This is a genomic window from Caulobacter sp. DMC95, assembly GCF_056313785.1.
Genome location: NZ_JBQUZP010000010.1, coordinates 1 through 53,549, shown reverse-complemented (window position 1 = coordinate 53,549; position 53,549 = coordinate 1). Strand labels below are relative to the sequence as shown.

The window sequence follows — 53,549 nt, the reverse complement described above, 5'->3', positions numbered from 1 at the left end:
GAAGCTCGGCATGACCCGCTTCTTCGACGAAGCTGGTCAGCACGTGCCGGTCACCGTCCTGTCGCTCGACGGTTGCCAGGTCACGGGCGTTCGCACCGTTGAGAAGGACGGCTACACCGCCCTCCAGCTCGGCGCCGGCGCCAAGAAGGCCAAGAACACCTCCAACGCCATGCGTGGTCACTTCGCGAAGGCGGCCGTTGAGCCGAAGCGCGTCGTCGCCGAATTCCGCGTCGAGGAAAGCGCCCTGATCGAAGTTGGCGCCGAACTGACGGCCGACCACTTCGTCGCCGGCCAGAAGGTCGACATCCAAGGCGTGACCGTCGGTAAGGGTTTCGCCGGCGCCATGAAGCGCTGGAACTTCGGTGGTCTCCGCGCCACCCACGGTGTTTCGGTCTCGCACCGCTCGCACGGTTCGACCGGTAACCGCCAGGATCCGGGTCGTACGTTCCCGGGCAAGAAGATGGCTGGTCACCTGGGTCAAGAAACCGTCACCACGCTGAACGTCACCGTTTGGAAGGTGGACGTCGAGCGCGGTCTGATCCTGGTCAAGGGCGCCGTCCCGGGCCACGAAGGCAGCTACGTGAAGGTTCGTGACGCCGTGAAGAAGGCTCTCCCCGCCGACGCTCCGCGTCCGGGCGCCTTCCGCAAGGCTGGCGAAGCTGCTCCGGCCGCCGCTGAGACCCCCGCTGAAGAGGCCCCCGCGGCTGCGACCGAAGAGGGCGAAGGCTAATGAAACTCGACGTCATCAAACTGGACGGCGGCAAGGCCGGTTCCGTTGATCTCGACGACGCCATCTTCGGCATCGACGACATCCGCGGCGACATCCTGCAGCGCGTCGTGACCTGGCAGCTGGCCAAGCGCCGCTCGGGTAACCACAAGATTCAAGTTCGTAACGAGGTCTCTCGTACGAGCAAGAAGATGTACAAGCAGAAGGGCACCGGCGGCGCTCGTCACGGCTCGCGTCGTGCGGCTCAGTTCGTCGGCGGCGCCAAGGCCCACGGTCCCGTGGTCCGCAGCCACGCCTTCGACCTGCCCAAGAAGATCCGCGCCCTGGCCCTGAAGCACGCTCTGTCGTCGAAGGCCAAGTCGGGCTCGCTGGTCGTCCTGGACAGCGCCGTTCTGACCGAAGCGAAGACGGCCGCCCTGCGCGCCAACTTCGACAAGATCGGTCTGAAGAACGCCCTGGTCATCGCCGGTCCGGAAGTGGACGCGAACTTCAAGCTCGCCGCCCGCAACATCCCGAACGTGGATGTCCTGCCGAACGCCGGCCTGAACGTCTACGACGTGCTGCGTCGCCAGACCCTCGTCCTGACCAAGGACGCGGTCGAAGCGATCTCGGCCCGTTTCGCTGAGAAGGAAGCCGCCTAATGGCCGCCACCGCTCGCCACTACGACACGATCCTGTCGCCGGTGATCACCGAAAAGACGACCCTGCTCAGCGAGCAGAACAAGGTTGTCTTCAAGGTGGCCAACGACGCGACCAAGGACGAAATCGCCGCCGCCGTCGAAGAGCTGTTCAAGGTCAAGGTGACCAAGGTCAACACCATCGTGACCAAGGGCAAGACCAAGCGCTTCCGCGGTATCGTGGGTCGTCGCAACGACGTCAAAAAAGCGATCGTGACCCTGGCCGAAGGCCAGTCGATCGACATCACGACGGGGCTCTAAGACATGGCCTTGAAGCAATTTAACCCGACCAGCCCCGGCCAGCGCGGCCTGGTGCTGATCGATCGCAGCGAACTTCACAAGGGTCGCCCCGAGAAGAAGCTCGTTGAAGGCCTGACCAAGTCGGGCGGTCGCGGCGGCAATGGCCGTATCGCGGTCCGTTTCCGCGGCGGCGGCGCCAAGCGCCTTTACCGTCTGGTCGACTTCAAGCGTCGCAAGCAAGGCGTGGCTACGGTCGTTCGTCTCGAGTACGACCCCAACCGCACCGCCTTCATCGCCCTGATCAAGTATCAGGCTGATGGCGAACTGGCCTACATCCTGGCCCCGCAACGCCTGAAGGCCGGCGACGAAGTCGTCACGGCTGACAAGGTCGACGTGAAGCCGGGCAACGCCTCGCCGCTGCGCACGCTGCCGATCGGCACGATCATCCACAACATCGAGCTGAAGCCCGCCAAGGGTGGTCAGATCGCTCGCTCGGCTGGTGCCTACGCCCAGCTGGTCGGTCGTGACGCCGGCTACGCCCAGATCCGCCTGAACTCGGGCGAGCTGCGCATGGTGCTCGATACGTGCATGGCCACCGTCGGCGCCGTTTCGAACCCCGACCACATGAACCAGAACCTCGGCAAGGCCGGTCGTTCTCGTCACATGGGCCGTCGCCCGCACGTCCGCGGTGTCGCCATGAACCCGGTCGACCACCCCCACGGTGGTGGTGAAGGCCGGACCTCGGGCGGTCGCCACCCGGTGACCCCGGCTGGTAAGCCGACCAAGGGCGCCAAGACCCGCGTCAACAAGGCCACGGATAAGTTCATCATCCGCTCGCGCCACAAAGCGAAGAAGGGCCGCTAAGCCATGACCCGCTCCGTCTGGAAAGGCCCGTTTGTCGACGGGTACCTCCTGAAGAAGGCCGATGCCGCTCTGTCGTCGGGCCGCAAGGACGTCATCAAGACCTGGTCGCGCCGCTCGACCATCATGCCGCAATTCGTCGGCCTGACCTTCGGCGTGCACAACGGCCACAAGCACGTCCCCGTGCTCGTGTCGGAAGACATGGTCGGCATGAAGTTCGGCGAATTCGCGCCGACCCGGAACTTCCCGGGTCACGCCGCCGACAAGAAGGCCAAGAGGAAGTAATCATGGCCAAGCAGAAGCAAGAACGCCGCCTGCCGGCCGCCGAAGCGATGTGCAAGGTGCGCACCCTGCGCACCAGCCCGCGCAAGCTGAACCTGGTCGCTCAGTCCATTCGTGGCCTGAACGTCCAGCGCGCTCTCAACGAGCTCGAATTCAGCCACAAGCGCATCGCTCAGGACGTCCGCAAGGCGCTGTACTCGGCGATCTCGAACGCCGAGAACAACCACAACCTCGACATCGACTCGCTGGTCGTCGCCGAGGCCTATGTGGGCAAGAACCTGATCATGAAGCGTTTCTCGCCCCGCGCTCGCGGTCGCGCGACGCGCGTTGAGAAGCCGTTCTCCGAGATCACGATCGTGGTCCGCGAACTGGGTGAGGCCGCCTAATGGGTCAGAAAGTCAATCCGGTCGGGCTGCGGCTCGGCATCAACCGCACCTGGGACAGCCGTTGGTTCGCCGACGGCAACCAGTACGGCAAGCTGCTGCACCAAGACCTCGCGGTCCGCGCCGCTCTGAAGAAGCGCCTGTACCAAGCTGGTGTCTCGCGCATCATCATCGAGCGTCCGCACAAGAAGTGCCGCGTGACGATCTATGCCGCCCGTCCGGGCGTCATCATCGGCAAGAAGGGCGCTGACATCGACAAGCTCCGCAAGGACCTGTCGGTGATGACCGAGGGCGAAGTCCACCTGAACATCGTCGAGATCCGCAAGCCGGAAACCGACGCTCAGCTGGTCGCCGAGTCCATCGCTCAGCAGCTGGAGCGCCGTATCGCGTTCCGTCGCGCCATGAAGCGCTCGATCCAGTCGGCCGTGCGCCTCGGCGCCAAGGGCATCCGGATCAACGTTTCGGGTCGTCTGGGCGGCGCTGAAATCGCTCGCATGGAGTGGTACCGCGAAGGTCGCGTGCCGCTGCACACCCTGCGCGCCGACATCGACTTCGGTTTCGCCGAAGCCAAGACCACCTACGGCATCATCGGCGTGAAGACCTGGATCTTCAAGGGCGAGGTGCTCGAGCATGATCCGATGGCGCTCGACAAGCGTCTGGCGACCGAATCCGGCCCGGCCGGTGAAGGTGGCGGACGTGAGCGTGGTGATCGTCCCGACCGGGGCGACCGTCGTGACCGTCGCGATCGCGCCTAAGGATTAGATCGCCATGCTGTCTCCGAAGAAGACCAAATTCCGCAAGCAGTTCAAGGGCCGCATCCACGGCACTTCGAAGGGCGGCACCCTGCTGAACTTCGGTTCTTACGGCCTCAAGGCTGTTGAACCCGAGCGCATCACGGCCCGTCAAATCGAAGCCGCCCGTCGCGCCATCACCCGCCAGATGAAGCGTCAAGGCCGCGTCTGGATCCGTATCTTCCCGGACGTGCCGGTCACCGGCAAGCCGGCGGAAGTCCGGATGGGTAAGGGTAAGGGCGCCGTGGATTACTGGGCCGCTCGCGTGGCTCCTGGCCGCATCATGTTCGAAATCGACGGCGTGCCGGACGATATCGCGCGTGAAGCGCTCCGCCTTGGCGCCGCCAAGCTGCCGATCCGCACCCGTGTTGTCACCCGCATCGATGCGGGCGTGGCTCAGGAGGCCTGAGGCTCATGAAGATCGCTGAAATCCGGGGCATGACCCCCGACCAGCTGGCCGACACCCTGATCAGCCTGAAGAAGGAGCAGTTCAACCTGCGCTTCCAGGCCGCCACGGGCCAGGTCGAGAAGACCCACCGCGTCAACGAGATCCGCAAGGATATCGCGCGGATCAAGACCGTGCTGCGCGCCAAGGCCGCGGCTTAAGGAGAACGATATGCCCAAGCGTATCCTCGAAGGGGTCGTCGTCTCCGATAAGGGCGACAAGACCGTGGTGGTGAAGGTCGAACGGACCATCGTCCACCCGGTTCTGAAGAAGATCGTGCGTCAGTCCAAAAAGTACCACGCGCACGACGAAGCCAACGCGTACAAGGCCGGTGAAGCGATCCGCATCATCGAGTGCGCTCCGAAGTCCAAGCTGAAGACCTGGGAAGTGCTTCCCAAGGCTTCGGCTTAATCTGGAAGGTTTAGACCATGATCCAGATGCAAACTAACCTGGAAGTCGCCGACAACTCTGGCGCTCGCCGGGTCATGTGCATCAAGGTGTTGGGCGGCGCTGGCCGTCGCTACGCCAGCGTGGGCGACGTCATCGTCGTCTCCGTCAAGGAAGCCATTCCGCGCGGTCGCGTGAAGAAGGGTGACGTGCTTCGCGCCGTCGTCGTTCGGGTGAATCAAAATCTGAAGCGCAAGGATGGCTCGGTCATCCGCTTCGATAAGAACGCCGCGGTGATCGTGAACAAGCAGAGCGAGCCGGTCGGCACGCGGATCTTTGGCCCGGTTCCCCGTGAACTGCGCGCCAAGAACCACATGAAGATCATCTCCCTCGCTCCGGAGGTGCTGTAATGGCCGCTAAGATCAAGAAGGGCGACCGCGTCGTCGTTCTGGCCGGCAAGGACAAGGGCAAGCAAGGCTCGGTCCTGCAAGTCCTGCCGAAGGACAACCGGGTCGTCGTGGAAGGCGTGAACATGGTTTCGCGTCACACCAAGCCGACCCAAGCCGATCCGCAAGGCGGCATCAAGAACAAGGAAGCCGCGCTGCACGTCTCGAACGTCGCCATCGTGGACTCCAACGGCAAGCCCACCCGCGTCGGTTTCAAGATCGAAGGCGACAAGAAGGTGCGCGTCGCCAAGACGACCGGCGAGGTGATCAATGGCTGATCAAGCTTACGAGCCCCGGCTGAAGACCGTTTATCGCGAGCGCATCCGCGCGGCGATGAAGGAGCAGTTCGGCTATACCAACGAGATGCAGATCCCCAAGCTGGACAAGATCGTCCTGAACATGGGTATCGGCGAGGCCGTGGCCGACTCCAAGAAGGCCCAGACCGCGCTGAAGGATCTGCAAGCGATCGCCGGCCAAAAGCCCGTCGCGACCCGCGCCCGCAAGTCGATCGCCGGCTTCAAGCTGCGCGAAGGCATGGTGGTCGGCGCCAAGGTCACCCTGCGCAAGGACCGGATGTACGAATTCCTCGACCGCCTGGTCACGATCGCGCTGCCGCGCGTGAAGGACTTCCGTGGTCTGAACGGCAAGAGCTTCGACGGCCGTGGCAACTACGCCATGGGCCTGAAGGAGCACCTGGTGTTCCCGGAAATCAACTATGACCAGATCGAACAGATCTGGGGCATGGACATCATCGTCTGCACCACTGCGAAGTCCGACCAGGAAGCCAAGGCTCTCCTGAAGGAATTCCAGTTCCCGTTCGTGAACTAAGAGCGGGAAGGGAAAGAAACCATGGCCAAGAAAAGCGCCGTCAACCGCAACGAAGCCGTCAAGGCTCTCGTCAAGAAGTTCGCCGAAAAGCGCGCCGCGCTGAAGGCGATCGCCAACGACGAGACCCTGCCGCTCGAGGAACGCTTCGAGGCTCGCCTCAAGCTCGCCAAGCTGCCGCGTAACAGCGCCGCGATCCGCATCCGCAATCGCTGCGAAGTCACCGGCCGTCCGCGCGCCTATTACCGTAAGCTCAAGATGAGCCGTGTGGCCCTCCGCGAACTGGGTTCGCAAGGCCAGATCCCCGGCCTCGTCAAGTCGAGCTGGTGAGGACGATCAGATGTCGATGAACGATCCCCTGAGCGACATGATCGCTCGCATCAAGAACGCCGCCCAACGCAAGCGGTCCAAGGTCTCGACGCCGGCTTCCAAGCTGCGCGCCCGCGTCCTGGACGTGCTGGCCGACGAAGGCTACATCCGCGGCTACTCGCTGGTCGAGAAGCCCGGCGCGTTCCCCGAATTCGAGATCGAGCTCAAGTACTTCGACGGTGAGCCCGTGATCGCCGAGATCAGCCGCGTGTCCAAGCCTGGTCGTCGCGTCTACTCCTCGATCAAGGACCTGAAGCCGATCAAGAACGGCCTGGGCATCTCGATCCTGTCGACGCCGAAGGGCGTCATGTCGGACACCGCTGCACGCGACGCTAACGTCGGCGGCGAAGTCCTCTGCCGCGTCTACTAGGCGCGGGAGGGAAAGAGCATGTCACGTATCGGTAAGAAAGCCGTCGCAATCCCCTCGGGCGTGCAAGTCACGCTCGCGGGTCAGACGGTCACGGTGAAGGGCCCCAAGGGTCAACTCTCGTGGACGATCGCCGACGAAGTCGAAGTCAAGCAAGAGGGCGCTGAGCTCCTGCTGGCTCCGCGCGTCGACACGAAGCGCGCCAAGGGCATGTGGGGTCTGTCCCGCACGCTGGTGGCCAACATGGTGCACGGTGTCACCGCCGGGTTCGAGGAAAACCTCGAACTGGTCGGCGTTGGTTACCGCGCGGCCATGAAGGGCACCGCCCTCAGCCTCCAACTCGGTTTCAGCCACGACGTGGACGTTGAGGCTCCGGCCGGCGTCACCTTCGCGGTGCCGAAGCAAACCGAAATCAAGATCGCCGGCATCGACAAGCAGGCGGTTGGTGAGATTGCCGCGAAGATCCGCCGCATTCGTCCGCCGGAACCCTACAAGGGCAAGGGCGTGCGTTATGCTGGCGAGAAGGTTCGCCGCAAGGAAGGCAAGAAGAAGTAAGCCATGGCGCTCTCTCCTCGTGAATCGGCGGCCAAGCGCGCTCAGCGCGTTCGCACCCGCCTCAAGAGCCTCGCCAACGGTCGTCCGCGTCTGTCGGTCTTCCGTTCGTCGAAGAACATCTACGCCCAGATCATCGATGATGCTCGCGGCGTGACCCTGGCGTCGGCCTCCACTCTGGAAGCCGAAGGCAAGGGCGCGGACAAGGATGCCGCCGCCGCTGTGGGCAAGCTCGTCGCCGAGCGCGCCATTGAAAAGGGCGTCAAGGACGTCGTTTTCGATCGTGGCAGCTACATCTTCCACGGCCGGGTGAAAGCCCTGGCCGACGCCGCGCGCGAAGCCGGCCTGAACTTCTAAGGGAACGAAAATGGCTCGTGGTGAACAACAGCGCGGTGAAGGCGGTCAACGCCGTGACCGTCGCGACCGCAACGCCCCCGAAGAGCGGGTCGACAGCGACATCGTCGAAAAGCTCGTCCACATCAACCGCGTCGCCGCCACCGTGAAGGGTGGTCGTCGCTTCAGCTTCGCTGCTCTGATGGTCGTTGGCGACCAAAAGGGCCGCGTCGGCTTCGGTCATGGCAAGGCGCGTGAAGTGCCGGAAGCCATCCGCAAGGCGACCGAAGAAGCCAAGAAGACGATGATCCGCGTACCGCTGCGCGAGTCCCGCACCCTGCACCACGACGGCGCTGGCCGTTGGGGCGCTGGCAAGGTGATGATGCGCGCGGCGCCTCCCGGCACCGGCGTCATCGCCGGCGGTCCGATGCGCGCGGTTCTCGAAACCCTGGGCGTCCAGGACGTCGTGGCCAAGTCGACGGGTTCCTCGAACCCGTACAACATGGTTCGCGCCACGTTCGAGGCCCTGAAGGTGCAATCGTCGCCCCGCCAGATCGCCGCCAAGCGCGGCAAGAAGGTTGGCGACATCCTCGGCCGCCGCGCCGACGGCGCTTCGGCGCCGGAAGCCATCGAGGGCTAAGTCATGGCTGAAGCTAAGACCGTTACGGTTCGCCAAACCGGCAGCCCGATCCGTCGGGAAAAGGACCAGCGCGCGACGCTCGTGGGTCTGGGTCTGAACCGCGTGGGTCGTGTCTCGACCCTGCAGGACAACCCCTCGACCCGCGGCATGATCCGCAAGGTCCAGCACCTGCTGGAAATCGTCGAGTAGTCCTTCTACACGATGCGAATACGCCACCCCGGAGCGATCCGGGGTGGTTTTCGTTTGAAATCGCGCATTCGCCCCATTGAGTTTTCTCGCGTTTTAGGGTTTTAAGCGCGCTCTGTTTTCACAAGCCGAGTCCAGCCGCCTGGCTGGGCGCAGATCTCCAAGGAGAGGCACATATGACCAAGCTGAACGAACTGGCTCCCCGCGAAGGCTCGACCAAGGGCCGCATGCGCGTTGGCCGCGGCCCGGGTTCAGGCAAGGGCAAGACCGCCGGTCGCGGTGTGAAGGGCCAGAAGGCGCGCTCGGGCGTCGCTATCAACGGCTTCGAAGGCGGTCAAATGCCGCTGCACATGCGTATGCCGAAGCGCGGCTTCAACAACCCCTTCCGCCTTGAGTTCGCTGAAGTGAACCTGTGGCGCCTGGAGCAAGCCGTCGCCGCCGGCAAGATCAAGAAGGGCGCTGAAGTGGGCGCCGCCGAGTTGGTCGCCGCTGGCGTCATCCGTCGTGAACTCGACGGCGTGAAGCTGCTGGGCAAGGGCGAGATCAAGACCGCTCTGAAGCTGACCGTCTATTCGGCCACCGAAGCCGCCATCAAGGCTGTCGAAGCCGCTGGTGGTTCGGTCACCGTGACCAAGAAGGCCAAGGCGCAAGCCGAAGCCTAAAGGCATATGTCATCCCGTTGAGCGCCTGGCGCTTTCGGGACCGCGTTTCCGACCGGGATGACAGAATTTCGAGGCTCGCCGTGACATCGCGGCGGGCCTCACCTATTTGTGGCGCTCTCCTGGGATCAGCCTGATCCCGGAAACCTTATTTCAGAGCGCGATCGCCGCCGAAGCGGTATCTGCTTCGGCGATCGCGTTCTTGAGTCGTGGGGATCTGAATGGCCTCGGCCGCCGAACAACTCGCAGCCAATATGAATTTCAGCTCGTTCCAGAAGGCGAGCGAACTTCACAAGCGTATCTGGTTCACGATCATCGCCCTGATCGTCTACCGCCTTGGCACCTACGTTCCGATCCCCGGCATCGATCCGGCCGCGTTCGCGTCGCTGTTCAGCCAGAACAGCAAGGGCCTCCTGGGCATGTTCGACATGTTCTCGGGCGGCGCCGTCGAGCGTATGGCGATCTTCTCGCTGAACGTCATGCCCTACATCAGCGCCTCGATCATCGTGCAGCTGATGGGCACGGTGTATCCGCCGTGGGAGAAGCTGAAGAAGGAAGGCGGGGAGGCGGGTCGCAAGACCCTGAACCAGTACACCCGCTACCTGGCGGTCATTCTGGCCATCGTTCAGTCGGCTTCGATCGCTATGGGCATCGCCGCTCAGCCGGGCGTCGTGGCCGACGGCGTGGGCCAAACCTTCTTCATCGCCTCGACAATCGTGGCCCTGACGGGCGGCACGATGTTCCTTATGTGGCTGGGTGAGCAGATCACCAGCCGGGGCGTCGGCAACGGCGTTTCGCTGATCATTTTCGCGGGCATCGTCGCCGCTCTGCCGATCAAGCTGATGCAGATGCTTACCCAGGCCCAGTCGAACAACAACTACATGCCGTTGTTCCTAGTGGTCGTCGGCGGCATCGCCGCCATCCTGGCCATCGTCTTCATCGAGCGCTCGCAGCGTCGTCTGCTGGTTCACTATCCCAAGCGTCAGCAGGGCAATCGCATGATCGGCGGCGAAAGCTCGTTCATGCCGCTGAAGATCAACACCGCGGGCGTGATCCCGCCGATCTTCGCCTCGTCGCTGCTGCTGCTGCCGACGACCGCCCTGCAGCTGGTGCAGACCGCCAACCTGCCGGCGTGGGCCTCCTGGTTGCCTTCCATGGTGGGCTCGCTCCAGCATGGGCAGCCGGCGTTCCTGGTGCTCTACGCGCTGCTGATCATCTTCTTCTCGTTCTTCTACACCTCTGTGGTGTTCAACCCGGACGAAACGGCGGAGAACCTGCGCAAGTACGGCGGCTTCCTGCCGGGCATCCGTCCGGGCAAGCGCACCGCCGAATATCTGGACTACGTCCTGACCCGCCTGACCGTGATCGGCGCGGCCTACATCACCGCCGTCTGCGTGGCGCCGGAGCTGGCCATGATGGCGATGAAGTCGACCCAGTTCGCGCTGGGCGGCACCTCGATCCTGATCGTCGTCACGGTCACGATGGACACGGTGGCGCAGATCCAGTCGCACCTGCTGGCTCACCAGTACGAGGGCCTGATCAAGAAGTCGAAGCTGCGCGGCGGTCGCAACCGCTAAGCCAGGCTTTAACTTTATTGCGAGCGTCGGAAGCCGGTTTGTCACAAAACCGGCTTCCGTTTTTATTGCCGGGGCTCTAGGTCTGCTCCGGGAGACAGCCGGGCGCAGACTCGGTGACGCGCGAAGGGGCATTTATGAATCTGATCCTGTTCGGCCCGCCGGCGGCGGGGAAGGGGACCCAGGCCAAACGCCTGGTCACGGAGCGCGGCATGGTCCAGCTCTCGACCGGCGACATGCTGCGCGCGGCCATCGCCTCGGGCTCTGAGTTGGGGCAGCGCGTCAAGGGTGTGCTGGATCGCGGCGAGCTGGTCACCGACGAGATCGTCATCGCTTTGATCGAAGACCGTCTGCCTGAGGCCGAAGCGGCTGGTGGCGCGATCTTTGACGGTTTCCCGCGCACGGTCGCTCAGGCCGAGGCCCTGGATAAAATGCTCGCCGCCCGTGGTCAAAAGATCGACGTCGTTCTCCGACTCAAGGTAGACGAGCCAGCCCTGATCGAACGGATCAAGAAGCGGTTCGAAGAACAGGGACGGCCTGACGACAATCCGGAAGTCTTCGTGACTCGCCTGGCCGCGTACAATGCTCAGACCGCGCCGCTGCTGCCCTACTACGAAGGGCAGGGCAAGCTGACGGAGCTGGATGGCATGGGGACCGTCGAAACGGTCGCCGCGTCTATCGACAACGCTCTGGAGCCCGTCGCTGCAGGATAACGATCCCGTAGCGATAAAAGGGCTCCACCCTCCAGGAGAGCGTGACTTTGGTCACGCGGGCGTGGTCGCCTGATTGAACCCCGAATTCGCAGGCTTTTCTGTGGATTCAGTTGTTGACGGAAGCGAAACGATCCCTATAACGGGGCGCTTCCGCGAAAGGGCGCGATCCGTGCGCGCCGGTTTGGATCTCGATCCGGCCGGGCGCGCCGTTCGCGTCTTTAGTGCGTGACTAGGAGAACATTAGACGTGGCCCGTATCGCAGGCGTCAACATCCCGACGAACAAGCGCGTTCTGATCGCGCTTCAGTACATTCACGGCATCGGCCAAAAGTCGGCTCGTGAGATCATCACCAAGGTGGGCATCGAGGACGCCCGTCGTGTCAATCAACTGACCGACGCCGAAGTCCTGCAGATCCGCGAGACGATCGACCGTGACTACACCGTCGAGGGCGACCTGCGTCGCGAGAACTCGATGAACATCAAGCGTCTGATGGACCTGGCCTGCTATCGCGGCCTGCGTCACCGTAAGGGCCTGCCGGTCCGCGGTCAGCGCACCCACACGAACGCCCGCACCCGCAAGGGTCCGGCCAAGCCGATCGCCGGCAAGAAGAAGTAAGGTAGCCTGACCGATGGCCAAGGAACCGGCTCGCGTTAAACGTCGCGAACGCAAGAACATCACCTCGGGCGTGGCGCACGTGAACGCCTCGTTCAACAACACCATGATCACCATCACCGACGCCCAGGGCAACACGATCTCGTGGTCCTCGGCCGGCATGATGGGCTTCAAGGGTTCGCGCAAGTCGACCCCGTACGCCGCGCAGATGGCCGCCGAAGACGCGGGCAAGAAGGCTGCCGAGCACGGCGTGAAGACGCTGGAAGTCAACGTTTCGGGTCCGGGTTCCGGCCGTGAATCGGCTCTGCGCGCGCTGCAAGCCGCGGGCATGACCATCACGACCATCCGCGACGTCACGCCGATCCCGCACAACGGCTGCCGTCCGCCCAAGCGTCGTCGCGTCTAGTACTTTTTAGACCACAATCTTCCTTCGCCGGCTGCGTAAACCGCGGCCGGCGAGCCGCGTTCAAGGGACCCGACCACGTGATCGAAAGAAACTGGAACGAGCTGATCCGTCCTGAGAAGCCGCAAATCGAAACCGGCGCCGATGCTACCCGCAAGGCCCGTATCGTCGCCGAACCGCTGGAACGCGGCTTCGGCGTGACGCTCGGCAACGCTCTGCGTCGCGTTCTCCTCTCGTCGCTGCAAGGCGCCGCCGTCACCGCCATCCAAATCGACGGTGTCGTGCACGAATTCTCCTCGCTCGAAGGCGTCCGCGAAGACGTCGTCGACATCGTTCTGAACATCAAGCAACTGGCCGTGCGCATGCACGCCGAAGGCCCGAAGCGCATGACCCTGCGCGCCACGGGCCCCGGCCCGGTGACCGCTGGTCAGATCGAAACCCCGGCCGACATCGAAATCCTGAACCCCGACCACGTGCTCTGCACGCTGGACGACGGCGCTTCGGTGCGCATGGAGTTCACGGTCAACAACGGCAAGGGCTATGTACCGGCCGACCGCAACCGTCCGGAAGACGCGCCGATCGGCCTCATCGCCGTCGACGCGCTCTACTCGCCGGTCAAGCGCGTCGCCTACCGCGTCGAGCCGACCCGTCAAGGCCAGTCGCTGGACTATGACAAGCTGATCCTGGAAGTGGAAACCAACGGCGCCGTCACCCCGGTGGACGCCGTGGCCTACGCCGCCCGGATCCTGCAGGACCAACTGCAGATCTTCATCACCTTCGAGGAACCGAAGGCCAAGTCGGCCGACGAGTCCAAGCCGGAACTGCCGTTCAACCCGGCCCTGCTGAAGAAGGTCGACGAGCTGGAGCTGTCGGTCCGTTCGGCCAACTGCCTGAAGAACGACAACATCGTCTACATCGGCGACCTGATCCAGAAGACCGAAGCCGAGATGCTCCGCACCCCGAACTTCGGCCGCAAGTCGCTGAACGAGATCAAGGAAGTGCTCGCCGGCATGGGTCTGCACCTCGGCATGGACGTGCCGAACTGGCCGCCGGAGAACATCGAAGACCTGGCCAAGAAGTTCGAAGACCAAATCTAAGACTTCCAAGCCTAACGCGCTTAATCCGGGCCGCGTCTTTCGGGATGCGGCCTGGGCCTTGTGAAGCCGCACCTGCGGTGGAGGGCCCCGGCGCTTCGCTCTGACCCGGTCGGGAAAGACCAGGATTGGTGGCAATCAGGCGCTCACTGGTTTTGCGCCGTTCGGGCTGATCGCCCTGGAGATACAAAATGCGTCACGGTAAGGCTCACCGTAAACTCGGCCGCACCTCGGCTCACCGCACCGCCATGTTCGCCAACATGTCGGCCTCGCTGATCAAGCACGAGCAGATCGTCACCACCCTGCCCAAGGCCAAGGAACTGCGCCCGATCGTCGAAAAGCTGGTCACCCTGGCTAAGCGCGGCGACCTGCACGCCCGTCGTCAGGCCATCAGCTCGGTTCGCGACGTCGAACAGGTCGGCAAGCTCTTCGCCGTCCTCGGCCCGCGCTACAAGGACCGTCAGGGCGGCTACATCCGCGTCCTGAAGGCCGGCTTCCGCTACGGCGACAACGCCCCGATGGCCGTCATCGAGTTCGTCGACCGCGACGTCTCGGAAAAGGGCAAGGACTCGGGTCCGGTCTTCACGGCTGACGCCGAAGACTAAGATTTTCAGCGAGAGCTGAGACCAGAGGCTCCGGAGCGATCCGGGGCCTCTTTCGTTTGGGCGGCTTTATGTCTTCGGGCGTGTCCGGTTTCTGGCGGGAGGCTGGAGACGGCTTTCGACCCTTAGCGGAAGTTCATTTCTACCGTTCCCGGCGCAAGGGCCTAGCCCGCCCCCAACGCCGCCACCGCATCCCGCGTCGCCGCCGTCAGCGGCGAGGGCAGGGCGTCGAGCGCGAACCAGCCCCATTCGTGCAGGGCGTGGGCTTCCTGAATGACCGGCTCGCCCTCGAAGCCTTTGGCGGCGTAGGTGATCGCCACCCAGTGATAGTCGTCGGCGACCATGTCGGTGACCGCCAGCACGCGCCCGGCGGTGATCCGGACGCCCAGCTCTTCATGGATTTCACGCTCGGCGCAGGTCCGCGCCGCCTCGCCCCAGTCCAGCTTGCCGCCGGGCACGCCCCAATGGTCGGCTTCGGGGTTCTTGACCCGCTTGACCAGCAGGATCCGGCCTTGAGCATCCAGGATAGCCGCGCCGCAGCCGACGCGAGGGCGTTGGGGATCTTGGGTCATGGCAGGCGGTAGAGCCCGAAACGCGATGTCCAGGCAACCGGGATTTGAAGACTCGGGCGCTTGGGCCTATAGGCAGCGCTCATGACCAACGATGACGTCCTCGACGAATTCCGCGCCGCAGGGGCCCTGCGCGAAGGCCACTTCGTGCTGTCCAGCGGCTTGCATAGCCCGGTATTTCTGCAGAAAAACCTGGTGTTCATGCGCCCCGAGCGTTGCGAGCGCCTCTGCAAGGCCCTGGCGGAGAAGATCATCGCCACGGTCGGCCAGGTCGACGTGGCGGTCTCGCCCGCCGTCGGCGGCATCATTCCGGGCTATGAGACCGCGCGGCACCTGAACGTGCCGTCGATCTATGTCGAGCGCGAGGGGGGCGGCTTCAAGTTCCGGCGCGGCTTCCACCTGGAGCCGGGCCAGAAGGTCGTGATGGTCGAGGACATCGTCACCACCGGCCTGTCGTCGCGCGAGTGCATCCAGGCGATCAAGGACGCCGGCGGCGACGTCGTGGCGGCCGCCTGCATCGTCGACCGCTCGGGCGGCAAGGCCGATGTCGGCGTGCCGCTGATCGCCCTGGCCAGCCTAGAAGTCCCGGCCTATCCGGCCGACGCCCTGCCGCCGGAGCTGGCTGCGATCCCGATCGAGGATCCCGGCAGCCGGCGGCTGAAGGGCTGAGCGAGAGCCTCACACGATAAAGGGTGTCATCCCGGAAGCCTCGCAGAGGCTATCCGGGACCCAGGGGTGACGAAGCGCCGTGCGCGCCGTCCCTGGGTCCCGGCTCTACCCCCGGCTTTCGCCGGGGTTCGGCCGGGATGACACGCGTTTTTGGGATTGAGTCGTCTCCGCCTACTTCGCCCCCGCCGGCGGCGTCAGCGTCTTGACCGGCCAGGCGATCCCCAGCTGCTCCAGATACGTCCCGTACTTGTCGGGGTCGTAGTAGTACTTCGTCATCTCGGGCCGGTACGTCGCCATGATGTTGGCGTTCATCTGGACCTGCGGCTTGTCGGCGGCCGAGAGCATCGGCACGTACTTCTGGTCCTTGGTCTGGACGTTGGTGAAATAGGCCTTGGAGTCCGCCAGCAGCTTGGGCTGGGCCAGCAGGTCCAGCGCGGTCATCGCCACCACCTTGGAGCCGGCCACCACGCCCTTGTGGGCGATCGGCGTCGCCATCGAGATGGCGTTGGCCCAGTGGTGGCCCGGCAGGTCGGGGATGTTCGACGGATAGTTGATCGTGATCGTCGGCATGATCCAAGAGATGTCGCCGATGTCGTCCGACCCGCCGCTCTCGGGTTTTTCCTCCGGCGGCTTCAGGCCCTTCAGCTTGACGTCCAGGCCCTCCTGCTTGGTCGAGCCGACGTTCTTCTGTACGGCCTTGGCGAAGGCCTGCTCGTCGTCGGTCCATTTGGGCAGGCCGACCAGCTCGATGTTCTTCTGCGCGGCTTCGGCCATCGGGCGGTTGAAGTGGCGCGGCGCGGCCGTTCCCACGATGGCGGAGTCGACCTTGGTGTCGGTCATGTCGGCGGCGGCCTTGGCGATCTTATCGGCGATCACCCAGTTCTTCTTGATGGCGTCGAAGGTCTGCTCACGGAAATAGTACCAGACCGTCGCCTCGGACGGCACGACGTTGGGCTGGTCGCCGCCGTCGCTGATCACGTAGTGAGAACGCTGCTCAGGCTTCAGGTGCTCGCGGCGCATGTTCCAGCCGATGTTCATCAGCTCGACGGCGTCCAGCGCGCTGCGCCCCCGCCAGGGCGCGCCGGCCGAGTGAGCGGACTCGCCGTGGAAGCTGTACTTGACCGAAACCAAACCGGTGCCCGACGGCTGCCCCCACGTGGTCTGTAGATTGGCGCCCACATGGGTGAAGATCGTAGCGTCGACGCCTTTGAACACGCCGTCGCGGACCATGTAGGCCTTGCTGGCCACCAGCTCCTCGGCGACGCCCGGCCACAGCACCAGGGTCCCGGGGATGTTCTGCTTGATCATAAGGTCCTTGACCGCCAAGGCGGCGACGACGTTCACGGCCTGACCGGAGTTGTGACCCTCGCCGTGTCCCGGCGCGCCGGGAATGATCGGATCGTGCCACGGCACGCCGGGCTTCTGCGAGGCCTTCGGGATGCAGTCGATGTCGCTGCCCAGCGCGATGGTCGGACCGCCCTGACCGTGCGTCCAGGTCGCCGTCCATGCGGTCGGGATGCCCGACACGCCACGCTGGATGGTGAAGCCGTTCTCCTCCAGCACCTTGGTGATGTAGGCCGAGGTCTCGACCTCCTGGAAGCCGAGCTCCCCGAACGAGAAGATCTTGTCGTTCATCACCTGGGCCAGCTTGGCGCGGCCTTCGACGCCGGCGACGGCCTCTGCCTTCAGGCTCTTGAGCTTGCCGGCCGAAATCTCGGCGGCGAGCGCGCCTTGCGCTATCGCGAGCGTTAGCAGGCTCGCGCTGATCGCGAGACCGGTCTTCCTGAACATGGCTCGGTGTTCCCCTGATTGCCCCGGGGCCACGATCCGGCGCCGCCGGGCCTTTGTCCATCGGGGCGAGGGCCGTCCGGGCGCGAAACCTCATCTGCCCAAGTGAGGCGCACGGCTCTAGGCTTTGCGCGCCTGCGGGAGTAACCCTGCCGAGGAAGGCAGGAGGACCTGAGCGCATGAGCTTGCGGCTGGGCGTCAACATCGATCACGTGGCCACGATCCGGAACGCGCGCGGCGCTTCGTATCCAGAGCCTGTGCGCGCGGCCGAGCTGGCGCTGGTCGCCGGCGCCGACGGCATCACCGCCCACCTGCGCGAGGACCGCCGTCACATCAGCGACGCCGACATCGCCATTCTGACGGACCTCTGCCACAAGCGCGGCAAGCCCCTGAACTTCGAGATGGCCGTCACCGAGGAGATGGTCGGTATCGCCCTGAACGCCCGGCCGCACGCGGCCTGCCTCGTCCCCGAGCGGCGCGAGGAGGTCACCACCGAGGGCGGCCTCGATGTCATCAAGGGGCAGAAGCGGATCGCCGACGCCACGGCGCGGCTGCGCACCGTCGGCGCGCGAGTCTCGCTGTTCATCGAGCCCGATCCCGACCAGATCCGCGCCTCGGCAGCGGCGGGGGCTCAGGTCGTCGAGCTGCACACCGGCGCCTATTGCGACGCGGCGCGGGCGGGCGAGGATGCGCGGGCCGCAGCGATCCTGCAGCGCCTGAAGGCCGGCGCCGCCCTGGCCCATGACCTCGGCCTCGAGGTCCACGCCGGACACGGGATCGACTACGCCACCGTCAAGCCGATCGCCGCCATCCCGCAGATCGCCGAACTGAATATCGGCCACTTCCTGATCGGCGAGGCGATCTTCGTCGGCCTGCCCGAAGCGATCCACCGCATGCGGTCGCTGATGGACGCCGCGCGCGTCGAGCTTGAGGTCCTGGCGTGATCATCGGCATCGGCTCGGATCTCTGCGACATCCGGCGAATCGAGAAATCGCTGGAGCGGTTCGGGGAGCGGTTCACGAACAAGGTTTTCACCGAGATCGAGCGGACGCGGTCGGAGCGCAAACCCGATCGCGCCTCCAGCTACGCCAAGCGCTTTGCGGCCAAGGAAGCCTGCTCCAAGGCCCTGGGCACGGGCCTGAAGCGCGGCGTGCATCTGGCGGGCATGGGCGTGGTCAACCTGCCTTCGGGCAAGCCGACCATGGCCCTGACCGGCGGCGCGCTGGAGCGGTTGAACGCCATGGTGCCCGAGGGCATGGAACCGGTGATCCACCTTTCCCTGACCGACGACCACCCCTACGCCCAGGCCTTCGTGATCATCGAGGCCCTGCCCAAGCGCTGAAGGAGCCTGCCATGGCCGACTACATCCTGCTGATGCACGGCGACGGTGGCGAGGAGCGTACAGCTGACTGGGAAGCCTATTTCGATGGGCTAGGCAATGCCGGCCGCTTGCGCGGCGGCAGCGCCATCGGTGAAGGCGTTTGCTGTCGGAAGGCTGGCGCGCCGGGGCCGGTGTCGGCGCACTTGACGGGCTTCATCCGGATCGCTGCAGAAAGCCTCGCCGACGCCGAGACGTGCCTGGACGGCAACCCGGTCTATGAGGCCGGTGGAACGGTCGAGATTCGCCTGCTGCCCGAGGACGTTTGACGCGGCGGCCCAAACCTCGCCATGAAGCTTGGCTACGCGCCGGACTTGCCCGTCCGGCCAAGCCCGTCTAGCAAAGCCGAGCCGGTTTGCCGGTAACCCCGTTCGAAGAGCCCCGCGACCGCATGACCGACGCCGCCGACGACTTCACGCCGCCCGAAGAGAAGGGCGCGATCGCCGAGTTGATCGAGATCGTCAAGACTGTCGCCTATGCGCTGGGCATCGCCCTAGTGCTGCGGGTGCTGCTGTTCCAGCCGTTCACGATCCCGTCGGCCTCGATGGAGCCCAATCTCTATCAGGGCGACTACATCATCGTGTCGAAGTTCAGCTACGGCTGGAGCAAGCACTCGATCCCGTTCAGCCCGCCGATCATCAAGGGTCGCATCTTCGATCGTGCGCCCAAGCGGGGCGACATCGTGGTGTTCAAGCTGCCGCGTGACAATCGCACCGACTACATCAAGCGCCTGATCGGCATGCCCGGCGACAAGGTCCAGATCCGCGGCGGCGAGGTCTACATCAACGGCAAGGCCTTGCCGCGCAAGGCCCAGGCCCCGGCCCTGGTCGACACCGGCTATGGCTTCACCCAGCAGGTGCAGCGCTTCCAGGAAACCAATCCGGAGGGCCGCCCCTACAACATCCAGGATTTCGGCCCCGACAGCCGTGGCGACAACACGGGCGTCTATACTGTCCCGGCCGGCTGCTACTTCTTCATGGGCGACAACCGCGACAATTCGGCCGACAGCCGCTTTGACCCGGGCGTCTCGCCCTACAAGGAAAGCGCCTGCAAGTGGGACTATGAGCTGGATCAGTATATCGGCGACGAGATCGGCGTCGGCTTCGTGCCGGCCGAGAACCTCGTGGGCCGCGCCCAGATCATCCTGCTGTCGTGGAACGCCGAGGCCAGCCTGTTCAAGCCCTGGACCTGGTTCCTGAACGCGCGTCCCAGCCGCTTCTTCCACGTGCTGAAGTGATCTTGCACCATGGATAGACGGGTCGCCGCCGTCGGCGACCTCGAGCGCCGGATCAGCCATCGTTTCAAGGACCGCGAACTGCTTGAACGCGCCCTGACGCACGCCAGCGTTGGCGACGGGGCTAAGAAGGTCCGCGACAACGAGGTGCTGGAGTTCATCGGCGACCGCGTGCTGGGGTTGCTGGCCGCCGAGGCCCTCGCGGAGCGCTTCCCGAAAGCAAAGGAAGGCGAGCTCGCGCCGCGCCTCAACGCCCTGGTCAGCCGCGAAACCTGCGCCCGCGTCGCCCGCAAGGCTGAGCTGGGTCCGGCCCTGCGCCTGTCGGCCTCGTCCAGCAAGATCGGCGGCCGCGAGACCGACTCGATCCTGGCCGGCGCCACCGAGGCTCTGATGGCCGCCCTCTATCAGGACGGCGGACTTGAGGCGGCGCGCAAGGTGTTCCTCGATCTGTGGAGCGATGAGTTCGACAGGGCGGGCGAGGGGCGTCCGCGCGATGCCAAGACCGCGCTGCAGGAATGGGCCCAGGGCAAGGGGCGTCCGCTGCCGACCTACCGCGTGCTGGACCGCACGGGTCCCGACCATGCGCCGGTCTTCACCGTGGAAGCCACTGTCGTCGGCGTCGACCCGGCCATCGCCAAGGGCAAGTCGCGGCAGGAGGCCGAAAAGGCCGCCGCGAAAGCGCTGCTGGAGCGTGAAGGGGCGGGCTAGGTTCGCGCTGGGGTGAGGCGCGTGGGGTCCGATTGAAATGGTGGCGCTGCAGGCGACTTGCGACCCATACTAGCCCCCTCCGCGCCTTCGGCGCTCCTCCCCCAATGGGGGGAAGAAGGAAGCGCACCTTCTGCCCCCTCTGGGGGCGGACGACCGCGAAGCGGTCAGGTGGGGGCCTGCGGCCTGTCAGACTTCCACCCTCAACACCCCCTTCGAACGTCCGCCTCTCAAGTCGATTGAAGCCCCTCGCTACCGTCGAACCCCCATCGGTGCTACACGCACGCGCAATGACTGAAACCACCTCCCAAACGAAGGCCGGCTTCGCCGCCATCATCGGCGCGCCGAACGCCGGCAAGTCCACCCTGGTCAACCGCATGGTCGGGGCCAAGATCTCGATCGTGACCCAGAAGGTCCAGACCACCCGCTTCCCCGTGCGCGGCGTCGCCATCGAGGGCGACACCCAGATCGTCCTCGTCGACACCCCCGGGATCTTCAGCCCGCGCCGCCGCCTGGACCGCGCCATGGTCCGCGCCGCGTGGGCCGGCTCCGAAGAGGCCGAGGCCACGGTTCACCTCGTCGACGTGCAGGCCGAGCTGGCCAGCCGCGCCGACAAGGCCACGCCCGGCGAGTACCGCTCGGCCCAGGACGTCCAGACCATCATCGAGGGCCTGAAGGCCGCCGACCGCAAGGTCATCCTGGCGCTGAACAAGATCGATGGGATCAAGCGCGATACCCTGCTGGCCGTGGCCAAGGACTTCTTCGACACCGGCGTCTACAGCGACGTCTTCATGATCAGCGCCTCGACCGGCGCGGGCGTCGAGGACCTGACCGCCAAGCTCGTTTCGCTGATGCCCGAAGGCCCCTGGCTCTATCCGGAAGACCAGACCGCCGACCTGCCGGCCCGCTTGCTGGCCGCCGAGATCACCCGCGAGAAGGTCTATCTGCGCGTCCACGAAGAGCTGCCCTACGCGGCGACTGTCGAGACGACCGCCTTCGAGGAACGCAAGGACGGCTCGGTGCGGATCGAGCAGACCATCCTGGTCGAACGCGAAGGCCAGCGGGTCATCGTCATCGGCAAGGGCGGCCAGACCTTGAAGTGGATCGGCCAGGCCTCGCGCGAGGAGCTGTGCGACATCCTCGACCGCAAGGTTCACCTATTCCTGCACGTGAAGGTCAAGGAAAACTGGGCCGAGGAGCGGGGGCTGTTCAGCGACATCGGCCTGGACTTCGATGTTTGACGCGCCGGCGCCGGCCGTAGATCTGGACGCCTATTTCCGGCGGATCGGCTATGACGGCCCGCGCGAGGCGACTCTGGATACGCTGCGCGCCATCACCTTCCGCCACCCGGACGCCATCCCGTTCGAGAACCTCGACGTGCTGCTGGGGCGCGGTATCAGTATTGTCCCGGCCGAGGTCGACGCCAAGCTGATCGAAGCGGGGCGAGGCGGGTATTGCTACGAGCAGAACGGGCTTATGAAGCGTGTGCTGCAGGCGCTGGGCTTTCAGGTTGAAGGCCTTATGGCGCGCGTCCTGTGGATGGCGCCGGAAGGCGCGCCGCCGCGCCCGCGCTCGCACCAGGTGCTGGGCGTAACGATTGATGGTGAGACCTGGCTGGCCGACGCCGGTTTCGGCGGCTGCGTGCTGACCGCGCCGCTGCGCCTGTTCTCGGATGAGGTCCAGGACAGCCCGCACGGCAAGTTCCGTATTGTCGATACGCAGACCAACGGCGTTGCTGAGCGCCAGGTCCAGGCTGATCTGTCGGGCCGCTGGGCGCCGCTCTATCAGGTGTCGCAGGGCGCCTGGGCCGAGGTCGACTACGAGCAGGCCAATTTCTACACCTACACCCACCCCAGCTCGCACTTCACCTGGAGCATGACGGTGGGGCGCACGACGCAGACCGCGCGTTATGCGCTGAAGAACAACCGCTTCACGCACCGCGACGTCACCGGCGCGGTCGTCGAGCAGCGCGACCTCTCGGTCGATGAGCTGGAAGCGACTTTGCGCGATGTGATCGGTCTGCCGGTGGAGGCCGCCTGGCGGCCCGTCCTGGAAAAGGTCGTGGCCTGGGGAACGCCCGCTTGAGCCTGGAGTGGGAGGACGAAGCCTATGTCCTCTCGGCCCGCTCGCACGGCGAGACGGGAGCCATTGTCGAACTTTTGACCGAGGCGCGGGGCAAGGTCGCCGCCCACGTTGCCGGGGCGGCGTCGCGGCGGATGAAGCCCTTCCTGCAGCCCGGCGCACGGGTCATCGCCCGCTATCGCGCCCGGGTCGAGGGGCAACTGGGCTCGGCGAGCCTGGAGCCGATGGGCGAGGGGCCTTCGAGCCTGTTTGACGATCGGCTGGCGCTGGCGGGTCTGTCGGCGGCGGCGGCCGTCGCAGCTTCAGCCCTGCCCGAGAGGGAGGCCCATCCTGGGGCCTTTCACGCCCTGGAAGCGCTGATCCGCGTGCTGGAAATCCCCGAGATCTGGCCGGCGGTCTATGTCCGTTACGAGGCGGGGCTGCTGCAGGAGCTTGGCTTTGGCCTGGACCTGTCGAAATGCGCGGCGACGGGAACGTTCGACGATCTCGTCTATGTCAGTCCGCGCACCGGCCGCGCCGTCAGCCGCGAGGCGGGCAAGCCGTATCATGACAAGCTGTTGCCGCTGCCGCCGTTCCTGCTGTCCTCGCAGGGCGGTCTGGCGGAAGGCGACGTCAAGGCTGGCCTCGACATCACCGGTCATTTTCTGGAGCAGTTCGTGTTCGGGCCGTTGAACAGACCGCTGCCACCGGCGCGGCTTTGGCTTCTGGATCGCCTGACTGACGCGGGACGACTTTGAGAAGCGTCACAAATGCGGTTTATCGCGGAACAAAAGTTTCGGAGCCGCACGATGTCTGTCCTTGATCGCTACGCCCTCAGCCGTCGCCGTCTGCTGTCCGTCTTCGGCGGCGCGGCGGTCACCGCGCTCGCCATCCCGGTGGAGAGCGGCAAGGCCCTGGCCCAGGCCGTCTTCTCGACCTACCCGTTCCAGCTGGGCGTCGCGTCGGGCGATCCGTCGGCGGACGGTTTCGTGATCTGGACGCGCCTGGCGCCGGAGCCGCTGGAGATCGGCTACGGCATGCCGTCCGCGCCGGTCGCCGTCGAATGGGAAGTCGGTGACGCGCCCAACATGCGCAACATCGTCGCCAAGGGGCGCGCGATCGCGCCGCCGGAGCTTGGGCACGCGGTCCATGTCGAGGTCAGCGGCCTGCAGCCGGGTCGCGACTACTGGTACCGCTTCATCGCCGGCCGTGAGCGGAGCCTGACCGGTCGAGCGCGCACCACGCCGGCCCTGGGCGCGACGGTGGACCGGGTCCGTTTCGCGGTCGCCGGCTGTCAGCACTATGAGCAGGGCTTTTACACCGCTCACCGTCGCTTGGCCGCCGAGGCGCCGGACTTCGTGTTCTGCTACGGCGACTACATCTACGAGTATCGCGGCAACCGGGTCTGGAACAGCGCCGACGGCCCGACGGAAAACGTACGCCAGCATTTCGGCGGCGAGATCTACAGTCTCGACGACTACCGTCGCCGCTACGCCCAGTACAAGATGGACACCGACCTGCAGGCGGCTCACGCGGCCGCCCCGTGGTTTACGGTGTGGGATGACCACGAGGTCGACAACAACTGGGTCGCCGATCATGACCAGGACGGCGTTGATCCCAGGCTCTTCCTCCTGCGTCGACAAGCCGCCGCCCAGGCGTTTTACGAGAATATGCCCATGCGCGCGGCGAGCTTCCCCTCGGGGCCGTCGCTGCGGATCCATCGCCGCGCGGCGTTCGGCGGTCTGATGGACCTGAACCTGCTCGACACCCGTCAGTTCCGCAGTCCGCAGCCTTGTGACGATCGTTATGGGACGACCTGTGCAGGCGTCGACGATCCCGCGGCGCAAGTGTTGGGCTCCGAACAGGAGGCGTGGCTCTACGACAGTCTAGGCGGCTCCAAGGCCACCTGGAATGTGCTGGCCCAGCAAGTCATGCTGATGGACCTTGATCGGCAGTCTGGCCCGGAGGTCGGCTACAATCTCGACAGTTGGGGCGGCTATCGGTCGCCGCGCGCCCGTCTTCTGAACGAGATCCGCGACCGCAAGGTGCGTAACGTGGTGGTGCTGACGGGCGACGAACACCAGAACTATGCCGGCGACGTGTACCTCGACGGCGCCAAGCCGGAGGGTGGGCCGCTCGCCTCCGAGTTCGTGGTCACCTCGATCAGTTCGGGCGGTGATGGCACCGACCAGCGCAACGACATGGCCGCGATCCAGAAGGCCAGTCCCATGCTGAAGTTCAACAACGCCCAGCGCGGTTATGCGATCTGCGATGTGACGCCGAAGGCCTTCGTCACCGAGTTCAAGGTGCTGGACGCGGTCACGCGCCGGGACGGAAAGCTGTCGACCCGCGCGAAATGGGCGGCGGAAGCTGGAAAGACGGGGATTGTCAGGGCCTGACCGCTCGAATCATCGAGGGGATTTCTGCTAGGCTCTTTCCCCGGAGTAACGAATCCCCTCGATGAACAAGCCTGTCCTTCCTCCCCCCGGCGGCCCTGACGACGGCGACCGCATTCTCGACGAGCCGCTGACCGAGGCGCTGTCGCGGCGCTATCTGGCCTATGCGCTGTCGACGATCGGCTCGCGGGCGCTGCCCGACGTGCGCGATGGCCTCAAGCCCGTGCACCGCCGCGTGCTCTACGCGATGAGCAACATGCGCCTGAACCCCGACGCCGCAGCGCGTAAGTGCGCCAAGGTGGTCGGCGAGGTGATGGGTAACTTCCACCCGCACGGCGACGCCTCGATCTATGACGCGCTGGTGCGTCTGGCCCAGGAGTTCAGCCAGCGTATCCCGCTGGTCGAAGGGCAGGGGAATTTCGGCAATATCGACGGCGATAGCGCTGCGGCCATGCGCTACACCGAATGCAAGATGACGGAAGCGGCGACGCTTCTGCTGGACGGCATCGACGAGGACGCCGTCGACTTCCGCCCCACCTATGACGGCCAGGACGAAGAGCCCGTCGTGCTGCCGTCGGGTTTCCCAAACCTGTTGGCCAACGGCTCGTCGGGCATCGCGGTCGGCATGGCCACCTCGATCCCGCCGCACAACGCCGCCGAGCTGATCGACGCCTGCCAGCTGTTGCTGGCCAATCCCGACGCGACGACCGCAGACCTTCTGGAAAAGGTTCCCGGTCCGGACTTCCCGACCGGCGGTGTCATCGTCGAGTCGCGCGCCTCGCTGCTGGAAACCTACGAGACCGGTCGTGGCGGCGTACGCATGCGCGCCAAGTGGGAGAAGGAAGACACCGGGCGCGGCACCTACCAGATCGTCGTCACCGAGATCCCGTATCAGGTGAAGAAGTCGGATCTGGTCGAGCAACTTGCCGACCTGATCGACAGCAAGAAGGCCGCGCTCCTGGGCGACGTGCGGGACGAAAGCGCCGAGGACATCCGTCTGGTCCTGGAGCCCAAGTCCAAGAACGTCGAGCCCGAAGTGCTGATGGAGAGCCTGTTCAAGCTCTCCGCCCTGGAGAGCCGCTTCCCGGTCAATATCAACGTGCTGGACGCGCGCGGCACGCCGGGCGTGATGGGCCTGAAGCAGGCCCTGATGGCCTTCCTGGCCCACCGCCGCGAGGTGCTGACCCGCCGGGCCCGTCATCGCCTGGCCAAGATCGAAGCCCGTCTGCACATCCTGGACGGCTTGCTGATCGCCTATCTGAACCTCGACGAGGTCATTCGGATCGTCCGCTATGAGGACAAGCCGAAGGAAAAGCTGATCGAGACCTTTGCGCTGTCGGACATTCAGGCCGACGCCATCCTCAACACCCGCCTGCGCCAACTGGCCAAGCTTGAGGAGATGGAGATCCGTCGCGAGCACGCCGAACTGGTCGAGGAACGCGACGGCATTCTCGCCATGCTGGCCAGCGAGGCCAAGCAGTGGAAGCTGGTGGGCGTGGGTCTGTCCGAAGTCCGCGCGACGCTGCTCAAGATCAAGCACCCGCTGGACAAGGCCCGCCCCACGGGTGTCACCGGTCGCTCGGTGTTCGGTGAGGCCCCGCAAGTCGACGCCGACGCTGCGATCGAGGCCATGATCGTCCGCGAGCCGATCACCATCATCCTGTCCGAGCGCGGCTGGATCCGCGCCGCCAAGGGTAAGATCGACGACCCGTCCGAGCTGAAGTTCAAGGAAGGCGACAAGCTGGGCTTCCTGGTCCCGGCCGAGACCACCGACAAGCTGCTGATCTTCTCCAGCGACGGCCGCTTCTTCACGCTGGGCTGCGACAAGCTGCCTAGCGCGCGCGGTCATGGCGAGCCGGTGCGGATGATGATCGAGCTGGACGACAAGGTGAAGATCATCGACGTCTTCCCGTTCAAGGCCGGTCGCAAACGCATTCTGGCCTCGAAGGGCGGCTATGGCTTCCTGATGCCCGAGGAAGAAGCCCTGGCCAACCGCAAGGCCGGCAAGCAGGTCCTGAACGTCGGCGCCGAAGGCGCGGCCTTCTGCCTGGAAGCCGTCGGCGACCAGCTGGCGGTGATCGGCGACAACGGCAAGATCCTGATCTTCCCGCTGGAAGAGCTGCCGGAAATGCCACGCGGCAAGGGCGTCAAGCTGCAGGCCTATCGCGAAGGCGGTCTGCGCGACGGCCTGTCGTTCAACGCCGAGACCGGAGCCTATTGGATCGACACCGCCGGACGACGCCGGGATTGGGCCGAGTGGAAGGAATGGGTCGGCCGTCGCGCCGGGGCCGGCAAGCTGGTTCCCAAGGGCTTCGCCACCAACAAGCGGTTCCGGCCCAAATGAGGATCGGACGGCTGCGTCGCCGCGCGTTGAGCCTGATGGCCGGCGTCTTCGGCTGCGCGGCTGTCGCCGCGACGCCGGCGCTGGCCTTACCGAAGGCCAAGCCGGAGGAGGGCGGCTTCAGCGCCGAACGGCTGAAGCGTCTCGACGACCACATGCAGAGCATGGTCGATCGGGGGCAGATCGCCGGCGGCGTGACGGTTCTGGCGCGCCACGGACGGGTCGTTCAGGCGCGGGCCTTCGGACGCCGGGTGCTGGGTGGCGATCCGATGCCGATGGACGCGATCTTCCGCATCCGCTCAGAGACCAAGCCGGTCACGGGCGTGGCCATGATGATCCTCTATGAGCAGGGTCTTTGGCGGCTGGACGATCCGGTCAGTCTGCACGTGCCGGAGTTCGCCAACCTGCGTGTTGCCAAGGGCGTCGATGAGGCCGGTCAGCCGATCCTGACGCCGGTGTCTAGGCCGCCGACCATGCGCGAACTGCTGACGCACACAGCGGGCTTCGCCTATGGCCTCGCCAACGACCCTAGCAGCCCGGCCGACCAGGCCTATTATCAGGCCGAAGTCCTGCAGTCGGCGTCGCTGACCGATCTTGTGCAAAAGGTCTCGGGCCTGCCGATGTTCGCCGAGCCCGGGCAGCTGTGGCGCTACAGCGTGGCGGCCGACATCCAGGGCTACATCGTCGAGAGGCTGTCGGGTCAGAGCCTGCCGGTGTTCATGCAGGAGCGCATCTTCGCGCCGCTGGGCATGAAGGACACTGCCTTCTACGTCCCCGAGGAGAAGCAGGCCCGTCTTGCGGCGCTGTACGATGCTGATCCGGCCACCGGACAACTGGTCCCCGCCATCGAAGGCGCATGGCGCGACGTCAGTAAGCCGCCGGCGGCGCCGTTAGGCGGGGGCGGACTGGTCTCGACCGCCGGAGATTTCGCCCGCTTCGCCCAGATGATCCTGAACAAGGGCGAGCTGGACGGTGTGCGGATTCTGAAGCCGGAAACCGTGGCGTTGATGACCCAGAACCACCTGCCCGAAGGGTTTGTGGTCACCACCAATGGCACCACAGGCGTGCTGGCGCCGGCGGCGCGGCCTTTTCCGTTCGCGGCCGGTATGGGCTACGGCATCGATATGGCGGTCGCTATCGACCCCGCAGCGTCCGGTGCGCCAGTTGGCCCCGGCACTGTCAGTTGGGGCGGCAGCGCAGGCACCTGGTTTTGGATCGACCCGGCCAACAACCTGTTCTTCGTCGGTATGATCCAGCGGCTCGGCGGTGTTGGCCCGGGTCTGGACGCCCAATCGCGGACCCTGGTCTACCAGGCGTTGGAGCGGCCGCCTCCTCCGCCTGTCCAGGTCTCGGCCAAGGCCCCCGCCAAGCCGACGGCGTCCCGCTGAGAAAAGAAAGCTTCCCCCGCCGCAAGGCGAGGGGAGCTCCTGCGCGACCTGGAAGGGCTGAAGTTCTAGGCCGCGAAGAGGATGTCCCCAGCGCCGTTGGCGCGTCCGACCGTCAGCCCCGTCACGCCGGCCAGCTTGATCAGCCCATCGCCCGCATCCAGGCCCGCCACGCTGTTTTGATGGAAGACGTAGGTGTCGCCGTTCCATTCGAAGACGGTGTTGCTGTTGGCGGCGGTCATGCCCGCATAGGCCGTCAGGGCGTCGTCGAAGGTGGCCGTGGTGATGAAGAAGAGCTGTTTCTTCTCGCCTGGACCAATGACGCCCGCGAAGCTGAGCAAGTCACGGCCCTTCTGGAAGTCTTCGATGACGGCGATATCGGAGACCTTGCCGCCCGCCATGTAGACGCTCGCGAAGGAGCCCACATCGACCGAGTCATAGCCGTCGCCGGTGGTGATCCGACCGTCGAATTGCTCGACAAAGATGATGTCGTTGCCGGTTCCGGTGTCGATATGACCGCGCATCGGACCATTGTCAGCACGGACGATGTCGTTGCCGCCGCCGGTGCGGATGTAGCGTCCGGCGTCCAGTCCGCCCTTGTCGGCTACGATCGGCTTGAGGATGTCGTTGCCCTCCGTGGCCAGCACATGGACGTCCTGACCCTCGGTCTTGGAAACATCGACGTTCCAGTCATGGGCGTAACTGGCGCGTTCGCCGGGCAAGCCCGGATCTGAAGCGCCGCCCTTGGCGTAGTCGCCGCCGGGCCCATAGGCCGAGATGAACACCGAGAGCGGGGAGGCGGTCCCGTCGATCCCGATGTCGGCGAGATAGGCGTGCACCGCCTCGACGTAGGGGCCCTTGTTGGCCTTGACCGCCTCGGCCATCAGCCAGCCGACCATCGCCGCCCGCGTGCCGAGGCCATTGCCGCCGTCGCCGCCGAGTTCGGCGAAGTACTCTCCGCGCGTATAGGCGCCGCCACGGCCGTTCGGGATCTCTTCGGCCAGGATATGGATCACGTCGTCGATCGACTTCTCGACGCCGAAGAGCTTGGCGTACGCCTTGCGGAAGGTGTCGTAGGCGGTTCCCGACGCGCCGTAGGCGTCGATGAAGTTCTGCTTGGCCTCGCCGTGCTTGACGAGGTTGACCGCGAAGTTGATGTAGCGGTTCTCCAAGTTGAAGTCGGCGTAGTAGGCGCTGTTGAGGTTGTTGGGATTGCCGCCCGCGGGAGACACCAGATAGTCCAGACCCGCGCGGCCCAAGGTGATGTCGGCGAGGAAGCCATACGACAGGGCCGCGACCTGGGTCGTCGTCTTGGCGCTGTCGTAGATCCATTGGACCGCCGAGGCGTACGACCAAGGATCGGCGACCTGACCGTTGCGGCCTGCGTCGACGCCATTGGCCATCATCGACAGCTGGGCCTGCACCGAGGTGGGAAGGGGGGCGTTTCCGGACAGTCGGGTGACGTTTCGGTAGAGCGTAGTGAGATTGTCGAGCGTGGCCATGGCTGGCTGAAACCTGTGTATTTCGTAATACCTTGTGCAGTAAAAAATATACAAGAACCCTGTTCGATCAACCCGGGCGCACATGAATTAAACTTAACCGTGGGGTAGCGACGGTGCGTTGGAAAAAGCGGGTTCCAACCTGTGAGGCGTCACTCTAAGGTCCCTCAAACAATTGTTTGGGAGGTTGGGTTGGCGTTCCGGAAATGGGTGGCGGCCAGTGCGGTCGCGATGCTGCTGGCGGGTGGAGCGCCGGCGGCCTGGGCGGAGACCAAGGCGCCCGCCATCGTCGCCGCTTCGCCCGAGAGCGCAGGCTTCTCAGCCGAGGGGCTGAAGAAACTGGACGCGCACATGCAGGGCCTTGTCGACAAGGGCCATTTGCCGGGCGTGACCACCATGCTGGTGCGCCACGGCAAGGTCGTGAACTTCCAAGTTCACGGCAAGAAGGGCTTCGACGGCCCGCCCATGACCAAGGACACAGTCTTCCGGATCTATTCGCAGACCAAGCCGGTGACCGGCGTCGCCATGATGATCCTCTTTGAGGAGGGCAAGTGGAAGCTGGACGATCCGGTTAGCAAATACATTCCCGAGTTCGCCAACCTTACGGTCTACAAGGGCGTCAATGCGGATGGGTCGTTTCAGACGGTTCCCGCCGATCGCCCGCCCACCATGCGCGAACTGATGAGCCATTCGGCGGGCTTCGCCTACGGTCTTGTTCCCGACAACCCGCTCGACAAGGCCTATGCCGACAAGGTGCTGGGCGCGCGCTCGCGTGATGACTTCGTCAAAGCGATCGCCGAGATCCCGTTGGTGGATCAACCGGGCCAGCGCTGGAAGTACAGCATCGCCGTCGATATCCAGGGGCTGATCGTCGAGAAGCTGACCGGGATGTCGCTGGGCGACTTCATGAAGGCCCGCATCTTCGACCCGCTAAAGATGAAGGACACCGGCTTCTGGCTGCCCGCCGAGAAGGCGGACCGGCTGGCGTCGCTCTATCTCTGGAGCCCCAAGGTCAACAAACTCGTTCCGGCGGATGGCTTCATGGTGCTGGACATCAGCAAGCCGCCGGTGATGGCCTCTGGCGGCGGCGGTCTGGTCTCGACGAACGCCGACTACGCCCGCTTCGCCCAGATGCTGCTGAACGGTGGCGAGCTTGAGGGCGCCCGCATCCTGAAGCCGGAGACGGTCAAGCTGATGCGCACCAACGCGCTGAGCGATGCGATCATGAATTCCAGGGAGCCGCCGTTTAACACTGCGCGCGGTCGCGGCTTCGGCCTCGATTTCGCGGTCGTGCTCGACAGCGCCAAGGCGGGGCCGCAAGGCGAGGGGACCTACAGCTGGGGCGGCGCGGCCGGCACCTGGTTCTGGATCGACCCGAAGAACGACCTGTTCTTCCTGGGCATGATCCACATCCTCAACAAGGGCGGTGATCCGGCGATCAAGGACATCGACGATGATAGCGCCAAGCTCGTCTACGACGCCTTGGTGGATCCCAAGAAATAGTCCGATCTCCCCGGCGAACGCCGGGGCCCAGATACATCCTGAGCCGTTTGGGGGCTCGCGCCGTTCTCCCCGGCCTTAACGAGGAGAGGCCCGATCTCGATCTGGACCCCGGCCTTCGCCGGGGAGATCGGTAACGGGAATGGAGGGAGAGACTGATGAAGGCGGCTGTCTACTACGAAACCGGCGCGCCGGACGTGCTCCGCTATGAGGACGTGGCCGATCCGGTTTGCCATGCCCAGGGCGTGGTCATTCGCGTTGAGGCCGTCAGCATCGAGGGGGGCGACACCCTCAATCGCGGCGGCGGCCAGATGGCGGGCAGTCCGCATATTGTCGGCTATCAGGCTGCGGGCGAGATCGTCGAGGTCGGCGCCGAGGTCTCGCATCTCAAGGTCGGCCAGAAGGTCGTGACGGTGAACGCTTTCGGCTCGCATGCTGAACTGCGGTCGGTTCCGGCGCGCAACGCCTGGCCGATTCCGGACGGGTTTGACCTCCACAAGGCCGCCGCCATTCCGGTGCCCTTCGGTACGGCGCACGAATGTCTGTTCGGCGCAGGCCGCCTGAAGGCCGGCGAGACGGTGTTGGTCCAGGCCGGCGCGGGCGCCGTGGGCCTCGCCGCCATCCAGCTGGCCAAACAGGCCGGCGCGACGGTTCTGGCCTCGGCGTCCAGCGACGAGCGCCTTGAGCGTCTGAAGCCATTCGGCATGGATCACGGGATCAACTACGGTCGTGATGATCTGGTCGAGCAGGTCATGAAGCTGACCGGCGGCAAGGGCGTCGACCTGGTCGTCGATCCTGTCGGCGGCGCGACGCTGCCAGGCAGCTTGGCGGCGCTCGGTTATCGGGGACGCGTCTCGCTGGTCGGCAACGCCGGCCGCGAGCCCATGAAGGTCGATGTCGGCTCGCTGATGGGCGGCAATCGCAGCCTGACCGGTGTGTTCCTGGGTGCCGAGATCATGACTGACCGCGTCCACGACATGATCCAGGACCTGATCGAGAAGGCGGCGCGCGGCGAGCTGGAGGTGGTCATCGACCGCACGTTCCCGCTCTCCGAAGCCGCCGCCGCCCACGCCTATATCGAAAGCCGCCAGGCCGTCGGCCGCGTGCTGCTTATTCCCTGAGGCCGATCATGACCAACCGCGTGCTCGCCCATACCGGGGCGAAGTATCCGATCATCCAGGCCCCGATGGGTTGGATTGCTCGCTATCAACTGGCCAGCGCGGTCTCCCGCGCCGGCGGTCTCGGGATCATCGAGACCTCATCCGGCGAGACCGAGAACTGCAAGGCCGAGATCACCAAGATGGCGCAGAGCGGCCTGCCGTTCGGGGTGAACCTGCCCATCATGTTCCTGCGTGACGACGCGATGCTGCGGTTCGTCTGCGAGAGCGGCGTCAAGTTCGTGACGACCTCGGCAGGCAGCCCCGCCAAGTTCATCGGCCCGCTGAAGGACGCCGGCATCGTCGTTTACCACGCCGTTCCGACCGTCGATGCGGCGGTCAAATGCGTGGAGGCGGGTGTCGACGGTCTTGTGGTCGAGGGCGCCGAGGGCGGCGGCTTCAAGAACCCCGAGGAAGTCTCGACGCTGGTCCTTCTGCAGGCCATCCGCGAGAAGGTCGACGTGCCTTTGGTCGCCGCCGGCGGCATCTGTGACGGACGCGGCATGGCCGCCGCCTTCGCCCTGGGCGCCGAAGCGGTGCAGATGGGCACCCGTTTTGTCAGCTCGGCCGAGAGCCCCGTGCACGCCAACTACAAGGCGGCGATCACCGGGGCCAAGGAGACCGGCACCTGGGTGCTGAACAAGAAGGCCAGCCCCTGCATCCGGGCCATCAAGTCCGACCTGACCAAGGAAATCTACGACGCCGGCGTCATGCCGCCGGACGTGCTGAAGAACATTCTCGGCGTCTATTTCGGCGGGGACATGGAGGCTGCGCCAGCCCTGGCCGGTCAGACGGTCGGCCTGATCAACGAGGTCAAGCCGGTCAAGAACATCATCGACGAGACCGTCGCCCAGTTTCACCAGATCACCGGGCGCCTCGGCGCCCTGGCCGCCGCCGGCGGCTTCTAGAGGGTACGATTATGCAAAATCTCTTCTCGCTTGAGGGCCGTGTCGCCCTGGTCACGGGCGGCTCGCGCGGCATCGGCGCGATGATCACGCGGGGTTTCCTGACCCACGGCGCCAAGCGCGTCTACATCACCGCCCGCAAGGCCGCCGCCTGCGACGCCGCCGCCGAAGAGCTGAGCCAGTACGGCGAATGCATCTCGCTGCCGGGCGACGTCTCGACCATGGAAGGCATCCAGGGCCTAGCCGCCCGGATCAAGGAACGCGAGCCCAAGCTCGACATCCTGGTCAACAACGCCGGCGCCGCCTGGGGCGCTGCCTTCGACGAGTTCCCCGAGAGCGGCTGGGACAAGACGGTCGACCTCAACATGAAGACGCCGTTCTTCCTGACTCAAGCCCTGATCGGCGAGCTGCGGGCGGCTGCCAAGGATCACGTCGCCAAGGTGATCAACATCGCCTCGATCGACGGACAGTCGGTCACCAAGGACGAGACCTATCCCTATGGCGCGTCGAAGGCTGGTCTGCTGCACATGACCAAGCGGATGGCCCTGCGTTTGGCGCCGGAGAACATCGCTGTCAGCTGTATCGCGCCGGGTGCCTTCGCCTCGGACATGAACAAGGTGGCGCGCGACCATGCCGACGCGGTCGCCAAGATGATCCCGGCCGGCCGCATCGGCGAGGCCGAGGACATGGCGGGCGCGGCGATCTATCTGGCTTCGCGCGCGGGCGACTATGTGGTGGGCGGCGCGGTGACCGTCGACGGCGGCGTCAGCTTCGCACGCTAACTTTGGGCGGCTCCCCGTTCCGCTGGAGTGGGGAGCGCCTATCCTAGGTCTTCGATGTCCGCCGGTTCGGCGTCGCTGAGCGGAAGGTCGCACGTGTCCCTCAACGCGCCGGGACCGCGTGGCGGCCGCGCGCCGCGTTCACGCGCCGACATCAGCGACCAGCCGCCGGGCTTGAGGATCTCCAGCGGCGAGAAGCGCGCCTTGTAGGCCATCTTCTCGCTGCCCGGCACCCAATAGCCGAGATAGACGTAGGGCAGGCCGTTTTGTTGCGCCTGGACGATGTGGTCCAGGATGATGAACGAGCCCAGGCTGCTGCGCGGCTGATCAGGTTCGTAGAAACTGTAGACCAGCGACAGACCATCGGCGAGCACATCGACCAGCACGCAGGCGACGAGATCGCCGGGGCCGCGGTCCAGAGACTTGCGGCGATACTCGATCAGGTGCGTGCGGACGGCCGTGTCCTCGACCATCGCCACATAGTCGGGCCAGGTCATCTCGGCCATGCCGCCATCGGCATGCCGGGCTAGCAGATAGCGGCGTAGCAGCTCGAACTGCTCCAGCGTCGCCTCGGCCTCGACCAGATGACGTTCCAGGTCCTCGTTGCGGCTGAGGATCTTCCGTTCGGAACGGGAGAGGACGTATTCCGCCGCCGGCGCGCGGGCTGACTGGCACGCCCGGCATGTCTCGCAGGCGGGGCGGTATGCGATGTTCTGGGAGCGGCGGAAACCGACCTGTGTCAGGCTATCGTTGACGACAGGACCGTCGGAGAGAGGGAGGTGGGCGAAGACCTTCCGCTCCTCGCGACCAGGCAAGTACGGGCAAGGCGTGGGCGCCGTCAGAAAGAACCGAAGCTGTCGCGTCGGAAAATGCTGCGTCACGTTTCGCCAGTCCCCTTCAGCCTATTGCTGTCCTGAACGGGATTAGGCGGCATACCGTTTCGTTGCGCAAGCTTCACGGAAGCGGCGCGCGGCGAACGGTCACAGCCCGTCAGGCAGCACGGGTTTTTCTCGCAGCAGAACGATCGAGATCCGGCGGTTCCCCGCCAGGGTCGGGTCGTCGGCATAGAGCGGTTCGGAATTGGCCTTGCCCGACACCTGATAGATGCGGTCGTCGTCGACGCCAGCGCCGCGCAGCACTTGACGAGAGGCGTCGGCGCGCTGAGCCGAGAGCGCCCAGTCGCCGTCCTGCTTCTTGCCGAAGGCGTTGGCGCTGGTGTGGCCCGAAATCGTCACCCGGTTCGGCAGCTGGGTGATCACCTTGGCGACGGCGCGCAGCAAGATACGGGCGCGATCATTGGGCTCGCGCGAGTTCTCCTTGAACATGGAGCGACCTTCCTGGTCGACCAGCTGGATGCGCAGGCCTTCAGGCGTCTGATCGATCAGGATCTGTTTCGAAAGCTCGGCCAGCTCGGGCATATCCTGCAGCGATTGCCTGAGGGATTGGGCTGCGGATGCAAAGCTGTCCTGTTCCTTCTTGGCCAGGGCGTCGCGCAAAGCCTGCTCACTAGCGGACTCCAGGTTCGCGGTCTCGCTGCTTTGACCCTCTTTGCTGACGTCTTGCGGCGCTTCCGGCGCCATCTGCTGGACGACGGACAGCTTACCATCAGCCTTTGCGCCGTCGTCGCCCAACGATGTGCCGCCCAGGATGCCGCCGGAACCGCTGGTGGTCGAGGAAATCGAGGCGGGCGCGAAGTAGTCCGCGATACCCTGCTTTTGCTCTGGGCTGGTCGTGTTCAGCAGCCACATCAACAGGAAGAACGCCATCATCGCCGTTACGAAGTCGGCATAGGCCACCTTCCAGGCGCCGCCATGGTGACCATGGCCGCCGCCCTTCTTGACCTTCTTGATGATGATCGGCTGTTCGCTGTTGACCGCCATCGTGCTTAAGCCTGCTTAACCTTGAGTCCGCAACCTGCCCAAAGGTCGTTAAGATGGGGTTGCCGGAATGGTTATGGCGCGCGTAATCCCAGCCTTCTTTTGAGGAGCAGCGGCATGAAGACGGCGTTTATCGGCATGGGCGTGATGGGCTTCCCGATGGCCGGTCACCTGAAGGCCGCCGGCCACGAGGTCGCCGTCTACAATCGCTCGCCGGAAAAGGCCCACCGCTGGGCCGAAAAGCATGGCGGACCGGCGTTCGAGACGATCGCCGAAGCTGTCGTCGGCGCGGAGGTGGTGCTGCTTTGCGTGGGCAATGATGATGATGTCCGCGACGTCGTGGCGCAGGTGTTGCCGGCCATGGGCGAGGGCGGCGTCATCGTTGATCACACCACGACCTCGGCCAAAGTGGCGCGCGAGATGGCCGTGCTGGCGGCCCAGAGCGGTCGGGCGTTCGTTGACGCGCCTGTCTCCGGCGGTCAAGCCGGGGCGGAGAACGGCCAACTGACGATCATGGTCGGCGGCGATCAGGTCGCTTTTGACCGAGTTCTCCCGCTGATCGAGGTCTACGCCAAGGCCGTGCGCCGCATGGGCGAGGTCGGGGCGGGACAGCTGACCAAGATGTGCAACCAGATCGCCATCGCCGGCGTGGTCCAGGGCGTCGCTGAGGCGCTGCACTTCGCCAAGCGGGCCGGCCTGCCGACCGACGATGTGCTGGCGGCGATCTCCAAGGGCGCGGCTCAATCGTGGCAGATGGAGAACCGCTGGCCGACCATGGCGCAGGGGAAGTTCGACTTCGGCTTCGCGGTCGACTGGATGCGCAAGGATCTTGGGATCGCGCTCGATGAAGCGCGAACAAACGGCGCCAAGCTTCCGGCCACGGCGCTGATCGATCAGTTCTATGCGGAGGTCCAGGCGATGGGCGGGAACCGCTGGGATACGTCCAGCCTGGTCGCCCGCCTCGAGAAGGACCGTTAAGCCAGCAGGGTGTCGACCAGCGCGCCCGCGTCCCAGGTCGCGGCGCGCGGCGCGCTCAGGATCGGCGCCTGCTGTTCGAAAGCGCAGAGCAGGGCGAGCGTTTGATCCAGGTCCGGTGCGTCCAGGCTTTCACTGACGACAATCGCCGCGATGGTCAGGCCGCGCATGCGAACCGCCTCTACCGCCGTGAGCAGGTGGCTGGCCGTGCCGAGATAGCTGCCCGCCACTAGGAGAACCGGCAGGCCAAGCGCCTTCATCAGGTCGAGATTGGTCGCCTCATCGGTCATGGGCGACATCACCCCACCGGCGCCTTCGATCAGGGCTAGCTTGACGTCGCGCGACGAGAGCCAGTTCCGGCAGTCGGAGATGAGGTCGTCCATCCGCAGGGCGTCGCCTTCGAGCCGCGCGGCGAGGTTTGGCGCCAGCGGCGCTCTGTACCGGCGCGGCGAGACCTCGGCCCAGGCCTCCGGACGGCCCAAGGCGCGGGCGAGCCGGGCAGGATCGCTGTCGTCGGGCGCGTGCGGATCAAAGCCGCTGACCACGGGCTTGAAGGCGTCGACGATCAGGCCGCGCGAGCGGGCGGCCTCAAGCAGAGCGCACGCGACGTGAGTCTTTCCCAGGTCGGTTCCCGTGCCGGCGACGAAGAGCGCCTTCATGAGCCGGTTCCCCGCAGTTCGCCGATGGCGTCCGCCAGGCGGATCACATCCGTGTCGTCATGGGCGGCGCTGAACGCGACCCGCAGGCGCGCCGTGCCTTCAGGAACGGTTGGCGGCCGGATCGCAACGACGAGGAAGCCCTGATCCTGAAGGCTCGCGGAAGCGGCGAGGGCGCTGCCGGCCGAGCCCAGTACAACGGGAACAATCGGGCTGCGGGCCGGGGGCAGACCCAGTCGCTGCGTGAACAGTCGAGCCTTGGCCAGCGGAACCTCGGTGATTGTCGGATCGGCCTCGATCAAGTCCAGCGCCGCTAGCGCGGCGGCGACGGATGCCGGGGGCAGGCCGGTAGCGTACACCAGGGTGCGCGCGCGGGTCTTCAGGAGGTCGACCACTGCCTGGGAGCCGCAGAGATAGCCACCGTAGGACCCTAGCGCTTTCGAGAGCGTGCCCATCTGTAGCGGGATCTTGGCGTTCGGAAACAGAGCGCCAGAGCCCTTTCCGCCAGCCAGCACGCCCACGCCATGGGCGTCATCGCTGAGCAGCCAGGCGTCATGGCGCTCACAGATGTCCGACAGCACATCGAGCGGCGCGATGTCTCCGTCCATCGAGAAGACACCATCGGTCGCCACCAGGGCGTGGCGCGCCTGACCCCGTTCGGACAGGAGAAGGCGCTCGAGATCGGCCGGATCATTGTGCGCGAACTTGACGACCTTGGCCCCGGACAACTGCACGCCGGCCCAGATGCAGGCATGGGCCAGGGCGTCAATGAGCACGACATCGCCGGGGCCGACCAAGGTTGGAATGACGCCGGTGTTGGCCAGGTAGCCCGAGCCGAAGACGCAGGCCGCTTCGGCGCCCTTCAGTCTGGCCAACCGCTTTTCGAGGTCGGAGAGCAGCGGATGGTCTCCCGTGATCAGACGGGAGGCCGCGGCACCGGCGCCGTAGTTCAACGCGGCCTCGGCCGCCGCCGCGCGGACCAAGGGGTGCTGCGACAGGTTGAGGTAGTCATTGCAGGAAAACGAAACCAGACGTTTGCCGTCGCGCTCGACCACCGCGCCGTCATGGCGACGCGTCGGGGTCAGGCGCCGCCTCAGGCTCTTGCTTTCGAGAGCCGCCAGCTTGTCGCCGGCGAAGGCGTCGAGGCTACGCATGTCGTTTCCCTTTGCGACGGATGAGCCGGGGGCATAGGCAAGGCGCCCCGAGTCCGCAAACGGAAAGCGTGATGTCCGAACCCCGCTGGCTGGCTGAAGGCGCGCCGCATGTCTGGCGACCCTACTGCCAGATGAAGACCGCTAGGCCGCCCTTGCCGGTGGTCGCCACGCGTGGTTCGCGGCTGATCCTTGAAGACGGCCGGGAACTGGTCGACGGCTTGGCCTCGTGGTGGACGGCTTGTCACGGGTACAACCACCCGCACATTGCGGAGGCTCTGCGCAAACAGATTGAGGCGATGCCGCACGTCATGTTCGGCGGCCTGGCGCACGAGCCGGCCTATCGTCTGGCCAAACGGCTGGCCGATCTGCTCCCGGGCGACCTCGACCACGTATTCTTCGCCGAAAGCGGTTCAGTGGCCGTCGAGATCGCGATGAAGATGGCGCTTCAGTACCAGCTGAATCGCGGCGTCAACGGGCGGACCCGGTTCCTGGCGTTCCGTGGCGGTTATCACGGGGACACGCTGGCCACGATGACGATCTGTGATCCGGAGGAGGGGATGCACAGCCTGTTCGCAGGCGTCATGCCGGCCCAGGTGATCGCCGATCTGCCCCGGGACCCTGCGTCCGAGGCTGCGCTCGATTCACTGCTGGCGGCGCGCGGACACGAGATCGCCGCCATGCTTGTAGAGCCCCTGATCCAGGGCGCCGGCGGGATGCTCCCGCACCCTCCGGAGGTTTTGAAGACCCTTCGACGATTGGCCGACAAGCATGACGTGCTGCTGATCTTCGATGAGATCTTCACGGGCTTTGGCCGGACGGGATCTTTGTTCGCCATGCATGCGGCGGGCGTCGAGCCCGATATCGTCACGCTGTCCAAGGCGCTGACCGGCGGGACGTTGCCGCTTTCGGCGGCGGTCGCCCGTCGCAAGGTGTTCGAGGCTTTCTGGTCGGACGACCCGGGAGCGGCCTTGATGCATGGCCCGACCTATATGGCCAACCCGCTGGCCTGCGCCGCCGCCAACGCTTCGCTGGACCTGTTCGAAGACGGCGGTTGGGCGCGCGATGTGGCCCGCGTGTCCGCCGCTCTCGGGGAGGGGCTGGAGCCCTGCCGCGGAGGGCGCGGCGTGGTCGACGTCCGGGCGCTGGGCGCGATCGGCGTGGTCGAGTTCGAGGGCCCGGTCGCGGTGTCCGATCTCTGCGCGCGCTTCGCCGAACTTGGCGCCTGGATCCGCCCGATGGGTAAGGTGGTCTATCTGACGCCCGCTTTCACGACGCCGGATGATGATCTGGCGCTGCTCACACGTGCGGTGCGACAGGTTGTCGGCGTCGATTGACCCCGGTCGCCGGGTCTGGTCCAAGCGGGGCCATGTCCGGCAAGTCATCCCCGCTCTCGGTCCTGGAATATCTGGCGATCTTCGCGATCATCATGACCTGGGGGATCAACAACGCCGCCGCCAAGGTCGCGACGGCCTATCTTCCGCCGATGATGGTCGGCGGTCTGCGCTTTCTGGCCGCGCTGGTCTTCCTGTTCCCGTTCATTCGCCCGCCATTTCCTGAACCGAGGAAGCTGGCGGCGATCGTGCTGCTGACCGGGCCGATCCACTTTGGTCTGGTCTATGTCGGATTCGGCATGGGCCAGTCGCTCAGCCCGCTGGTGGTGGCCAGCCAGCTCTGGATCCCGTTCACCGCCCTGGTTGCGTGGAAGCTCCTGGGCGAGACCATGCGTCTGCCGGCTGTGCTGGGCCTGATCGTCGCCTTTGTCGGCGTCGCCTGGATGACGCTGGATCCACATACGTCGGGCGATCTGCCCGCGATTGTGCTGATTGTGCTGGCCAGCGCGTGCTGGGCCGTGGCCACCATCCTGGTGCGCATGACGCCGGGCGCCAAGCCTTTGAAGGTCCAGGCGATCACCGCGCTTTTCGCAGCGCCAAGCCTGATGGCCATGTCCTTCACGTTTGAGACGCAGGTGGTGGAGCGTGTGATGACCGCGCCGCCCATCGCGTGGGCCTGCGTTGTCTTTGCTGGCGTGGTCTCAACGATCGGGGCCAGCGCGCTGCTGTTCTGGCTGGTCCAGCGGCGAGAAGCCGGCCGCGTGACGCCGTACTTCCTGCTGACGCCTCTGGTGTCCTGCACGATTGGTGTGATGTTCCTGGGCGACAAGCTGACGCCGCAACTTCTGATCGGCGGCGCAGCGACGATGGTGGGCGTGGCGCTGGTGGCGCTGACGGAAAAGAGGGCGCGCGCCGAAGAGGCCTTGGCGGAGACCGCCTAGGCCTCTTTCGATGGTGGCTGGGCCACCATCGAAAGAGCCTCGTGACCGCTACTTGATCACGCCGCAGGCCACGCGCGCGCCGGCGCCGCCGATGGGTTGGGTCTTGTGGTCGTCAGCATTGGCGTGGACGACGATAGACGAGCCGTCGGCGTCCAGCAGGGCGGGGCGGCCGCCGGCGCCCTTCAGGGACACCAGGGTCGAGTAGATTTCGGCCGTCGCCGAGCCGTCCGCGCCGGCGAAGATGTTGGGCAGGTCCCCACTATCGTTCGCATCGGGGTTCAGGAGCCCGTGCACGGTGGTCGCGGCGGTGTGTACATGCGCGCCCGCCGACTTGAAGTCCGGCGTTCCGCAGTCGCCCTTCTCGTGGAAATGCGCCGCGTGCCAGCCGGGCGTCAGGCCCTTCAGTTCCAGTTTCAGGAGTACGCCATGCGGCGCTTCGGTGAGCGTGACCGAGCCGGCGTCCTTGCCGTCGCCCGCCTTGACGAGCGCAGTCGCGGTGGTCTGCGCCAGGACCGGGGAGGCGGCGAGGATGGCGGCGAGGCTTAGCGCGGCGGCGGCGGGGAGGCGGATCATGCGTTTTTCCTTCGGATTCAAGCGAAACGATGGGGAGAAGCCCCCCGAAAGGTGGCGTCATCCCTGTCCGAATGCTAACAGTTTTAGACAGTTCCGTGTTCGATTCTGACGGCGAAAAATCCCCTTGAACGACGATCACAACACCATCCCCGCTGACGGTTCGCGCGGGGATATCGCCCCGATCAATATCGAGGACGAACTCCGCCGCTCGTATCTGGATTACGCGATGAGCGTGATCGTCAGCCGCGCCCTGCCGGACGCGCGCGACGGTCTCAAGCCGGTACACCGACGGGTGCTGTTCTCGATGCACGAGCAGGGGCAGACGCCGGAGCGTCCCTATGTGAAGTCGGCCCGCGTGGTCGGTGACGTGATGGGTAAGTATCACCCGCACGGCGACGCCTCGATCTACTTCACTCTGGTCCGCATGACCCAGTCGTTCTCGATGGGTCTGGTGCTGATCGACGGCCAGGGCAATTTCGGTTCGGTCGACGGCGATATGCCTGCGGCCATGCGCTACACCGAATGCCGGATGGCGCCGCCGGCCATGGCGCTGCTGGCTGACCTTGATAAGGACACGGTCGACTTCGTCGACAACTACGACGGCAAGGAGCAGGAACCGACCGTCCTGCCGTCGCGCATTCCGAACCTGCTGGTCAATGGCGCGGGCGGCATCGCCGTCGGCATGGCCACTAACATCCCGCCGCACAATCTGGGCGAGGTGATCGACGCCTGTCTGCTGCTGATCGATCAGCCGGACGTGACGACCGACCAGCTGCTGGATCTGGTGCCCGGTCCCGACTTCCCGACCGGCGGTGAGATCATCGGCCGCGCGGGCCCGCGTCAGGCGCTGCTGACCGGCCGCGGCTCGGTGATCATGCGCGGCGTGGCCAGCGTTGAAGAGCTGCGCGCGGGCCGCGAGGCCATCATCATCACCGAGATCCCGTATCAGGTGAACAAGGCCAATCTGGTCGAGCACATCGCCGAGCTGGTCCGCGAAAAGAAGATCGAGGGCGTCGCCGATATCCGCGACGAGAGCAACCGCGACGGCATGCGCATCGTGGTCGAGCTCAAGCGTGACGCCTCGGGCGAGGTGATCCTCAACCAGCTCTATCGCTTCACCGCGCTGCAGAGCTCGTTCGGCGTCAACATGCTGGCGCTGAACCGTGGTCGTCCCGAGCAGATGGGCCTGCACCAGCTGATCCAGCTGTTCGTCGAGTTCCGCGAGGAAGTCGTCGTCCGCCGGACCAAGTTCGAACTGGGCAAGGCCCGTGATCGCGGCCACGTGCTGGTCGGTCTCACGATCGCCGTCGCCAATATCGATGAATTCATCCACATCATCCGCTCGTCCAAGGACCCGACTGAGGCGCGTGAGCGCCTCGTGGCCAAGTCCTGGCCGGCGGGCGACATGCTGCCGCTGGTCGAGCTGATCGCCGACCCGCGCACGGTGCAGGAAGATGGCGGCCTAATCCGCCTGACCGACGAGCAGGCCCGCGCCATCCTGGCCCTGACCCTGTCGCGTCTGACCGGCCTTGGCCGCGATGAAATCGGCAACGAGGCGGCGGCCCTGGCTGACGCCATCCGGGGTTATCTGGATCTGCTCTCCGATCGCGCCAACATCATGGCCGTGGTCCGCGAGGAGTTGGTCGAGGTCCGCGAGAAGTTCGCCATTCCGCGCCGCTGCCAGATCGTCGACGGCGACGCCGACATGGAAGATGAGGATCTGATCGTCCGCGAGGACATGGTCATCACCGTCACCATGGGCGGCTATGTGAAGCGCACGCCGCTGGCCAACTACCGCACCCAGCATCGGGGCGGCAAAGGCAAGTCGGGCATGGCGACCAAGAACGAGGACGCCGTCACCCGGGTGTTCTCTGCCTCTACCCACGCGCCGCTGCTGTTCTTCACCTCGGGCGGCAAGGTCTACAAGATGAAGGTGTGGCGCCTGCCTTTGGGCGTCGCCAACTCGCGTGGCAAGGCCTTCGTCAATCTGCTGCCGATCGAGCCGGGCGAGACGATCACCTCGATCCTGGCCCTGCCGGAGGACGAGGCCACCTGGAGCGGCCTGGACGTGATGTTCGCCACCCGCTCGGGCAGCGTCCGCCGCAACAAGCTCAGCGACTTTGTGGACGTGCGCCGCAACGGCAAGATCGCCATGAAGCTTGACGAGGGCGACGGTATCGTCGGCGTGGCCGTCTGCAACGCCGACCAGGATGTCCTGTTGACCACGGCGGCCGGCCGCTGCATCCGCTTCTCGGTCGACGAGGTGCGCGTGTTCGCCAGCCGTGATTCCACTGGCGTGCGCGGCGTGAAACTGCTGGACGGCGATCAGGTCATCTCGATGGCGGTCCTGCGTAGCGTCGACGCCACGCCCGCCGAACGCGCCGCCTATCTCAAGCACCAGCGCGCCATGCTGCGCGCCGCCGACGGCGAAGAGGGCGAAGACGCCACGACTGCCGGCGATGAGGGCGATGAAGAGGTCGGTGAAGCCTCCCTGACGCCGGAACGGATCGCCGAACTTGGCGCGGCTGAGGAAATCCTGCTGACCGTCTCGTCGGAAGGCTTCGGCAAGCGCACCAGCGCCTATGATTTCCGTCGTACGGGCCGTGGCGGCCAAGGCTTGGCCGCGCAGGATCTGAGCAAGCGCGGCGGTCGTTTGGTGGGTTCGTTCCCAGTCGATGAAAGCGATCAGATCCTCTTGGTCACCGACCAGGGGCAACTGATCCGGGTGCCCGTATCGCAAATTCGTGTTGCAGCGCGGAATACTCAGGGCGTAACCATCTTCCGCACGGCGCAGGACGAGCACGTCGTCAGCGTCGAGCGCCTCGCCGATTCCGGCGGGGACGATGGTCAGGGCGAGGACAGCGGGGCGGAAGAGACCCCGTAACCCTCGGAACCAGAATAGGGGGTTGCATGCGGGTCGGGCTTTATCCGGGAACCTTCGACCCGGTCACCAACGGTCACCTCGATATCATCGGGCGCGCCGTGAAGCTGGTCGACAAGCTGGTGATCGGGGTCGCGATCAATATCGGTAAAGGTCCGCTGTTCTCCCTTGAAGAGCGCGTCGAGATCCTGGAACGCGAGACCGTCCACCTGAAGAAGATCGCTGAGATCGAGGTGCGTCCCTTCAACAGCCTGTTGATGCACTTCGCCCGCGATGTGAACGCCCAGATGATCGTGCGCGGCCTGCGGGCCGTCGCCGACTTCGAGTACGAGTTCCAGATGACGGCGATGAACCAGCAGCTGGACCGTGAGATCGAGACGGTCTTCCTGATGGCTGATCCGCGTCACCAAGCGATCGCCTCGCGCCTTGTGAAGGAGATCGCGACCCTGGGCGGCGATATCGGCAAGTTCGTGCCGGCGGGCGTGGCGCAGCAACTGTTGGCCAAGGTCGGCAAGGCCTAGAGCCTTCTGGTGTTCGATAAGCCGGTGAAGCTCTAGGCTTCGCCGTTATCCGGCCGAATTCCTGCGCTTCAACAGCCGCCGCACTTGTCGGGGAGGCCGCGCCGTTCTACGCCCGGTTTCGACTGTTCTGTTCGGGGTACTCCATGAAGCTCGCCACGACCGCCGCCGCGCTGGCGCTGGCCGCCACCACGGTTTCCTTTGGCGCGGCCTCGGCCCAAGCTGTGTCCGACTGGCGAACGCCCGACCCCAACAACGTGCTGCTGGTCGAGACCAACAAGGGCCGGATCATCGCCGAGCTCTATCCCGAGGTGGCTCCGAACCATGTCGAGCGCGTGCGCAGCCTGGCCAAGAGCGGTTTCTATGATGGCCTGAGCTTCTTCCGCGTCATTGCGGATTTCATGGCCCAGACCGGCGACCCGAAGAATACGGGCGAGGGGGGCTCTGACCTCCCGGACCTGACGGCGGAGTTCAACTTCCGTCGCGGGGCAGACATGCCGCTGGGCGCCGGCTTCAAGCTCGGCAGTAATGAATCGGGTTGGGTCGGGGCGTTGTCCGTCACGAGCCAGCCGTCGGCGCTGGCCGTGATGACCGCCGATCGCAAGGTCTCCACCTGGGGCAACTTCTGCGCTGGCGTCGTGGGCATGGCGCGGGCGGGCGACCCCAACAGCGCCAACAGCCAGTTCTATTTCATGCGCGCGGCGAACGCAGGCCTCGACAAGACCTACACCGCCTTTGGTCGCGTGCTGCAGGGCGTGGACGTGGTCAAGGCCATCAAGACGGGTGAGCCCGTACCGGACCCGCAGGACAAGATGCTGAGCGTGAAGGTTCTGGCCGACATGCCGGCGGACAAACGTCCCACCGTCCAGGTGATGGATACGCGCGGCCCCGCGTTCAAGGCCCTGGTGGCCAAGCGCCAGGCGGAGCTAGGCTCCAGCTTTACGAACTGCGACGTCGACGTTCCCGCCCAGGTGAAATGATGATCCTCTCGCGCGCGCTCCTGGCTGGGCTCTGCCTGGCGGCCTCGACCTCCGTTGTTCATGCAGCACCCAAGGCGGTGAAGCTCACCGAGGCCGACTGGCGTACGCCGGCGCCCGAGACGATCATGGTGATCGACACCAACAAGGGCCGCGTGCTGGTCGAGCTGGTCCCCGAGGTCGCGCCCAACCACGTCGCTCGCCTGCAGGATCTGACCCGTGCGGGCCTCTACGACGGTCGCACGTTCTTTCGCGTCATCGACCGCTTCATGGCCCAGACCGGCGATCCCACGAACACGGGCGAGGGGGGCTCGGATCGTCCCAACCTGAAGGCGGAGTTCACGTTCAGGCGCTCGGCCGAGACGGGCTTTGTGCCCATGGCGGCTCCGGCCGGACTTGAAGTCGGCTTGCTCAAGTCTTTGCCGGTCGTGAGCCAGAACTGGAGCTGGAGCGAGGTGACCAGCGACAAGAAGGTGGCCGCCTGGGCGACTTACTGCCCTGGCGTGATCGGCATGGCGCGAAGCGAGGACAACAACTCGGCCAACAGCCAGTTCTTCCTGATGCGCCAGCCCTATCCCTCGCTCGACAAGCGCTACACCGCCTTTGGCCGCGCGATCAGCGGGCTCGAGGCGGTCCGCGCGATCAAGACGGGCGAGCCGGTCCCCGCGCCTCAGGACATGATGCAGAAGGTCCGCCTGCTATCGGACATCCCCGAAAGCGAGCGGCCCAAGGTGCGGGTCATCGACCCTAAGGGGCCATGGTTCGCCGCCGAGACCAAGCGTCTGCGCGCCCTGAACGGCGCGGACTTTTCGGTGTGCGACATCGATCTGCCGGTCGAGATCCGCTGAGACCAAACCGATTTCCGGCCGCAACTTGGTTCACAGGCGACCGTGAACCGCGCTAGAAGCGCGGATAACACTCGCCATCCAAGGGAAGACCATGTCGGCCGACCTCGAAAACACCCTCATCCTGACGCTCGAGAGCGGTCCGGTCACGATCAAGCTGCGTCCCGACCTGGCGCCGGGCCACGTGGCCCGCATCAAGGAACTCGTGCGCGAAGGCTTCTACGACGGCGTGGTCTTCCACCGCGTGATCCCGGGCTTCATGGCCCAGGGCGGCGATCCGTCGGGCACCGGTCGCGGTGGTTCGGACAAGCCAGACCTGAAGGCTGAGTTCAACGACGAACCGCACGTGCGCGGCGTCTGCTCGATGGCCCGCACCCCGAACCCGGACTCGGCCAACAGCCAGTTCTTCATCGTGTTCGACGACGCGACGTTCCTCGACAAGCAATACACCGTCTGGGGTCAGGTGACCGAGGGCATGGAACACGTCGACGCCCTGCCCAAGGGCGAGCCGCCGCGCGCGCCGGGCAAGATCGTCAGCGCCAAGATCGCCGCCGACGCCTGATCGTGCGATAGACTTTTGGAAGCGGCCTCGAACCTCGTTCGGGGCCGTTTGCTATTTGCGCCGAAACGTCACGACGACTGGACGGTGGTCAGAACCCACCGCAGGACCACGCTCTACCTTGACCGCTCGCCATTGCTCGCCGGCATAGACGTGGTCGATCGGTAGGAAGGGAGCGGGAGCGGCCATCACGCGCGAGAACTTGCCAGCCGGCCAGGACGCCATTGCGCGCGTCCAACGCTGCAGACCCAGGGCCTTGTCCTGCCGCTTCAGCGTGAAGGACCACGGCGTGGAGTTGAAGTCGCCAGCCAAGATCATGCTCTGACGATCAAATCCTGAAGCCAGATTCACCAGCTTGCGGCTCTGCGCCTGTTGAGGCCCGGCGGGCACAGGCCAAGTGTAGTGCACGCCCATCACCGTGAAGGGACCCTTCGCATCGGCCAGAGTGGCCCAGGCGGCTGAAAGATAGGGGCCTTCGAAGGCCGCCCCTCCACGGGCGATCATTTTCTTTCGCGAGAAAATCCAGGTCTCGCAGCGCTGACCCTTCTCGCACGAAGCAAAGGGATAGGTCGCTCGTAACGCCTTCACGATGGGCCAGGACTCGCCGGCTCCTTCTTCGAGCACCACAACATCGGCGTCCTGCGCGAGCAGCCATTCGAGGCTCTTCTTGGGATTACGGTTCTCGTGCCAGACGTTGAACTGGATGACCTTCAAGTCGCTTTGAGCAACCGTAGCCGGCTTAAAACGCGCAGCCGCCCAGAGCTCGGGGCCCATCAGGATGGCGCTGGCTAGAAGGCCAACGCCACCGAGCGAGACCATCACCCATCGCTCGGCGCCGCGTGCGGCGATGCCACCCAAGGCGATTGCGCCAACGGCCATCGCAAGCCAGAGCGGCGCAGCATGCGTGAAGGCGTCAAGTCGATCGCTGAACGCCCCGCCTAGGCAAGCCAGGGACATACCCGAGCCGACCAGGCCCAGCATCAACGCGGTGCCGCGGAAAAGCAGGCTCAGAAGTTGAACGAGCAGGCGCATATACGGGCCATAGCACGCCCAGGCGACGGCGGAAGAGCGATCTAGTCCCCGGCGAAATATGTGAAGCGGATGTTGCTCAGCCGCGCGGCGCCGAGCTGAATGTCGCCTCGCAGCACGATCAAGTCCTCGTCCGTGGGACCGCTGGCTTTCGCCCGCTTCAAGGCCTCGAGGTCAAAGGCGCCGGAGAACACCACGTCGCCGAGACGCTTGTCCTTGGCGCGGAAGACGACCGCCTTGCCGTCGACGCGGTAGACCTCTGGCAGAAGGCGAAAACTCACCGTGTGATAGGTCTGGCCAAGTTCGTTTTCGGCGGTCGGGCTGGTGACGTCCTCGAACTCCAGGAAAATCGGCGCGTAGGTGGTGGGGCGCTTGCCCTGTTCCCAGGCCGCGAAATCCTCGAGCGTGCCAATATTGAGGGACGAAAGCTCCCAGGGGCCCGATTTTATCGTCGGGTCGCTGAAGTAGTATCCGAACGCATCGAGCTTGGCGTCATGTTGAAAGTTCGCAGCGCTGGCGCTGGGCGTCGCGCTGCTTGGTGTTGTCGAGGCGGCGGCGCTCGACGGGGCGGGCGCCTCAGGCGACGACGGGCTCTGCCTCTGGTCGCCGCAAGCCCCCAGGAGCAACAGCGGCGCCAGCGCCGGAATGAGCAGACGGTTCATGTCGTTTTCCCCCCAACAGCGCGTCCGTCGGAACCATGCGTTAAGGGTGTTCGCCTTGTCCACTTGCCTCGCGCGATGGGCTAAGTCTTGACCTTCGGCGATGGTCGTGTGTTTGAAGCCGGCCCATGCGCCTTTCCGACTTCGATTTCGACCTCCCCGAGGACCGCATCGCCCTGCGACCGGCGGAGCCACGCCACGCCGCGCGTTTCCTGGTGGTGCGCCCTGGCCAGCCTTTGGCCGATCATGTCGTCAGCGACCTTCCTGATTTTCTGCGGCCCGGGGACGCCTTGGTCTTCAACGACACACGTGTGATCCCGGCGCGCCTGGCGGGCCTTCGCGAAGGGCGCACGACGGGCGGGGCGGATGGAACGCCGGTCGCGGTCGAGGCGACTCTGCATCGTCGTCTGACGCCCAACCGCTGGAGCGCCTTCATGCGTCCTGGCAAGCGCCTGAAGGTCGGCGACCGCGTCGCGTTCGGCGCGCGCGAGGACCGGGCGTGTGATCTGGACCGCCTGGACGCGGTGATCGCCGAGAAGCACGAGGGGGGCGAAGTCGTCCTGGCGTTTGATCTTTCGGGTCCCGACCTCGACGTCGGCATCGCAAAGCACGGCGACATGCCGCTGCCGCCCTACATCGCCGCCAAGCGTGGCGAGGACGAGCGGGATCGCGCCGATTATCAGACGGTCTATGCGCGCGAGGACGGCTCGGTCGCGGCCCCGACGGCCGGGCTGCACTTCACGCCTGAGCTACTGGATCACCTCAAGGCTAAGGGCGTGTCTCTGCATTTCGTCACGTTGCACGTCGGGGCGGGCACCTTCCTGCCGGTCAAGACCGACGATGTTTCCGACCACAAGATGCACGCCGAGTACGGACAGGTGACCGAAGAGATCGCCGATGCTCTCAACGCCGTACGCGCTGCTGGAGGCCGTATCGTGTGCGTCGGCACCACGTCGTTGCGCCTCCTGGAAAGCGCCACTGGCGAGGATGGTGTTGTGCGCCCGTTCGCCGATGAAACCGCGATCTTCATCACACCCGGCTACCGATTCCGGGCCGCCGACGTGCTGATGACGAACTTCCACCTGCCGAAGTCGACCCTGTTCATGCTGGTCAGCGCCTTTGCGGGCACGGCGACCATGCGCGCGGCCTATGAGCACGCGATCCAGACGGGCTACCGCTTCTATTCCTATGGCGACAGCAGTCTGCTGTTCAAAGACGAGAGCTGCTGATGGTCGCGTTCCCCTTCGAGATCAAGGCCACCGACGGCAAGGCCCGGACGGGTGTGCTCAAGACGCCGCGCGGCGATATCCGCACGCCGGCCTTCATGCCAGTCGGCACCGCCGCCACGGTGAAGGCGATGACGGTCGACCAGGTCAAGGCAACCGGCGCCGACATCATCCTCGGCAACACTTACCACCTGATGCTACGCCCCTCGGCCGAACGGGTGAAGCGTCTGGGCGGCCTTCACAAGTTCATGCGCTGGGACAAGCCGATCCTTACTGACAGTGGCGGCTTCCAGGTGATGAGCCTGTCAGGCATCAGCAAGCTGACCGAGGAGGCCGTGACCTTCTCCAGCCACGTCGACGGCTCCAAGCACGTGCTGACGCCCGAGCGCTCCATCGAGATCCAGGCCGACCTGCTGGGCAGCGATATCGTCATGCAGCTGGATGAGTGCGTAGCTTGGCCAGCGGAGGAGACGAGGGCGCGCAAGGGCATGGAGCTTTCGGCGCGCTGGGCCAAACGCTCGAAGGACGCCTTCGGGGCCCGCGACACCCAGGCCCTGTTCGGTATCCAGCAAGGCTCGACCTTCGAGAATCTCCGCCGTGAATCGTCCGAACGCCTGCGCGAGATCGGTTTTGACGGCTATGCGATTGGAGGGCTGGCGGTCGGCGAGGGGCACCAGGCGATGTGTGAGGTCTTGGACTATGCGCCCGGCTTCCTGCCCGAGGACCGCCCGCGCTACCTGATGGGAGTCGGCAAGCCGATCGATCTGGTCGAGGCCGTGGCCCGGGGCGTCGACATGTTTGACTGCGTCCTGCCGACCCGCTCGGGCCGCCACGGCCAGGCCTGGACTTGGGATGGTCCCATCAACTTGAAGAACGCCAAATACGCCGAGGACGAGACGCCGCTGGACCCAGGCAGCGACTGCCCAGCCAGCCGCGATTACTCAAAGGCCTATCTGCGCCACCTTTTCAAGGCCGAGGAGATCCTCGGTCAGGTGCTGCTGTCGTGGCACAATATCGCGTTCTTCCAGGCGCTGACCGCCGCCATGCGCGCGGCGATCGCGGAAGGACGCTTCGAGCAATTCCGGCGCGATTTCGCCGCCCGGCATCTCGCGGGTCAGCCGTAGGGCCCGTTGGGAACTCGCGGAGCCTCGTCCTTGACGATCGGGAATCTCGGGCGCCGAGGACCGTAGGGATCGGGCGGCGGCGGCATGCCAGGGTCGACCACGGGCGGTACGGCGATTGGCTTATGCCGTGGCGTAGCCGGCGGATTGCAGCCGCGGGCTTCACCCAAGCCCTTGAGATAGGCGCGACGCACATTCCCTGAGGCGATCGCGCTTTGCACGAGGCGATCGTGTCGCTCGGCGCCAGTCAGCTTTCGCACCCAGCCGCGCATAGGAATCAGGTCCTGAGCGGTGCTTGCGATCGCGCCCAGCGCCGCCTCGCCGGCGGCCTTGCGGCTGCGGTCCATCAGGTCTTCGTTCTCTTGAGGTGGGTTACGGTCGATATCCTCACCCAGCGCCGCGTCCAGAGGTTCGACCAGCGAGATCAGCGTCCGGCAGTCTGCGCGGCTGGGACGCTGATAGGGATCGTCCATCGCCTCGAGCAGAACACGAGGGATTTTGGTACGAACGATGTTCACATCGCGGAGTGGCGCGCTGACTGCGCCGCTGATTCCTTCCTTGTTGGCTTCGGACGTCGACTTGATGCGTCCGTCCTCGCTGGGAGGAGGCTGCTGCTGCCGCGCGGACACGTTCGCCGCCAGAGACAGGCCGCAAAACACCGCCAAAAAGAAGGTTCGACGCATGGGTCACCTTAACGCGTACACAGCTTTACCGTCATCCCACGCAAAAACGGCGAAACCGTGCTTGCGACGCACGCGACCCCCGACTATGGTCCGCGCCGCTTCCCCCGGCCCCCGCCGGATCGTGAGCGGGCCGGTAGCTCAGTGGTAGAGCATTCGACTTTTAATCGAATGGTCCTGGGTTCGAATCCCAGCCGGCCTACCAATTTCTCTTGAAAATCGAGCTAAAACAGTACCTTGGTGTCGGTCGGCGCCGATGTGTACTCATCGTTCGACCACTTTCGCTATCGTCGGACGGCTGACGCCCTCCTGTCGTCTCGCCTCGGGAAGCACGGATCGTGTTTTGGTTGGGACCCCGTAAGACTTGATCTTTCACTGTCGACGATGCGCTTGCCCGATGCAGGGAGTTCGCTCGTGTTCTCAAGATTGCATCGCTCCGATGTGATCAAGGCGTACTAGGCTAGCCTCATGAGATTTCTTTGAGGGGGTGACGATAAAAGCGTTGCCGCCGATTCTTCGAGAGAGAAGCAGGGATATTTTGGATGTGATCTAGGCGGAAAGAGTTTCCCTCGCCACCGCCTACCATTCTTTCACCGAACAGTGCATCAACTGCCACGGTTTCAAAGTGCAGGTGCGCCCATTGATGCTTTCGGATGAAGCGCTGATCGAGCTCTACCATCGCGCCGACCTTAGCACTGTCGAACGCGCCGCCCGCGCGATCCTGGATGATGCTCCCGATCGCAGTGTGGCGCTCAGAATTCTCGGCGTTGTGCTCTACCAACAAAGACGGTTTGCAGACGCCTTACCGGTTCAAACTAAGCTTTTGTCTGATCGAAGCGAGCCGCTCGACGTCATCAACATGGCCGCGACGCTGCGTGCGCTAGGCCGCCACGACCAAGCGATAGACCTTCTGCGCAGGGTGCTCGACATTAACCCGGTGACGTGACCCCCGTTTCTCATCCAGCGATAACGAGAGTCCTGGGTTGATTTGAGCCTTGGTGTTGGTGGGTGGCA

General features: G+C 65.2%; 64 protein-coding genes and 1 tRNA gene (1 of these 65 running past the window's edge). 54 read left to right on the top strand and 11 right to left on the bottom strand.

Annotation, left to right across the window (positions count from 1 at the left end):
- From rplC to rplQ, 26 genes are all read left to right on the top strand, one after another.
- Positions 1-730, top strand: partial view of a 50S ribosomal protein L3 gene (gene rplC / locus ACT53N_RS18800; protein ID WP_310210625.1) — the 3' portion only. 38 nt of this gene lie to the left of the window's left edge; 730 of the gene's 768 nt are visible here — the last part of the coding sequence; its start codon lies off the left edge, out of view; it ends in the stop codon at positions 728-730.
- Positions 730-1,368, top strand: a complete 639-nt coding sequence (rplD, locus tag ACT53N_RS18795; protein WP_476065298.1) for a 50S ribosomal protein L4 — start codon at positions 730-732, stop codon at positions 1,366-1,368. The genes rplC and rplD overlap by 1 nt, the downstream gene beginning before the upstream one ends.
- Positions 1,368-1,664 (top strand): 50S ribosomal protein L23, encoded by a 297-nt coding sequence (locus tag ACT53N_RS18790; RefSeq protein ID WP_010919129.1) that lies wholly within the window; start codon positions 1,368-1,370, stop codon positions 1,662-1,664. The genes rplD and ACT53N_RS18790 overlap by 1 nt, the downstream gene beginning before the upstream one ends.
- A 3-nt stretch (positions 1,665-1,667) precedes the next feature.
- Positions 1,668-2,507, top strand: coding sequence for a 50S ribosomal protein L2 (rplB, locus tag ACT53N_RS18785; protein ID WP_476065297.1), 840 nt, complete (start codon positions 1,668-1,670; stop codon positions 2,505-2,507).
- A gap of 3 nt (positions 2,508-2,510) precedes the next feature.
- The gene (gene rpsS, locus ACT53N_RS18780) at positions 2,511-2,789 is read left to right on the top strand and encodes a 30S ribosomal protein S19 (RefSeq protein ID WP_010919131.1); all 279 of its coding nucleotides are present in this window, start codon (positions 2,511-2,513) and stop codon (positions 2,787-2,789) included.
- Between the two features lie 2 nt (positions 2,790-2,791).
- Positions 2,792-3,172, top strand: a complete 381-nt coding sequence (rplV, locus tag ACT53N_RS18775; RefSeq protein WP_010919132.1) for a 50S ribosomal protein L22 — start codon at positions 2,792-2,794, stop codon at positions 3,170-3,172.
- On the top strand, positions 3,172-3,924 hold the full coding sequence (gene rpsC, locus ACT53N_RS18770; protein WP_096032933.1) for a 30S ribosomal protein S3: 753 nt from the start codon (positions 3,172-3,174) through the stop codon (positions 3,922-3,924). The genes rplV and rpsC overlap by 1 nt, the downstream gene beginning before the upstream one ends.
- A gap of 13 nt (positions 3,925-3,937) precedes the next feature.
- Entirely contained in the window at positions 3,938-4,369 is a 432-nt protein-coding gene (gene rplP / locus ACT53N_RS18765) for a 50S ribosomal protein L16 (RefSeq protein ID WP_010919134.1), read from the top strand.
- Positions 4,370-4,374: 5 nt separating this feature from the next.
- The gene (gene rpmC / locus ACT53N_RS18760) at positions 4,375-4,566 is read left to right on the top strand and encodes a 50S ribosomal protein L29 (RefSeq protein ID WP_010919135.1); all 192 of its coding nucleotides are present in this window, start codon (positions 4,375-4,377) and stop codon (positions 4,564-4,566) included.
- A gap of 10 nt (positions 4,567-4,576) precedes the next feature.
- Entirely contained in the window at positions 4,577-4,816 is a 240-nt protein-coding gene (rpsQ, locus tag ACT53N_RS18755; protein ID WP_010919136.1) for a 30S ribosomal protein S17, read from the top strand.
- A gap of 17 nt (positions 4,817-4,833) precedes the next feature.
- Entirely contained in the window at positions 4,834-5,202 is a 369-nt protein-coding gene (gene rplN / locus ACT53N_RS18750; RefSeq protein ID WP_010919137.1) for a 50S ribosomal protein L14, read from the top strand.
- Positions 5,202-5,516, top strand: coding sequence for a 50S ribosomal protein L24 (gene rplX / locus ACT53N_RS18745; protein WP_476065296.1), 315 nt, complete (start codon positions 5,202-5,204; stop codon positions 5,514-5,516). Before rplN ends, rplX begins: the two co-directional genes overlap by 1 nt.
- A complete protein-coding gene (gene rplE, locus ACT53N_RS18740) occupies positions 5,509-6,066 on the top strand; it encodes a 50S ribosomal protein L5 (protein WP_099503308.1) in 558 nt (185 codons plus the stop codon). The genes rplX and rplE overlap by 8 nt, the downstream gene beginning before the upstream one ends.
- Positions 6,067-6,087: 21 nt before the next feature.
- Positions 6,088-6,393, top strand: coding sequence for a 30S ribosomal protein S14 (gene rpsN / locus ACT53N_RS18735; protein WP_010919140.1), 306 nt, complete (start codon positions 6,088-6,090; stop codon positions 6,391-6,393).
- A gap of 10 nt (positions 6,394-6,403) precedes the next feature.
- Positions 6,404-6,802, top strand: coding sequence for a 30S ribosomal protein S8 (gene rpsH, locus ACT53N_RS18730; protein ID WP_010919141.1), 399 nt, complete (start codon positions 6,404-6,406; stop codon positions 6,800-6,802).
- An 18-nt stretch (positions 6,803-6,820) separates the two neighbouring features.
- A complete protein-coding gene (gene rplF, locus ACT53N_RS18725) occupies positions 6,821-7,354 on the top strand; it encodes a 50S ribosomal protein L6 (protein ID WP_101715817.1) in 534 nt (177 codons plus the stop codon).
- Between the two features lie 3 nt (positions 7,355-7,357).
- Positions 7,358-7,708 (top strand): 50S ribosomal protein L18, encoded by a 351-nt coding sequence (gene rplR, locus ACT53N_RS18720; RefSeq protein WP_476065295.1) that lies wholly within the window; start codon positions 7,358-7,360, stop codon positions 7,706-7,708.
- Between the two features lie 10 nt (positions 7,709-7,718).
- Positions 7,719-8,324 carry a 30S ribosomal protein S5 gene (gene rpsE, locus ACT53N_RS18715; RefSeq protein WP_010919144.1) on the top strand — a complete coding sequence of 202 codons (606 nt, stop codon included), beginning with the start codon at positions 7,719-7,721 and terminating at the stop codon, positions 8,322-8,324.
- A gap of 3 nt (positions 8,325-8,327) precedes the next feature.
- Positions 8,328-8,513, top strand: coding sequence for a 50S ribosomal protein L30 (gene rpmD, locus ACT53N_RS18710; protein WP_010919145.1), 186 nt, complete (start codon positions 8,328-8,330; stop codon positions 8,511-8,513).
- A gap of 173 nt (positions 8,514-8,686) precedes the next feature.
- A complete protein-coding gene (gene rplO, locus ACT53N_RS18705) occupies positions 8,687-9,172 on the top strand; it encodes a 50S ribosomal protein L15 (RefSeq protein WP_476065294.1) in 486 nt (161 codons plus the stop codon).
- Positions 9,173-9,390: 218 nt separating this feature from the next.
- Positions 9,391-10,746 (top strand): preprotein translocase subunit SecY, encoded by a 1,356-nt coding sequence (gene secY, locus ACT53N_RS18700; protein WP_476065293.1) that lies wholly within the window; start codon positions 9,391-9,393, stop codon positions 10,744-10,746.
- Positions 10,747-10,880: 134 nt separating this feature from the next.
- Positions 10,881-11,456: an adenylate kinase gene (locus ACT53N_RS18695; RefSeq protein WP_476065292.1), complete on the top strand. Its 576-nt coding sequence runs from the start codon at positions 10,881-10,883 to the stop codon at positions 11,454-11,456.
- Between the two features lie 246 nt (positions 11,457-11,702).
- The gene (gene rpsM, locus ACT53N_RS18690; RefSeq protein WP_010919149.1) at positions 11,703-12,071 is read left to right on the top strand and encodes a 30S ribosomal protein S13; all 369 of its coding nucleotides are present in this window, start codon (positions 11,703-11,705) and stop codon (positions 12,069-12,071) included.
- Between the two features lie 13 nt (positions 12,072-12,084).
- A complete protein-coding gene (gene rpsK / locus ACT53N_RS18685; RefSeq protein WP_010919150.1) occupies positions 12,085-12,474 on the top strand; it encodes a 30S ribosomal protein S11 in 390 nt (129 codons plus the stop codon).
- 77 nt (positions 12,475-12,551) lie between these two features.
- Positions 12,552-13,568, top strand: coding sequence for a DNA-directed RNA polymerase subunit alpha (locus ACT53N_RS18680; RefSeq protein ID WP_010919151.1), 1,017 nt, complete (start codon positions 12,552-12,554; stop codon positions 13,566-13,568).
- A gap of 188 nt (positions 13,569-13,756) precedes the next feature.
- Positions 13,757-14,170: a 50S ribosomal protein L17 gene (gene rplQ / locus ACT53N_RS18675; protein WP_476065291.1), complete on the top strand. Its 414-nt coding sequence runs from the start codon at positions 13,757-13,759 to the stop codon at positions 14,168-14,170.
- Positions 14,171-14,331: 161 nt separating this feature from the next.
- Here the strand turns inward: rplQ and ACT53N_RS18670 are convergent, their stop codons facing one another.
- Positions 14,332-14,739 (bottom strand): NUDIX hydrolase, encoded by a 408-nt coding sequence (locus tag ACT53N_RS18670; protein WP_476065290.1) that lies wholly within the window; start codon positions 14,737-14,739, stop codon positions 14,332-14,334.
- An 81-nt stretch (positions 14,740-14,820) separates the two neighbouring features.
- Between ACT53N_RS18670 and pyrE the strand changes: the two genes are divergently transcribed.
- The gene (gene pyrE / locus ACT53N_RS18665; protein WP_476065289.1) at positions 14,821-15,405 is read left to right on the top strand and encodes an orotate phosphoribosyltransferase; all 585 of its coding nucleotides are present in this window, start codon (positions 14,821-14,823) and stop codon (positions 15,403-15,405) included.
- A 171-nt stretch (positions 15,406-15,576) separates the two neighbouring features.
- On the opposite strand, the gene ACT53N_RS18660 is transcribed toward pyrE, so the two are convergent.
- Positions 15,577-17,196, bottom strand: coding sequence for an amidohydrolase (locus ACT53N_RS18660; RefSeq protein ID WP_476065288.1), 1,620 nt, complete (start codon positions 17,194-17,196; stop codon positions 15,577-15,579).
- A gap of 176 nt (positions 17,197-17,372) precedes the next feature.
- Here ACT53N_RS18660 and ACT53N_RS18655 point away from each other — a divergent pair, with 176 nt between their 5' ends.
- The 11 genes from ACT53N_RS18655 (at position 17,373) to ACT53N_RS18605 (ending at position 28,696) form a co-directional block, all read left to right on the top strand.
- A complete protein-coding gene (locus ACT53N_RS18655) occupies positions 17,373-18,137 on the top strand; it encodes a pyridoxine 5'-phosphate synthase (protein ID WP_476065287.1) in 765 nt (254 codons plus the stop codon).
- Positions 18,134-18,535, top strand: coding sequence for a holo-ACP synthase (gene acpS, locus ACT53N_RS18650; RefSeq protein WP_476065286.1), 402 nt, complete (start codon positions 18,134-18,136; stop codon positions 18,533-18,535). The genes ACT53N_RS18655 and acpS overlap by 4 nt, the downstream gene beginning before the upstream one ends.
- An 11-nt stretch (positions 18,536-18,546) precedes the next feature.
- A complete protein-coding gene (locus ACT53N_RS18645; RefSeq protein ID WP_476065285.1) occupies positions 18,547-18,840 on the top strand; it encodes a hypothetical protein in 294 nt (97 codons plus the stop codon).
- Positions 18,841-18,962: 122 nt separating this feature from the next.
- A complete protein-coding gene (gene lepB, locus ACT53N_RS18640) occupies positions 18,963-19,808 on the top strand; it encodes a signal peptidase I (protein WP_476065284.1) in 846 nt (281 codons plus the stop codon).
- A gap of 9 nt (positions 19,809-19,817) precedes the next feature.
- The gene (rnc, locus tag ACT53N_RS18635; protein ID WP_476065283.1) at positions 19,818-20,513 is read left to right on the top strand and encodes a ribonuclease III; all 696 of its coding nucleotides are present in this window, start codon (positions 19,818-19,820) and stop codon (positions 20,511-20,513) included.
- 287 nt (positions 20,514-20,800) lie between these two features.
- Positions 20,801-21,751, top strand: coding sequence for a GTPase Era (era, locus tag ACT53N_RS18630; protein ID WP_476065282.1), 951 nt, complete (start codon positions 20,801-20,803; stop codon positions 21,749-21,751).
- Entirely contained in the window at positions 21,744-22,595 is an 852-nt protein-coding gene (locus ACT53N_RS18625; RefSeq protein WP_476065281.1) for an arylamine N-acetyltransferase family protein, read from the top strand. The genes era and ACT53N_RS18625 overlap by 8 nt, the downstream gene beginning before the upstream one ends.
- A 2-nt stretch (positions 22,596-22,597) precedes the next feature.
- Positions 22,598-23,329 carry a DNA repair protein RecO gene (recO, locus tag ACT53N_RS18620; protein ID WP_476065304.1) on the top strand — a complete coding sequence of 244 codons (732 nt, stop codon included), beginning with the start codon at positions 22,598-22,600 and terminating at the stop codon, positions 23,327-23,329.
- Between the two features lie 51 nt (positions 23,330-23,380).
- Positions 23,381-24,970: an alkaline phosphatase D family protein gene (locus tag ACT53N_RS18615; protein ID WP_476065280.1), complete on the top strand. Its 1,590-nt coding sequence runs from the start codon at positions 23,381-23,383 to the stop codon at positions 24,968-24,970.
- A 61-nt stretch (positions 24,971-25,031) separates the two neighbouring features.
- Complete coding sequence (parC, locus tag ACT53N_RS18610; RefSeq protein WP_476065279.1) at positions 25,032-27,311, top strand: DNA topoisomerase IV subunit A; 2,280 nt, start codon at positions 25,032-25,034, stop codon at positions 27,309-27,311.
- Positions 27,308-28,696, top strand: coding sequence for a serine hydrolase domain-containing protein (locus ACT53N_RS18605; protein WP_476065278.1), 1,389 nt, complete (start codon positions 27,308-27,310; stop codon positions 28,694-28,696). The genes parC and ACT53N_RS18605 overlap by 4 nt, the downstream gene beginning before the upstream one ends.
- A gap of 65 nt (positions 28,697-28,761) precedes the next feature.
- On the opposite strand, the gene ACT53N_RS18600 is transcribed toward ACT53N_RS18605, so the two are convergent.
- The gene (locus tag ACT53N_RS18600) at positions 28,762-30,195 is read right to left on the bottom strand and encodes a hypothetical protein (protein WP_476065277.1); all 1,434 of its coding nucleotides are present in this window, start codon (positions 30,193-30,195) and stop codon (positions 28,762-28,764) included.
- A gap of 189 nt (positions 30,196-30,384) precedes the next feature.
- On the opposite strand from ACT53N_RS18600, the gene ACT53N_RS18595 reads away from it, so the two are divergent.
- The 4 genes from ACT53N_RS18595 to ACT53N_RS18580 all read left to right on the top strand — a co-directional run bounded on the left by ACT53N_RS18595 (position 30,385) and on the right by ACT53N_RS18580 (position 34,536).
- Positions 30,385-31,695, top strand: coding sequence for a serine hydrolase domain-containing protein (locus ACT53N_RS18595; RefSeq protein WP_476065276.1), 1,311 nt, complete (start codon positions 30,385-30,387; stop codon positions 31,693-31,695).
- Between the two features lie 155 nt (positions 31,696-31,850).
- Positions 31,851-32,813, top strand: coding sequence for a quinone oxidoreductase family protein (locus ACT53N_RS18590; RefSeq protein ID WP_476065275.1), 963 nt, complete (start codon positions 31,851-31,853; stop codon positions 32,811-32,813).
- A gap of 8 nt (positions 32,814-32,821) precedes the next feature.
- Positions 32,822-33,757 (top strand): NAD(P)H-dependent flavin oxidoreductase, encoded by a 936-nt coding sequence (locus tag ACT53N_RS18585; protein ID WP_476065274.1) that lies wholly within the window; start codon positions 32,822-32,824, stop codon positions 33,755-33,757.
- A gap of 11 nt (positions 33,758-33,768) precedes the next feature.
- On the top strand, positions 33,769-34,536 hold the full coding sequence (locus tag ACT53N_RS18580) for an SDR family oxidoreductase (protein WP_476065273.1): 768 nt from the start codon (positions 33,769-33,771) through the stop codon (positions 34,534-34,536).
- A gap of 38 nt (positions 34,537-34,574) precedes the next feature.
- Here ACT53N_RS18580 and ACT53N_RS18575 read toward each other — a convergent pair whose 3' ends face one another.
- Positions 34,575-35,414, bottom strand: coding sequence for an arginyltransferase (locus ACT53N_RS18575; RefSeq protein ID WP_476065272.1), 840 nt, complete (start codon positions 35,412-35,414; stop codon positions 34,575-34,577).
- Positions 35,415-35,513: 99 nt separating this feature from the next.
- Complete coding sequence (locus ACT53N_RS18570; RefSeq protein ID WP_476065271.1) at positions 35,514-36,413, bottom strand: flagellar motor protein MotB; 900 nt, start codon at positions 36,411-36,413, stop codon at positions 35,514-35,516.
- A 21-nt stretch (positions 36,414-36,434) separates the two neighbouring features.
- On the opposite strand from ACT53N_RS18570, the gene ACT53N_RS18565 reads away from it, so the two are divergent.
- Entirely contained in the window at positions 36,435-37,388 is a 954-nt protein-coding gene (locus tag ACT53N_RS18565) for an NAD(P)-dependent oxidoreductase (protein WP_476065270.1), read from the top strand.
- On the opposite strand, the gene bioD is transcribed toward ACT53N_RS18565, so the two are convergent.
- The gene (gene bioD / locus ACT53N_RS18560; RefSeq protein WP_476065269.1) at positions 37,385-38,044 is read right to left on the bottom strand and encodes a dethiobiotin synthase; all 660 of its coding nucleotides are present in this window, start codon (positions 38,042-38,044) and stop codon (positions 37,385-37,387) included. The genes ACT53N_RS18565 and bioD overlap by 4 nt on opposite strands.
- Positions 38,041-39,195, bottom strand: coding sequence for an 8-amino-7-oxononanoate synthase (bioF, locus tag ACT53N_RS18555; RefSeq protein ID WP_476065268.1), 1,155 nt, complete (start codon positions 39,193-39,195; stop codon positions 38,041-38,043). Before bioF ends, bioD begins: the two co-directional genes overlap by 4 nt.
- A 71-nt stretch (positions 39,196-39,266) precedes the next feature.
- Between bioF and ACT53N_RS18550 the strand changes: the two genes are divergently transcribed.
- Both ACT53N_RS18550 and ACT53N_RS18545 read left to right on the top strand, forming a co-directional pair.
- Positions 39,267-40,529, top strand: coding sequence for an adenosylmethionine--8-amino-7-oxononanoate transaminase (locus tag ACT53N_RS18550; RefSeq protein WP_476065267.1), 1,263 nt, complete (start codon positions 39,267-39,269; stop codon positions 40,527-40,529).
- Positions 40,526-41,467 (top strand): DMT family transporter, encoded by a 942-nt coding sequence (locus ACT53N_RS18545; protein WP_476065266.1) that lies wholly within the window; start codon positions 40,526-40,528, stop codon positions 41,465-41,467. The genes ACT53N_RS18550 and ACT53N_RS18545 overlap by 4 nt, the downstream gene beginning before the upstream one ends.
- A gap of 48 nt (positions 41,468-41,515) precedes the next feature.
- On the opposite strand, the gene sodC is transcribed toward ACT53N_RS18545, so the two are convergent.
- Positions 41,516-42,040, bottom strand: coding sequence for a superoxide dismutase[Cu-Zn] (sodC, locus tag ACT53N_RS18540; protein WP_476065265.1), 525 nt, complete (start codon positions 42,038-42,040; stop codon positions 41,516-41,518).
- A 124-nt stretch (positions 42,041-42,164) separates the two neighbouring features.
- On the opposite strand from sodC, the gene gyrA reads away from it, so the two are divergent.
- From gyrA to ACT53N_RS18515, 5 genes are all read left to right on the top strand, one after another.
- The gene (gene gyrA, locus ACT53N_RS18535; protein ID WP_476065264.1) at positions 42,165-44,924 is read left to right on the top strand and encodes a DNA gyrase subunit A; all 2,760 of its coding nucleotides are present in this window, start codon (positions 42,165-42,167) and stop codon (positions 44,922-44,924) included.
- A gap of 26 nt (positions 44,925-44,950) precedes the next feature.
- Positions 44,951-45,442, top strand: a complete 492-nt coding sequence (gene coaD, locus ACT53N_RS18530; RefSeq protein ID WP_476065263.1) for a pantetheine-phosphate adenylyltransferase — start codon at positions 44,951-44,953, stop codon at positions 45,440-45,442.
- Between the two features lie 143 nt (positions 45,443-45,585).
- Entirely contained in the window at positions 45,586-46,419 is an 834-nt protein-coding gene (locus tag ACT53N_RS18525) for a peptidylprolyl isomerase (protein WP_476065262.1), read from the top strand.
- The gene (locus tag ACT53N_RS18520) at positions 46,416-47,264 is read left to right on the top strand and encodes a peptidylprolyl isomerase (RefSeq protein WP_476065261.1); all 849 of its coding nucleotides are present in this window, start codon (positions 46,416-46,418) and stop codon (positions 47,262-47,264) included. The genes ACT53N_RS18525 and ACT53N_RS18520 overlap by 4 nt, the downstream gene beginning before the upstream one ends.
- A 91-nt stretch (positions 47,265-47,355) precedes the next feature.
- Complete coding sequence (locus tag ACT53N_RS18515; protein WP_268067454.1) at positions 47,356-47,823, top strand: peptidylprolyl isomerase; 468 nt, start codon at positions 47,356-47,358, stop codon at positions 47,821-47,823.
- A 51-nt stretch (positions 47,824-47,874) separates the two neighbouring features.
- Here ACT53N_RS18515 and ACT53N_RS18510 read toward each other — a convergent pair whose 3' ends face one another.
- Both ACT53N_RS18510 and ACT53N_RS18505 read right to left on the bottom strand, forming a co-directional pair.
- Complete coding sequence (locus tag ACT53N_RS18510; RefSeq protein ID WP_476065260.1) at positions 47,875-48,852, bottom strand: endonuclease/exonuclease/phosphatase family protein; 978 nt, start codon at positions 48,850-48,852, stop codon at positions 47,875-47,877.
- A 41-nt stretch (positions 48,853-48,893) separates the two neighbouring features.
- Positions 48,894-49,511 carry a hypothetical protein gene (locus ACT53N_RS18505; RefSeq protein WP_476065259.1) on the bottom strand — a complete coding sequence of 206 codons (618 nt, stop codon included), beginning with the start codon at positions 49,509-49,511 and terminating at the stop codon, positions 48,894-48,896.
- Positions 49,512-49,636: 125 nt separating this feature from the next.
- On the opposite strand from ACT53N_RS18505, the gene queA reads away from it, so the two are divergent.
- Positions 49,637-50,737, top strand: a complete 1,101-nt coding sequence (gene queA, locus ACT53N_RS18500; RefSeq protein WP_476065258.1) for a tRNA preQ1(34) S-adenosylmethionine ribosyltransferase-isomerase QueA — start codon at positions 49,637-49,639, stop codon at positions 50,735-50,737.
- Entirely contained in the window at positions 50,737-51,858 is a 1,122-nt protein-coding gene (gene tgt / locus ACT53N_RS18495) for a tRNA guanosine(34) transglycosylase Tgt (protein WP_476065257.1), read from the top strand. Before queA ends, tgt begins: the two co-directional genes overlap by 1 nt.
- Here tgt and ACT53N_RS18490 read toward each other — a convergent pair.
- A complete protein-coding gene (locus ACT53N_RS18490; protein WP_476065256.1) occupies positions 51,849-52,538 on the bottom strand; it encodes a hypothetical protein in 690 nt (229 codons plus the stop codon). The genes tgt and ACT53N_RS18490 overlap by 10 nt on opposite strands.
- 127 nt (positions 52,539-52,665) lie before the next feature.
- On the opposite strand from ACT53N_RS18490, the gene ACT53N_RS18485 reads away from it, so the two are divergent.
- Positions 52,666-52,740 (top strand) — tRNA-Lys (locus ACT53N_RS18485).
- A 438-nt stretch (positions 52,741-53,178) separates the two neighbouring features.
- On the top strand, positions 53,179-53,481 hold the full coding sequence (locus tag ACT53N_RS18480) for a tetratricopeptide repeat protein (protein ID WP_476065255.1): 303 nt from the start codon (positions 53,179-53,181) through the stop codon (positions 53,479-53,481).
- The last annotated feature ends 68 nt before the right edge of the window (positions 53,482-53,549 follow it).

Excerpts from the sequence above, each read along its gene's own strand:
- rplD (WP_476065298.1), top strand. The coding sequence starts at position 730 with ATGAAACTCGACGTCATCAAACTGGACGGCGGCAAGGCCGGTTCCGTT.
- ACT53N_RS18790 (WP_010919129.1), top strand. The coding sequence starts at position 1,368 with ATGGCCGCCACCGCTCGCCACTACGACACGATCCTGTCGCCGGTGATC.
- rplB (WP_476065297.1), top strand. The coding sequence starts at position 1,668 with ATGGCCTTGAAGCAATTTAACCCGACCAGCCCCGGCCAGCGCGGCCTG.
- rpsS (WP_010919131.1), top strand. The coding sequence starts at position 2,511 with ATGACCCGCTCCGTCTGGAAAGGCCCGTTTGTCGACGGGTACCTCCTG.
- rplV (WP_010919132.1), top strand. The coding sequence starts at position 2,792 with ATGGCCAAGCAGAAGCAAGAACGCCGCCTGCCGGCCGCCGAAGCGATG.
- rpsC (WP_096032933.1), top strand. The coding sequence starts at position 3,172 with ATGGGTCAGAAAGTCAATCCGGTCGGGCTGCGGCTCGGCATCAACCGC.
- rplP (WP_010919134.1), top strand. The coding sequence starts at position 3,938 with ATGCTGTCTCCGAAGAAGACCAAATTCCGCAAGCAGTTCAAGGGCCGC.
- rpmC (WP_010919135.1), top strand. The coding sequence starts at position 4,375 with ATGAAGATCGCTGAAATCCGGGGCATGACCCCCGACCAGCTGGCCGAC.
- rpsQ (WP_010919136.1), top strand. The coding sequence starts at position 4,577 with ATGCCCAAGCGTATCCTCGAAGGGGTCGTCGTCTCCGATAAGGGCGAC.
- rplN (WP_010919137.1), top strand. The coding sequence starts at position 4,834 with ATGATCCAGATGCAAACTAACCTGGAAGTCGCCGACAACTCTGGCGCT.
- rplX (WP_476065296.1), top strand. The coding sequence starts at position 5,202 with ATGGCCGCTAAGATCAAGAAGGGCGACCGCGTCGTCGTTCTGGCCGGC.
- rplE (WP_099503308.1), top strand. The coding sequence starts at position 5,509 with ATGGCTGATCAAGCTTACGAGCCCCGGCTGAAGACCGTTTATCGCGAG.
- rpsN (WP_010919140.1), top strand. The coding sequence starts at position 6,088 with ATGGCCAAGAAAAGCGCCGTCAACCGCAACGAAGCCGTCAAGGCTCTC.
- rpsH (WP_010919141.1), top strand. The coding sequence starts at position 6,404 with ATGTCGATGAACGATCCCCTGAGCGACATGATCGCTCGCATCAAGAAC.
- rplF (WP_101715817.1), top strand. The coding sequence starts at position 6,821 with ATGTCACGTATCGGTAAGAAAGCCGTCGCAATCCCCTCGGGCGTGCAA.
- rplR (WP_476065295.1), top strand. The coding sequence starts at position 7,358 with ATGGCGCTCTCTCCTCGTGAATCGGCGGCCAAGCGCGCTCAGCGCGTT.
- rpsE (WP_010919144.1), top strand. The coding sequence starts at position 7,719 with ATGGCTCGTGGTGAACAACAGCGCGGTGAAGGCGGTCAACGCCGTGAC.
- rpmD (WP_010919145.1), top strand. The coding sequence starts at position 8,328 with ATGGCTGAAGCTAAGACCGTTACGGTTCGCCAAACCGGCAGCCCGATC.
- rplO (WP_476065294.1), top strand. The coding sequence starts at position 8,687 with ATGACCAAGCTGAACGAACTGGCTCCCCGCGAAGGCTCGACCAAGGGC.
- secY (WP_476065293.1), top strand. The coding sequence starts at position 9,391 with ATGGCCTCGGCCGCCGAACAACTCGCAGCCAATATGAATTTCAGCTCG.
- ACT53N_RS18695 (WP_476065292.1), top strand. The coding sequence starts at position 10,881 with ATGAATCTGATCCTGTTCGGCCCGCCGGCGGCGGGGAAGGGGACCCAG.
- rpsK (WP_010919150.1), top strand. The coding sequence starts at position 12,085 with ATGGCCAAGGAACCGGCTCGCGTTAAACGTCGCGAACGCAAGAACATC.
- rplQ (WP_476065291.1), top strand. The coding sequence starts at position 13,757 with ATGCGTCACGGTAAGGCTCACCGTAAACTCGGCCGCACCTCGGCTCAC.
- ACT53N_RS18670 (WP_476065290.1), bottom strand. The coding sequence starts at position 14,739 with ATGACCCAAGATCCCCAACGCCCTCGCGTCGGCTGCGGCGCGGCTATC.
- pyrE (WP_476065289.1), top strand. The coding sequence starts at position 14,821 with ATGACCAACGATGACGTCCTCGACGAATTCCGCGCCGCAGGGGCCCTG.
- ACT53N_RS18660 (WP_476065288.1), bottom strand. The coding sequence starts at position 17,196 with ATGTTCAGGAAGACCGGTCTCGCGATCAGCGCGAGCCTGCTAACGCTC.
- ACT53N_RS18655 (WP_476065287.1), top strand. The coding sequence starts at position 17,373 with ATGAGCTTGCGGCTGGGCGTCAACATCGATCACGTGGCCACGATCCGG.
- ACT53N_RS18645 (WP_476065285.1), top strand. The coding sequence starts at position 18,547 with ATGGCCGACTACATCCTGCTGATGCACGGCGACGGTGGCGAGGAGCGT.
- lepB (WP_476065284.1), top strand. The coding sequence starts at position 18,963 with ATGACCGACGCCGCCGACGACTTCACGCCGCCCGAAGAGAAGGGCGCG.
- rnc (WP_476065283.1), top strand. The coding sequence starts at position 19,818 with ATGGATAGACGGGTCGCCGCCGTCGGCGACCTCGAGCGCCGGATCAGC.
- era (WP_476065282.1), top strand. The coding sequence starts at position 20,801 with ATGACTGAAACCACCTCCCAAACGAAGGCCGGCTTCGCCGCCATCATC.
- ACT53N_RS18625 (WP_476065281.1), top strand. The coding sequence starts at position 21,744 with ATGTTTGACGCGCCGGCGCCGGCCGTAGATCTGGACGCCTATTTCCGG.
- ACT53N_RS18615 (WP_476065280.1), top strand. The coding sequence starts at position 23,381 with ATGTCTGTCCTTGATCGCTACGCCCTCAGCCGTCGCCGTCTGCTGTCC.
- parC (WP_476065279.1), top strand. The coding sequence starts at position 25,032 with ATGAACAAGCCTGTCCTTCCTCCCCCCGGCGGCCCTGACGACGGCGAC.
- ACT53N_RS18605 (WP_476065278.1), top strand. The coding sequence starts at position 27,308 with ATGAGGATCGGACGGCTGCGTCGCCGCGCGTTGAGCCTGATGGCCGGC.
- ACT53N_RS18600 (WP_476065277.1), bottom strand. The coding sequence starts at position 30,195 with ATGGCCACGCTCGACAATCTCACTACGCTCTACCGAAACGTCACCCGA.
- ACT53N_RS18590 (WP_476065275.1), top strand. The coding sequence starts at position 31,851 with ATGAAGGCGGCTGTCTACTACGAAACCGGCGCGCCGGACGTGCTCCGC.
- ACT53N_RS18585 (WP_476065274.1), top strand. The coding sequence starts at position 32,822 with ATGACCAACCGCGTGCTCGCCCATACCGGGGCGAAGTATCCGATCATC.
- ACT53N_RS18580 (WP_476065273.1), top strand. The coding sequence starts at position 33,769 with ATGCAAAATCTCTTCTCGCTTGAGGGCCGTGTCGCCCTGGTCACGGGC.
- ACT53N_RS18570 (WP_476065271.1), bottom strand. The coding sequence starts at position 36,413 with ATGGCGGTCAACAGCGAACAGCCGATCATCATCAAGAAGGTCAAGAAG.
- bioD (WP_476065269.1), bottom strand. The coding sequence starts at position 38,044 with ATGAAGGCGCTCTTCGTCGCCGGCACGGGAACCGACCTGGGAAAGACT.
- bioF (WP_476065268.1), bottom strand. The coding sequence starts at position 39,195 with ATGCGTAGCCTCGACGCCTTCGCCGGCGACAAGCTGGCGGCTCTCGAA.
- ACT53N_RS18550 (WP_476065267.1), top strand. The coding sequence starts at position 39,267 with ATGTCCGAACCCCGCTGGCTGGCTGAAGGCGCGCCGCATGTCTGGCGA.
- sodC (WP_476065265.1), bottom strand. The coding sequence starts at position 42,040 with ATGATCCGCCTCCCCGCCGCCGCCGCGCTAAGCCTCGCCGCCATCCTC.
- coaD (WP_476065263.1), top strand. The coding sequence starts at position 44,951 with ATGCGGGTCGGGCTTTATCCGGGAACCTTCGACCCGGTCACCAACGGT.
- ACT53N_RS18525 (WP_476065262.1), top strand. The coding sequence starts at position 45,586 with ATGAAGCTCGCCACGACCGCCGCCGCGCTGGCGCTGGCCGCCACCACG.
- ACT53N_RS18520 (WP_476065261.1), top strand. The coding sequence starts at position 46,416 with ATGATGATCCTCTCGCGCGCGCTCCTGGCTGGGCTCTGCCTGGCGGCC.
- ACT53N_RS18515 (WP_268067454.1), top strand. The coding sequence starts at position 47,356 with ATGTCGGCCGACCTCGAAAACACCCTCATCCTGACGCTCGAGAGCGGT.
- ACT53N_RS18510 (WP_476065260.1), bottom strand. The coding sequence starts at position 48,852 with ATGCGCCTGCTCGTTCAACTTCTGAGCCTGCTTTTCCGCGGCACCGCG.
- ACT53N_RS18505 (WP_476065259.1), bottom strand. The coding sequence starts at position 49,511 with ATGAACCGTCTGCTCATTCCGGCGCTGGCGCCGCTGTTGCTCCTGGGG.
- queA (WP_476065258.1), top strand. The coding sequence starts at position 49,637 with ATGCGCCTTTCCGACTTCGATTTCGACCTCCCCGAGGACCGCATCGCC.
- tgt (WP_476065257.1), top strand. The coding sequence starts at position 50,737 with ATGGTCGCGTTCCCCTTCGAGATCAAGGCCACCGACGGCAAGGCCCGG.
- ACT53N_RS18490 (WP_476065256.1), bottom strand. The coding sequence starts at position 52,538 with ATGCGTCGAACCTTCTTTTTGGCGGTGTTTTGCGGCCTGTCTCTGGCG.
- ACT53N_RS18480 (WP_476065255.1), top strand. The coding sequence starts at position 53,179 with ATGCTTTCGGATGAAGCGCTGATCGAGCTCTACCATCGCGCCGACCTT.